Below are 51912 nucleotides of genomic sequence, written 5' to 3'. Positions count from 1 at the left end.
TGGCCCTTGCACATGAAATCCATCGCCTGGAGGTGCGAAAACGCGGTCGGGCGGATCTTGCAGCGGTAGGGCTTGTTGCTGCCGTCGCTGACCAGATAAACACCGAATTCGCCCTTGGGGCTTTCGGTGGCGACATAGACTTCGCCGGCAGGCACATGAAAGCCCTCGGTGTAGAGCTTGAAGTGGTGGATCAGCGCTTCCATCGAGCTTTTCATCTCGCCGCGCAGGGGCGGGACCACCTTGCGGTCGGATGAGGCGATCGGGCCTTCGGGCATCTCGGCGATGCACTGCTTCATGATCCTGGCCGACTGGCGCACTTCCTCAACGCGGACCATGAACCGGTCATAGCAATCCGAATTGGTGCCGACCGGGATCTCGAAATCCATGCGGTCATAGACGTCGTAAGGCTGGCTTTTGCGCAAGTCCCACGGCAAGCCGGCGGCGCGGATCATCGGGCCGGAGAAGCCCCAGCGGATCGCGTCTTCCTTGCTGACGAGCGCGATATCGACGTTGCGCTGCTTGAAGATGCGGTTGTCGACCACAAGGCTCATCGCATCCTCGAACAGCCGCGGCAGGCGGGTGTCGAGCCAATCGGCGATGTCGGTCAACAACTTGAGCGGCACGTCCTGGTGCACCCCGCCCGGGCGGAACCAAGCCGAGTGCATCCGCGCGCCCGATGCGCGCTCGAAGAAGTTGAGGCAATCCTCGCGGATTTCGAACAGCCACAAGTTGGGCGTCATCGCGCCCACGTCCATCACATGGCTGCCCATGTTGAGCATGTGGTTGCAGATGCGCGTCAGCTCGGCGAACAGCACGCGAAGGTACTGCGCGCGCAGCGGCACTTCGATGTTGAGCAGCTTCTCGATCGCGAGCACATAGCTGTGCTCCATCGCCAGCGGCGAGCAGTAATCGAGCCGGTCGAAATAGGGCAGCGCCTGGAGGTAGGTCTTGTGCTCGATCAGCTTTTCGGTGCCGCGGTGGAGCAGCCCGACGTGGCAATCGATCCGCTCGATGATCTCGCCGTCAAGCTCCATCACCATGCGCAACACGCCATGCGCGGCCGGGTGCTGCGGGCCGAAGTTGATCGTGTAGTTGGTGATGACCTCGTCGCCGGTGGTGGGCGACTGTTCCAGAGCAAAGCTCATGCGCCGTCTCCGTCAGGCTTTGTGCGCGGTTCGCGGTCAGGCCGGTTTTCGGTCGGATCGGGCGCGCCGGGTGCAGGGATCGAAGTCTCGACCGGGACCGGCCCACCGACCGGCTCGACGATGAGCGAATTGGCAGGCTCGCCCGCACCGGTGTGTTCGGATTTTTCGGTCGTCTTTGGCGTGTTGACCGGCGCAGGAGGCGGAGGTGTCGGTGCCGGCGGACTGGCAGGCGGCGGCGGCGCGGCGACCACCTTCTCGTCGCCGGGCAGCACGTAATCGGCGCCTTCCCACGGGCTCATGAAATCGAACTGGCGCAAGTCCTGCGCAAGCTGGACCGGTTCGTAGACCACGCGCTTGTCTTCTTCGGAATAGCGCAGTTCGACATAGCCGGTCAGCGGGAAGTCCTTGCGGAACGGGTGCCCCTGGAAGCCATAGTCTGTGAGAATGCGGCGCAAGTCGGGATTGCCCGCGAACAGTACGCCGAACATGTCGTAAACTTCGCGCTCGAGCCAGCCGGCGTTGGGCCACAGCGTTGTGACGGTCGGCACCGGAGCGTCCTCGGCGGCGTCGACCTTGACCATCACGCGATGGTTCTTGGTCAGGCTGAGCAGCATGTACACCACCTCGAACCGCTCGGCCCGCTCGGGGTAATCGACGCCCGCGATTTCCATCAATTGCTGGTAGTCGTGGCTGTCGCGAAGCAGGCGCAATGCATCCGCGATGCAGTAGCGTTGCACGGACAATACGACCTCGCCGTGCTCCTCCTTCGCAGCGACGAGCATATCACCCAATGCAGCCGAAAGCGTATCCTTGACGCCCTCGTTCGAGGCGATCTTCGGGGCGGAGTGGTAGATCGCCATCAGGAACGCACCTTCAAGCTGGCAAAAAAACGATCAATGGTGAGTCGCTGATATTCGAGGTTCGGCTTCTTCTCTGGATCGCTGCCGACTGTAAATGTCACAACCTTGTTGCGATTAATTTCGACTAGCAAACGCTGCACTAGGTTGCCTTCGATTTCGAAGCGCTCCGCAAACGTGCGATGGCCGGGGACAGGCAAATCGATCGTGGGCGCGCTAGCGCGACGTCCGGACATTTTAGACAGTTTATCAAAAATGGGCTTCGTGCCGGGCACGGACGGCACGCCCCCTATGTTGATCAGAAAAACCAACCCATCCTTTTCGCATCGGACGTCCTTCAAGGTTCCGCCCATGAGCAAGTCATCGTTGCCTCCGGAAATTTTGAGAGACTCTGGAGGGCATGGAATCTCGACAGAGAAGTCCGGATCAACTTGGTCAAGAAGGAACCAAGCCGCTCGTTCGCCAGCGTCACCTGGCGCCACAGTCACCGCCACAGGCTGCAGCGTCACCATTGGGGGCAGGTCAGGAGTCACCGCTCGATTGTCCCCGCGCGGCGGATTTTCCGTTGCAATTGCATCACGCCATATAGCAGCGCCTCGGCGGTCGGCGGGCAGCCAGGCACGTAGATATCCACCGGCACGATCCGGTCGCAGCCGCGCACCACCGAATAGCTGTAGTGGTAATAACCGCCGCCATTGGCGCAACTTCCCATGGAAATCACGTACTTGGGCTCGCTCATCTGGTCATAGACCTTGCGCAGCGCCGGGGCCATCTTGTTGCACAGCGTGCCCGCCACGATCATCACGTCGGACTGGCGCGGGGACGCGCGCGGGGCGGCGCCGAACCGCTCCATGTCATAACGCGGCATGTTGACGTGGATCATCTCGACCGCGCAGCAGGCAAGCCCGAAGGTCATCCACCACAGAGAACCGGTGCGCGCCCACTGGAACAGGTCCTCGGTCGAGGTGACGAGGAAACCCTTGTCCGAGACCTGGCTGTTGAGATCGTTGAAGAACGACACGTCCGGCGCGGTGATCGCGCCAGCGTCAGGTTGGGTGATCAAAGTGCTCATTCCCAGTCCAGCGCCCCCTTCTTCCATGCGTAGGCCAAGCCTACCAGCAGTTCGCCCAAGAACACCATCATCGTGGTCCAGCCAGCCCATCCGGTGTCCTTGAGGCTGACCGCCCAAGGAAACAGGAACGCGGCTTCAAGGTCGAAGATGATGAACAGGATCGCGACGAGGTAAAACCGCACGTCGAACTGGCTGCGCGGATCTTCGAAGGCGGGAAAGCCGCATTCGTACTCGCTGTTTTTCTCGGCATTCGGCTGGTGCGATCCGGTCAGGTAAGAAACCCCGATCGGCAGGAACACGAACGCCGTCGACAGCGCGAGCGCGATGGTCAGGAAGATCAGAATTGGCAGGTACTGCGAAAGATCGACCATGTGCGAACCCCGGGGGAGACGACCCAATTGAACAGCTTAGCTGCACGGCGGTGATTTGGCGGCGCCTCTTGCACGATTTCCATGGAATCGCGCTCGCGCCGTTCGCCACGCGCCCTAGTCTCGGTCCGGGCGATCCGCAAGTGGGGGCGAATCGGGATTGGGCGCAAACCTTCGGATTTTGGGCGATACATGCCCTTTGGCCATGCCCTTTGGGTCATTTTGACGACCCGATATCTGCGAAAATCGCAAATCGCCGCGGCTATTGCCAGCCGAACCCCTGCAGGCAGAACAAGGGCCATGCCGCAACCGCGATGCATGTGCCCAGCGGCAGCGCAGTGTCGGCGGCAATCTTCTGCCTCAGCAGCAGCATCGCCACCGCCGAAACGATTCCGACCAGGCTCGCGCCGAGCAAGGCTTCGACCACGCCCAGCGGGCCCAGCCACAGCCCGACCGCGCCCATCAGCCAGGGATCGCCAGCGCCCATGCCCTCGACACTGCGCACCCGCCGGTAAAGCAGCCGCACCAGCGCCAATGCGCCCCAACCCAGTGCGCCACCCAACAGCCCAACCGTGATATGCATCGGCACATGTTCGCGCAGCGCGATGGCTGTCGCCCCTGCCAGGCCGGTGGCGGCAAGCAGGCCGACCAGTCGCAAAGGCAGCCGGAAATACCGGGCGTCGATCAGCGCGAGCAACAACAATTGCCAGCCCATCACCACCATAAGCGCGGCAAACCAGGGATCGTCGACCAGAAACCACGGCAAGAAGCCGATCGCAGCAGCCAGCACTTCGGCGGCAAGTTGCCAGAACCCGATCGACGATCCACATGTGCGACACCGGCCTTGCAGTATCAACCATGATCCGATCGGCACAAGATCGTCGATCGACAGGTGCGTTGCGCAACCATCGCACACCGAACGGCCGCGGATCAGCGAGCGGCCTTCGGGCATCCGCACCAGCGCAGTGCCGATGAAGCTGCCGACGCAGGACCCTGCCAGCGCGCCGATCGCCGCAGCGATGCCCTGGCCGAACCCCGCGATCAAGCGCCCATCCCGGCCGCGATCACCCGCGAAACCGAGGAATTCAAAGCTGTTGCGAGGCCAATATCTGGCGTAATGTCGGTGGACCCCTTACCCTGTCGCCGCATGCCGGCGCGCTCGACCGCGAATTGCCTTTGCTGCAATGCAACAGTATGAGCGCTCAAGTTTCCTCGCCGTTCCGCCAAGCCTAGCACAAGAAGGTGCATTCGCCATGACCCAGTTCTCTGCTGCCGATCCGGTTGTCATCCTGTCTTACGCGCGCACGCCGATGGGCGGGATGCAGGGCGTATTTTCCGAAGTTTCCGCCACCGACCTTGGCGCCACGGCGGTCAAGGCGGCGGTCGAGCGGGCGGGCATCGACGGCGCCTCGGTTGATCGCGTTTACATGGGCTGCGTGCTGCCCGCCGGTCTCGGCCAGGCACCCGCGCGCCAGGCCACGATCAAGGCCGGACTTCCTGCCTCGGTCCAGTCGACCACGGTCAACAAGGTATGCGGATCGGGTATGCAGACGGTGATCATGGGCGCAGAAGCGCTGGCCAGCGGCTCGGTCGACATGGTGATCGCCGGCGGCATGGAAAGCATGACCAACGCCCCATACCTGCTCAAGAAGCACCGCTCGGGCGCGCGCATCGGGCACGACACGGCTTATGACCACATGTTCCTCGACGGGCTGGAAGATGCCTACGAACCCGGCCGCGCGATGGGCACTTTCGCGCAGGACACCGCCAACGATTACCAACTGACCCGCGAGGCGCAGGACGCCTACTCGATCGAATCGCTGCGCCGCGCGCAAGCCGCGATCGCCGACGGCGGGTTCGCCGGCGAGATTGTTCCGGTCACCTTCAAGACCCGTGCCGGCGAAACCACGGTCGACACCGACGAACAGCCCGCCAAGGGTCGTCCCGACAAGATCCCCGCGCTCAAGCCCGCTTTCGCCAAGGACGGCACGATCACCGCGGCAACCTCGTCGTCGATATCGGACGGCGCTGCAGCGGTGGTTCTCACCCGCCAGAGCGTGGCCGATGCGCAAGGCTTGAAGCCTGTCGCGCGCTTGGTGGCGATGGCCGGACACGCCCAACTGCCCAAGGACTTCACCACCGCGCCGGTCGGCGCGATCACCAAGCTGCTCGACCGCGCGGGCTGGAGCGTGGGCGACGTCGATCTTTTCGAGATCAACGAGGCCTTCGCCTGCGTAGCGATGTTCGCCATGCACGATCTCGGCATCCCGCACGAAAAGGTCAACGTCCACGGCGGCGCGACCGCGCTGGGCCACCCGATCGGCGCTTCGGGCACGCGCATCATCACCACGCTGGTCGGCGCGTTGAAGCACCACGGCAAGACCAGGGGTGTTGCATCGCTGTGCATCGGTGGCGGCGAAGCGACGGCCGTGGCGATTGAACTGGTTTAGGCGAACTCGTTTGGGCGAATTGGTGTGATCGGCCGACGCAGGAGTGCTATGGACAACGCCTCATATCTGGGGAGAGTCGTTTCATGAAAAAGCTTCTTGTTCTTGGCGCGGTTGCGCTTCTGTCTGCCTGCGGGTCGAAGGTCGTTCCCGCGGCCGATGCCACGGCCTCGGCCGCAGCAATGGGCGATGCCAGCGCCCCGGCCATGGGCGCCGCCAGCGCGCCTGCCATGGCGGCTGCAGGGCCAAAGCCGGGCAGCTATGACACGGTTGCGCCCGATGGTAAGAAGGGCGTCACCACCATCATGGCCGACGGTGCGTTTGTCGATCGCACTGCGGAAGGCAAAGTGACCGCCAAGGGCAAGATGGCGATGAAAGATGGCAAGACCTGCTTCACCGACGACAAGTCCAAGGAAGAATGCTTCACCGACAGCGCTCCGGGCGCCGATGGCAGCTTCGAAGCGACCGGCGCCGACGGCAAGGTGACCAAGGTTTCGCCGCACAAGAAGAAGTAAGCCCGATCGAATGGCCTCTCCCTTTTCGGGGGAGGCCAATTCTCAGCCTATCAGAACTCGACCGCGCCCCACACCGCCTTGCGATTGACCCATCCCTGGCGCGTATCGCCTTGTAAAGTCTGAATGGTGAAGCGGCACCAATCACTCGAACATTTGTCGAGTTTGCCGATGACGCCCGCGCGCGCGCGCCACAACAGCCGCCCGCCGCCATCGTTCTTCTCGCGCACTTCGGCCATGTCGTCCTTGACCATGCCGGTCCGGCCGTGGCCAACCAGCCGCTGCAACACCCAGCCACGCGCGCCGTCGGGATCTTCGACCAGCCACCACCCGCCCATCGCGCGCAGAACTTTCACCGGAAGACCCTTGCGCTGGTAGATGTATTTCACGCGATAATCGAAGCCCGGACCGACGTGCATGTTGGCGTGGTCGGCCTTGATCGAGCCCCAGTGCGGATATTCATCAGCGGCAGCGTGGAGCGGCTCCACCGACATCAGCGCAACCAGTGCGGCCACGACAACCCGCAGCCAGCGCTTCGCGTGCACGGTGCCGGGTTGCTGCCCGGCAGGCCGACCAGCCTGTTTCATGATTCTTTTCGTCTCCACCAGTGATCCCGTCACCGACCGCAAGACCAAACACGATACACCATCGGCCACGACGGGCAACAGCAGGAATGTCCCCTGCCCGAAGTCTCGCTTGACCCGATGCGCCTTGGCGTCCTAGCGATTGCGCATCATGCCAGGCTCGAATCCCTTGGATCCAGGATCTGCCGTCCGCGCGGCCGAGGCCTATGGAGAGCGCCCGGCGCGGCGCATCGAAGGCAAGCCGGCGGTCATCGTCACGCGGCGGCTGCTGCCCGAAACCGAACGGCGGATGGACGAACTGTTCCACGTCTCGCTCAACCCCACCGACGCCCCGCTGAACCGCCCGCAATTGATTGCGGCCATGCGCAATTGCGACGTGCTGGTGCCTACGGTGACCGACCGCATCGATGCAGAGATCATCGCCGCGGCGGGGGACCGGATAAAGCTGATCGCCAGCTTCGGCGCGGGAGTCGATCACATCGACCTCGCGGCAGCACGCGCGCGAAAAATCATGGTCACCAACACCCCCGGCGTGTTCACCGATGATACCGCCGACATGACGATGGCGCTGATCATCGCGGTGCCGCGCCGTTTCGTCGATGGCGGGCGGGTACTGCGCGAAGGCAACTGGCAGGGCTGGAGCCCATCCTCGATGCTCGGCCACAGGCTCGGCGGAAAGCTGCTCGGCATCATCGGCATGGGTCGGATCGGCCAGGCTGTTGCGCACCGCGCGCGCGCATTCGGGCTGTCGATTGCCTACCACAACCGCCACCGCCTGCCCGAATCGATCGAGAACATGCTCGGCGCGCGGTGGGAGCCCGATCTCGACACGCTGGTGCGCGATGCCGATATCCTGACGCTGCACGCACCTGCCACCACCAACGGCCAGCCGGTGATCGATGCGCGGCGGATCGCGCTGATGAAGGCCGATGCCTATATCATCAACACCGCGCGCGGCGGCTTGATCGATGAAAATGCGCTGATCGAAGCGCTCGAATCCGGCCGCATCGGTGGTGCCGGGCTCGATGTCTATGCGCACGAACCCGATGTCGATCCGCGCTTGATCGCCTTGCCCAACGTTTCGCTCCTGCCGCACCTTGGAAGCGCCACGTTCGAAGGCCGCGCGGCTTCGGGCGAGAAGGTCATCGCCAATATCCGTTTCTGGGCCGACGGCCATCGCCCGCCCGATCAGGTGCTGCAAGGCTGGGCGTAAAGCCCATCGCAGAGCGGCGTCCCCCGCCAATGCTCGTCAACCATATCTTGACTTGGCGTGGTTAAAGCCACCGAAGGTTGCCACGGCGACCGCAACGGGGAATCGAAAACCATGCTCAAGACGGTCGCGGCACTGATCGCCGCAGCGGCGCTGCCGGCGGTGGCATTCGCGCAGCCGGTGGCCGACGCAGTGAACCAGGTTGTCGGCGTGTCGCCGACGGGCCAGATCGTCGGTGTCACGCTTACCGATGGCGCCGATAGCGGCGATACTGCCTGGGTGCTGGCGGCTTCGGCGCTGGTGCTGCTGATGGCCGCGCCAGGGCTTGCGCTGTTCTATGGCGGACAAGTGCGCGCACGCAACTTTCTGTCGGTGGCGGTGCAAGCGGGCGCGGTGATTTCAGTCGCATCATTGCTGTGGGTGATGGTCGGTTACACGCTGGCATTCGGGCAAGTATCGGGAGGATGGATCGGCGCGGGCAATGCCTGGATGCTGATCAACCTCGATGACGTGCGCGCCGGCACGACCGTTTCCGAAAGCACATTCGCGCTGTTCGAGATGGGCCTTGCTGCGATTGCGCCAGCTCTGATGATCGGCACCTGGGTCGATCGCGCGCGGTTCGGCTGGGTGGTCGCATTTTCCGCGCTGTGGAGCCTCCTGGTCTACGCGCCCGTCGCGCACTGGATCTGGGGCGGCGGCTGGCTGGCTGCAAAACTCGGTACGGTCGATTTCGCGGGCGGAATCGTCGTTTTCACCACCGCGGGCGTTTCCGCGCTGGTGGTGGCGCTCCTCATGGGCAAGCGAGTGGGTTTCCCGCGCGCACCGATGCTGCCGCACGCGCCGGGGTTGACGCTGGCCGGCGCCGCGCTGCTGTGGGTCGGCTGGTTCGGTCTGAACGGCGGATCGGCGCTGACCGCCAGTGACGATGCCGCCAGCGCGATCCTCAACACCCACCTTGCTGCTTGCGCCGCGGCGCTGGCGTGGCTGCTCATCGAGAACTTCACCGCCGGCAAGCCCACCTCGGTCGGCTTCGCCAAGGGCGCGTTGGCCGGCCTCGCCACGATCGCGCCGGCCGCGCAATGGGTCAGTCCAGGCGCGGCGATCCTGTTCGGCGCATTGGCAGCGGTGGCCTGCTACGGTGCGACCCGGTTGACCCGGCGGCGGCTGGAAATCGACGATTCGCTCGGCGTGTTCGCAACCTTCGGCGTTGGCGGAATGCTCGGCGCGTTGCTGGCGGCGGTGTTCATGGCGCCGTCGCTCGGCGGCACCGGCTATGCCCAGGGCATGAACATGGCGCGCCAACTGGTTGCCCAAGGCGTGGGCGTCGGCGTGATCGCACTGTGGAGCGCAGTCGCCACGGCGATCGCCGCGCTGATGGTCAGCCTGGTCCTGCCGATGCGCGTGACCGAGGACGACGAACGCGAAGGCCTCGATCTGGCCAGCCATGGTGAACGCGCGTGGGTGCACGATTGAGGGGCTTGCTGCCCCTCAATCCCCCGTCAAAATCCGATCAACCAGTTGCTTCACCGTGGGGGTGAAGTTGTTCGAATAGAACGGGTCCTGCTTGAAACGATAGGCTGCGTGGCCGGCGAACATCAGGTTTTCGTCGATAGGGCCGCCATGCGCAATATCCTGCAAGGTCTTCTGGATGCAGAAGCTGCGCGGATCGGCGAGCCGGCCGGTGGTGTAATCGTCGTGGTCCTTCCATGACGAGAACGCACAGTGCGAAAGGCAACCCATGCAGTCCTTCTGGTCCTGCTGGATCACCGCCCGTTCGGCCTGGCCAACGAACACCACGGTATCATCGGGGGTGCGCAAGGCATCGGTGAACCCTGCGCCAAACCACCCGCGCGCACGATCGCGATCTGCGGGCGCGACCCAGAAGTTCTTGCCGCGCACGCCCACGTCGAGTTGGACGGTATGTTCGCCCGCCGCCACCTTGGAATACGGAATCTGGCGTTCGGACCGCGCCTCCAGGCTCCGCAGGAACGGATTGAGCACCGCCGAGGAATAGAAGCCCGTGGGCGAGAACTTGTGCAGCAGCACGTCGCCCGGCTCGATATCGCGCAACGCGTCCTTCCACCCTTGCGGGATCGGGCTTTCCTCGGTCAACAGCGGGCGCGTGCCGAACTGGAAGGCGATGCTGCCCAGTTCCGGGTTATCGATCCAGTTGTCCCATTCGCGCAGGAACCAGACGCCGCCGGCCATGATGATCGGCACGCTATCGGCAATGCCCTCGGCGCGCATGGTTTCGCGCAGCGCCTTGACCCGCGGATAGGGATCTTCGGGCTTGCGCGGGTCCTCGGCATTGGAAAGGCCGTTGTGCCCGCCGGCCAGCCACGGGTCTTCATAGACCACGGCCGCCATCAGGTCCGAAACCTTGTGATACGCCCGCTTCCACAGCGCCCGAAACGCGCGCGCCGATGAAATGATCGGCAGGTAGTTCACGTTGAAGCGCTGCGCGATTTCGGCCAGCTTGTAAGGCATGCCCGCGCCGCACGTCACCCCGGTGATCATGCCGCGCGTCCGTTCCAGCACGCCTTCGAGCACCGCTTGCGCGCCGCCCATTTCCCACAGCACGTTGATGTTGATCGCGCCTTTGCCGCCAGACAGCTCGTAAGCGCGGTGCACCTGCTCAACCGCGCCGTCGATCGCGTACTGGATCAACTGCTCGTGCCGATCACGCCGCGTGAGCTGCGCGTAAAGCTGTGGCACGATCTTGCCTTCGGCGTCGTAGCTATCGGCATTGACCGCGCTGACCGTGCCGATCCCGCCCGCGGCCGCCCAGGCGCCCGAGCTCATGTGGTTGGTTGCGGCCACGCCCTTGCCGCCCTCGATCAGTGGCCAGACTTCGCGTCCGCCATAGAGGATCGGCTTTAGGCCCTTGAATGGTGACATAACTTCCTCGCCAATGTGCCTGCCAGTCAGTTTTGACCGTGCACGACCTGCCCACCCTGAATCCGGCACGGTCTGATCTTTGACGGCTCCGGTCTTTGGCCCGAACCGTCGAATTCCGCGTAATACCCGACGATCTCCGGCTTACGGACAAATTGCGTCAGGCGAAAGCCCGTGCTTTCGAATTCGCAGAACAGCAGCGCCGGCGGGATGCCGTGCCGGTCGGTCGGCCGATCGAGATCGACCACGACCACGCGCCCATTCGCCCGCAAAGCGCCGCGCATCCGCGACAGGAAAGCGTAAGGTTCGGTCACTTCGTGGTACATGTGCACCAGCATGACCCGGTCGAAGCTGTTGGCGGGAAGCTTGGGATCGTCTGGCGCGCCCTGGATGATCGAGACGTTGTCGAGCCGATCATGCTCGACCCGCCTGCCCAGCCGCTTCATCGCCTCGCCGTCGATATCCTGCGCCAGCACCCGGCCCTTCGTGCCGACGCGCGCGCCCAGCCGGACGGTGTAGTACCCCTCGCCCGCGCCGATATCGGCCACGCTGCTGCCCGGCCCGATCGCGGCCAGATCCATCACCGTCTGCGCTTCCTTGTGATTGTCACGCTCGGCTTCGGTGGAAAATTGCGCGCTGACCACGTTCGATACCGGGCGTGCGGCGCGCGGATATTCGCGCGCCGACGTTGGCCGATCAGTATCCCCAGGCGCCTGCTTGCAACCCCCGAGCGCGGTGAGGCAAAAAGCTCCGATCAGCGCCAGATTGCGGAGCCGCATCACGATCAGTCATCGTCCTCGACGCTGACCTTTTCGCCCGTTACGCGCTGCGACAGGGCTGCGGCCATGAACGGATCGAGCGCGCCGTCGAGCACTTCGCCCGGGTTGGTCGAGACATAGCCGGTGCGCAAGTCCTTCACCTGCTGGTACGGCTGGAGCACGTAGCTGCGGATCTGGTGGCCCCAGCCGATCTCGGTCTTGGCCTGGTATTCGCCGCTCGCCACCGCTTCGCGCGTGGCCAGTTCAGCCTCGTACATCCGCGCCTTGAGCATCCCCATCGCGGTGGCGCGGTTCTTGTGCTGGCTGCGATCCTGCTGGCTGGCAACGATGATCCCGGTGGGGATATGCGTGATCCGCACCGCCGAATCGGTGGTGTTGACGTGCTGGCCGCCTGCTCCGGACGCGCGGTAGGTGTCGATCTTGAGGTCGGACGGGTTGATCTCGATGTCGATGTCATCATCGATCACCGGATAGACCCACACCGAACTGAACGAGGTATGCCGCCGCGCCGACGAATCGTAAGGGCTGATCCGCACCAGCCTATGCACACCACTTTCGGTCTTGGCGTAACCGTAGGCATTCTCGCCTTTTATCAGCAGTGTAGCCGACTTGATCCCGGCCTGTTCGCCAGCGTGGTAATCAACCAGATCGACCTTGTAGCCGTGGCGTTCACCCCAGCGCGCGTACATCCGCTGGAGCATTTCGGCCCAATCCTGGCTCTCGGTCCCGCCGGCGCCGGCGTGGACTTCGAGGTAGGCATCGTTGGCGTCGGCTTCGCCCGCGAGCAGCGCCTGGACCTTGTCGGCATCGGCGCGATTCGCCAGCGCGGCCAGCGTGGCGTGGCCTTCATCGACGATCGCAACATCGTCTTCGGCTTCACCCATTTCGATGAATTCGACCGCGTCGGCCATTTCCTGCGAGATCTGGTTGACCGTGCCGACCGCGGCTTCAAGCCGGCGGCGTTCGCGCATCACCGCTTCGGCGCCTTTGGGATCGTCCCACAGCTTCGGGTCTTCAACCCTTGCGTTCAGCTCATCGAGCCGCCGCAGCGCGAGATCCCAGTCAAGGAACTTGCGCACCAGCGCCAGCGCCTTGTTGATCCGATCGATGTGGGCCTGCCCTTCGGCACGCATGAAATGTTACTCCGGCAGCTCGAAAGAGCGCGCGTTAGACCGATTGGCCGCAAAGCGAAAGGGGCGTGCAACGGCGACACACCGCCCCTGCAAGGCGCTCACACCATGAGCGCCGGAGTTTCCTGTCAGCGATGCAGCTTGCGCGCAGCGGCCAGCGAGAGGGTCACGTGCTCGCGCCAATCCAGATTGGAATGGACCATGGCGATCTTGCCGTCCTTGCCGATGACATAGCTGGTACGGTCTGTCAGCCCGAGCACCTTGCCGTCCTTCTTGAACGCAACATCATAAGCCGAGACGATTGCCGGGCTGGCGCTCGCGACCGGGAACTTGTCGCGACATTCGAGCGAGGAGAACTTTGCCAGCGCAGCCTGGTCGTCGGTCGACATGCCGATCAGGGTGGCGCCGGCCTTGCGGAAGTCATCGGCGGATTCGGCGAACGCATGCGCTTCCGACGTGCAGCCGGGGGTGAAAGCCTTGGGGAAGAAGTACAAGACCACCGGGCCCTTGCGCAGCGCCTGCTTCAGGCTGAAGGCAAACGGCTTGCCGCCAAGCGCGCCCTTGGCTGTGAAATCGGGCGCTTTGGCACCCTGCGGCAGCGCGGCAAGCGCGGGCGAGACGGTGCCGAGGGCCAACGCAGAGGCGGCCAGGGCAATGAGCGAACGGGTTGCGAACTTGGTCATCCGAGCAGCGTAGCACCAAGCCGCACGATCCTCAACCGATCACCACTGCACCAACGGGCAGGCTTTAGTAGACCCCCCCTTGGGTTTCTACGAAGCCTTCTTCGCCGCCGCCTTCTTCCTGCTTGCCCGGCACGGTGACGACCGATCCGCGGCGGCTGGCCAAACGGCTGCGCAAGGCGGCGAGAACCTGGCTTCGAACGCTGGTTTCGCTCGCCAGCGAGGACTTGTCGGGCGCGGCTTCGGGCTTGAACGCTTCCCAGATGATCGACGCCTTGGCCTCGCGGTTGGCGGGCGTGCCGGCAAACACCGGGTGGCCCGAGACGCGATCGACCTTGACCATGCGCACGCCCTTGGGCACCGGCGCCGGCACATCGCTCCAGCGGTCACGCGTAGCGAGCAGGAACTGCTTGAACACCGGCGCGGCAATCCGCCCGCCCTGCGCATATCCGCCCAGGCTGCGCGGCTGGTCGAAGCCGATGTAAACGCCCGCGATCAATTGCGGCGTTCCGCCGACGAACCACACGTTGGTCGGGCCCGAGGTCGTGCCGGTCTTGCCGAACAGCGGCAGCTTGATATCGCTCAGGATCACCGCCGTGCCGCGGGTGACCACGCCTTCGAGCATGTGCTCGACCTGGAACGCGGTACGCGGGTCCATCACGATCTGCCCGGCTTCGCGCACACGCGGCATCGACTTGCCGTCCCACTCGGGCATCCTGCAGCCTTCGCACGGGCGTTCGTCGGCGCGCCAGATCACCTTGCCGTCACGATCCTCGACATAGTCGATCAACGTCTGCGCGTGCTGGCGCCCCTGGTTGGCGATGGCCGAATAGGCGTTGACCATCTTGCTGACGGTGGTGTCGCCCGCGCCCAGCGCCATCGACAAATACGGCGGATAATCGCCAATCCCGACCTTCTTGATCGTCTGGACGACGTGTTCCATGCCGGTATCGTTGGCGATGCGCACGGTCATCAGGTTGCGCGATTGCTCAAGCCCCCAGCGCATCGTGTGCTGGCCCGAACCGCCCTCGTTGCCGAAGTTCTTGAAGCATTTCTGCCCCAGCGCGGCGCCCTGGTAGACGCAGAACGTGCCGTCCTCGACCATGCTCGACGGGGTCATCCCGTAATCGAGCGCGGTAGCATAAACGAACGGCTTGATCGTCGATCCGGGCTGGCGCAACGCTTGCGTCGCGCGATTGAAAGCGCCCAACCGCGCGTCGAACCCGCCCTGCATCGCTTCTACACGGCCGTTCTGCGGGTCCTGCACCACCATCCCGCCCGAAACCTCGGGGATCAAGCGCAGCGCGAAGCCTTGGCCGATCGGCGCCACCGCGATCACGTCGCCGGGCTTGGCCAGATCGGACACCGAGACCAGCGGACCGCTGGAACCATCGCCGAAGCCGATCTTGCCAATCGTGCCGGACTTTTCGATGACGATGCCGACGCGCCAGTCCTGGTAATGAATGCCGAGGTTGGCCGTGACCAATTGCGTCTGCCAGTTGCCTGAGGAAATGTCGAAATGCGCGATCGGCCCGTGCCAGCCGCGCCCGCCCGAGTAGCGGATCAACTCGGCACGCAGCGCGTTCTGCGCCTCGGTCTGGAGCTTGGTGTCGAGCGAGGTGCGGACCCACAGCCCGCCCGCATAGACCGAATGATCACCATCGTCGGAGGTTTCGCCGAATTGGTCGATCAACTGGCGGCGCACTTCCTCGAGGAAATAGCCGGCATCGGGATTGTCGGCTTCGGCCGCCATGGTGACGAGGCCCAGCGGCCTGGACTTGGCGGCATCGGCATCGGCCCGGCTGGCCCAGCCGTTGCGCACCATCTGATCGAGCACCCAGTTGCGCCGTTCGAGCGCCTGGCCTTCGAACCGGGCGCGGCTGTAGGTTTCGGGTGCCTTGGGCAGGATCGCCAGGAACGCGGCCTGCTCAAGGCTCAACTCGCCCACGTCCTTGCTGAAATATGCACGGCTGGCAGCCTGGATGCCGAAGCTGCGCCGGCCCAGCGCAATCTGGTTGAGATAGAGTTCGAGGATCTGCTCCTTGGTCAGCACGCCTTCTATGCGCCGCGCCAGGATCATTTCCTTGAACTTGCGGCCGACCGAATATTCGTTGCCGATCAGGATGTTCTTGGCGACCTGCTGGGTGATCGTCGATCCCCCGCGCGCGCGGCGGCCCGATCCGAACTTCAGCACGTAATCGACCATGGCTTGCGCCAACCCGCCGTAATCGACGCCGCTGTGGCTGAAGAAGTTCTTGTCCTCGGCCGCCAGGTACGCATGGATCACCGGCTGCGGGATATCGACGTAGCGCAGTTGCACCCGCCGATCGCGGGCATAGCTCGACACGATTTCGCCATCGATGCCGCGCACCATCGTGGGCAGCGGCGGCTGGTACGTCAGCAGCATGTCGGTTGATGGCAGCCCGCGCAGGATCGCCACCCACGCCACCGCATAGATCACCAGCACCGCGCCCAGCGCATAACCGCCGCGGCGCAGCCATTTGCTCGAACGCCAGCGTTCACGCAGTTGCGCGCCGCGCCCCGATCCCAGCAGGCCGGACGCCGACCGCCGGATGCGCGTGGTGAAACCGGCTTGCGGCGGTTCGGAAGAAGTATCGTCAACCATCAGAGCGCGCCTCTAGCACGGCAGGCCCGGGATTTGCCAGAGCGGGAACACAGCCATGACCGGCTATCGCGCCACACCGGCGGTTTTGGTCGCCACGAAAATTTCGATCGCGCGCGCCAACCGTTCACCGAAGCGTGCGCGCCAGGCCGGATCGGACAACCGGCGCGCATCGTCGGCGCTCGACACATAGCCCGCTTCGAACAGCGCCGACGGCATATCGAGCGACTTGAGCACCGCGAACCCGGCATGCCGCTGCGGGTCGACATGGAACGCAATGGACCCTTTGCCTTCGCGCACGATCAGCGACGAAAGCGCCTGGCTTTGCCGCGCCGTGTCGCTGCGCGACAAGTCGACCAGGATCGAGGACACTGCCTGCGATTGCCCGTCGAGCGGCATGCCGTTGACCAGATCGGCCCGGTTTTCGCGGCTCGCCAACCGCGCGGCGACTTCGTCCGACGCTTGGTCCGACAGCGTGTAGACGGTGGCGCCGCTCGGATCGCCCTGCTCCACCGCGTCGGCGTGGATCGACAGGAACATATCCGCGCCCAGCCGCCGCGCCAGCAACGCACGTTCGCCCAGCACCAGGAAATGATCGTCATCGCGGGTCAGCGCCACGCGCACGCGGCCATGCTTGAGCAGCGCATCGCGAGTCGCCAGGACCAGCGCCAGTGTGACCGCCTTTTCCTTGAGCCCGTTCGGCCCGCTTGCTCCAGGATCATGGCCGCCATGGCCGGCATCGATGACCACCAGCGGACGCGAGGGATCGGCGGGTCCCTCAATCGGCGGTAGCGCAAGCTGTTCGCCCGCGCCGGTCAGCGGCACGCGCACGACGTAGGACGGCACCCCACCTGCCGTCAGCCGCTGCGCGACCACAAAGCCAAGCGCCGCCCCGCTCGCGCCAAGCGCAAGCAGCGGCCAGATCCACGCCCAGATCCCTGTAGAGTTAACCCTCATCCAAGCAGGTCTATGCCCTTGGCACGTGGCTGCGGTAAAGCATTTCCAATCCGCAGGTACGTTTTGGGCGGTTTGTGCCGCCGTGCCAAGCCAGGATTGATTTGTTTCCATTGCCGCCATGTCAATGCGGTGCTAGCACCCGATTGCCGGGCCATTCCGCCTTGTGCACCAGCCGCGCCGACTGCCGCCGCGCGCCGATAGGGCGCCTTGCGGGGCCGTAGCAGGTCTGGGTCAAGCACGGATACCCGGTTCGCAGGGGATGTAGCAACCGGCGTCGAGCTCAGGAAACTGCCTGATTCGATACCGAATTGGCCGATACTGGATCGGCCGGCCCCGCGCAGAGGTTGATGCCGTAATGATGAGCCGTGTTTCCGTAATGCCCATGCGCCGAAAAGCGGCGTGTGCGCGGGCGCGGACCGGCGGATTGCGATTGATCCGGGTGCCACGCATAAAGCGTATCATCCTCGCACTCGGTACCGAGTGCATCGTCATTGCCGCAGACCAGCAAGAACCGCAGCTGTCCGGTAACCGCACGCTGCCAACCATCGGGCTTGCCTCAAGGCTATCCCGTGGGCTGGCTTCGGCGTTTGCAGATGGCATTTTCGCATTCGCGCCCGCGCCGACCGGGGCCTTGTCCCGCGTCCGACACGAGCGTGCCCACCCTAAGTTCCGCGCGCCTTCGGGCAACCACGGCCTTCATGGCCCGGTCCCCGGCGCCCGCGGATGGAGATACCATTATGACAACGCGCATGTTGATCGATGCGCGCCACCCGGAAGAAACCCGGGTGGCGGTGCTCACAGGCAACCGCATCGAGGAATTTGATTTCGAGTCCGCTGATCACAAGCAGATCAAGGGCAATATCTATCTCGCCAAAGTAACCCGGGTCGAACCTTCGCTCCAGGCCGCGTTCGTGGACTTTGGCGGCAATCGCCACGGGTTCCTGGCGTTCAGCGAAATCCACCCCGATTACTACCAGATCCCCAAGCAGGATCGTGACGCGCTGCTGGCCGAAGAGGCCGAACACGCGGCCGAAGAAGCCGCGCTGCGCGCCGCCGAAGAAGCCGAAGAAGACGCCCGCGCCGAACGCGGCGAAGCCGGCTATGGCGATGACGGGCACGACGATGACCGGCACGACGACGATCATGACAATGATCATGACGATGACGATGACGACGATCACGGCAGCGTGATCGAAATCGACACGTCCGAAAAGGACGAAGTCGCCACGATCGAAGGCGGCGTAGTCGACCCGGCCTTCGACGGCGATGATGCGCCCGACACAGATGCGCATCACGACGACGACGCGGACGATGAAGACGCGGATGACGGTGAACGTGCCGACGGCAGCGAAGAATCGCCCAATGGCGAAGCCGGCGACAACCGCCCCCGCCGCGGTCGTGGCCGCCGCCAGGGTGGCCGCGATGGTGCCAGAGATGGTGGACGCGACGGTGCCAGAGACGGTGGACGCGACGGCGGCCGAGACGGAGGCCGCGCCCAGCCCAAGGAAATGGACGAGTTGCGCGCCCGCCGCATGGCGCTGCGCCGTCGTTACAAGATCCAGGACGTGATCCAGCGCCGCCAGGTGCTGCTGGTGCAAGTGGTCAAGGAAGAACGCGGCAACAAGGGCGCCGCGCTCACGACATACCTCAGCCTGGCGGGCCGCTATTGCGTGCTCATGCCGAACTCCAGCCATGGCGGCGGGATCAGCCGCAAGATCAACTCGGTTGCCGATCGCAAGCGGCTGAAGTCGATCATGTCCGAAATGGACCTGCCGCGTTCGATGTCGTGCATCGTTCGTACCGCCGGGCTCAGCCGCACCAAGCCCGAAATCAAGCGCGATTTCGATTACCTTGCGCGGCTGTGGGACGAAATCCGTGACCGCACGCTGCATTCGTCGGCGCCCGCGCTGATCCATTCGGACAGCGACCTGGTTAAGCGCGCAATCCGCGACATCTACAACCGCGACATCGAGGAAGTCGTGGTCGAAGGTGACGACGGCTACCGCGCCGCGCGCGATTTCATGAAGTTGCTGATGCCCAGCCACGCGCGCCGGGTGAAGCACTATGCCGATCCGGTGCCGCTCTATCAGCGCTATGGTGCCGAAGATCAGCTTTCGGCGATGTACGATCCGGTGGTGCAGCTCAAATCGGGCGGCTACCTGGTCATCAACCCGACCGAGGCGCTGGTTTCGATCGACATCAACTCGGGCCGTTCCACCAAGGAACACGGCATCGAGGGCACCGCGGTCGGCACCAACCTTGAAGCCGCGCGCGAAATCGCCCGTCAGTTGCGGTTGCGCGACATGGCCGGGCTGGTCGTGATCGACTTCATCGACATGGAATACGGCTCGAACGTCCGCAAGGTCGAGAAGGCCATGAAGGACGCGCTCAAGAACGACCGCGCGCGCATCCAGGTCGGCCGCATTTCCAGCTTCGGGCTGATGGAAATGAGCCGCCAGCGGCTGCGCACCGGCGTGCTGGAAGCGACCACGCGCGGCTGCCCGCACTGCGACGGTTCGGGCCTGGTCCGCACCGCATCGTCGGCGGGCCTGTCGGCGCTGCGCATGATCGAGGACGAGGCCGCCAAGGGCCGTGGCAACATCGTCACGCTCTATGCCAGCCAGGAAGCTGCGGTCTATGTGCTCAACGCCAAGCGGCACGATCTTGCCGAGATCGAGGCGCGCTATGGCGTGTCGGTTGAGGTGATCCCCGAGGGCGAGAACGAAGGCGCCAAGATGCGCGTCGGCTCGCGGGGGCCGCGTCCCGAATTCGTCCCCAAGTTCGAACCGATCGTCGACATCGACGATGACGAACCGTTCGAGGACGAGATCGAAGACGAGATCGAGGAAGAAGAAGAAGAAGCGTCCGAAGACCGTGCAGAACGTAGCGATCGCAAAGCCGATCGTGCCGAACGCACGGGCGATGCTGAAAGTGAAGGCGATGGCCGTCGCAAGCGGCGCAAGCGCCGGCGTGGCCGCAAGGACCGTCCGGAGGGTGAGCGCGCCGAAGGCGAACACGCTGAAGCAGACGGTGCCCGCGCAGCAGGCGACGAAGCGCAAGACGAAGGCGACGCTGTTGAAGCTGGCTCCGAGTCTGGCGAAACGGCCCCGGTTGCCGGCACGGATGACGAAGCCGAAGGCGGCATCCGCAAGCGGCGTCGCCGTGGTCGGCGCCGTCGTGGCGGTGCGCGTGAAGACGGCGTGGCCGGCGAAGCGCGTGACGCGGGCGAAGGCGAAGCAGGCGACGATGAAGCCGGCGACGCGGCATCGGACGATGCTCCGATTGCGGCGGCCGACCCGGTAAGCGAGACCTCGGACGCAGCAGCGGAAGCGCCGGCCAAAAAGCCGCGCAGCCGTCGCAAGCCCAAGGCCGAAGACGAAACCGTTCCGGTTGAAGCCAAGGCCGAAGCTACCGCGACCGAAGCCGACGGGGCCGAAGCCACCGGGACCGAAGCCGACGAACCGGCCAAGCCCAAGCGTACCCGCCGCAAGAAGGCAGACGCTGCCGATGTGGTTGCAGTGATCGAGGCCCCGGCCGAAGCTGCTGCACCGGCTGCGGACGCCGAAGCCGAAGCCGAAGCCGAAGCTCCCGCAAAACCCAAGCGCACCCGTGCGCGCAAGGCTGCGGCATCGGAAGCCGAAACTCCGGCGAGCGAAACCGCCGTTGCCGAACCCGAAGCCTTGGCTGAACCGGCAGCAACCGCCGATCCGGAATCGGATCAGCCCAAGCGCGGCGGTTGGTGGCAGCGCACGTTCGGCGCCTGATCGCAACCAGCCAATGACCGAAACCCCCGCCGTGCCGCAGCGCCCCGGTCCATCCAGACCTAGGCACCACCGGCCCGGCGGGGGTTTTCGCAATCCCCCCGGAAGCCCGCGCCGTGCGGCAAACTGGCGCGATATGCTGCGCTTTCTGCTGCTCGACATGCGCCGCGCCAAAGTGGGCGCAATCCCGCCCGATCTGTGCGCCGATACCCCGCCCGATCTGGCCACGATGCCCGAAGCGCATCTCGCCTGGCTCGGCCACGCGGCCTTCGCGCTGCGGTTGGCGGGCAAGCTGGTGCTGACCGACCCCTATCTTGGCGACGTGGCAGGCCCGTTCGGTTTCGGGCCGTGCCGGTTCGTGCCGCCGGCCTTGCGCGCGCAGGACTTGCCGCGCGCCGATGCCATCGTGATCAGCCACAACCATTACGACCACATCGATACGGTTGCGCTGGGTGCCTATCGCTATCGTGTGGAAACGCCGGTTATCGTGCCGCTCGGGCTCAAGCCGCTGTTGATCGGGCTCGGGTTCCAGCAGGTGATCGAACTCGATTGGTGGCAGGACTGGCGGCTCGACGGCCTGACGGTGACCGCCTTGCCCGCAATCCATTTCTCGGGGCGCGGGCTGTTCGATCGCAACCGCACGCTGTGGGCCAGCTTCGGGATCGCATCGCCCGAAAAAAACGTGTGGTTCGGCGGCGATACTGCACTGGGCCCGGCGTTCGACGAAGTGGGCGAGCGCGCCGGGCCGTTCGATCTGGCGCTTGTGGGTATCGGCGCTTACGAACCGGCAGCGATCATGCAGGCGGTCCATGCCAACCCCGAAGAGGCGATCGAGATCGCGCGAAAACTGCGCGCCAAGGCGGCTGTCGGCATGCATTGGGGATCGATCATGCTCACGCCCGAAGACCCGTTCGAGGCCCCTGCCCGCTTCCGCACCGCCGCTCGCGGCCAGCAGTATGGCGAGGACAACGCCTGGATCATGCAGATCGGCGAAGTGCGAGGGTTCTGACGCAGCGCCCTGCGAGAACTTTCACCACCACATTGGACGCCGCTGCTGAACTCGCAGAATGCAATTCAATCAATTGCTTAAGGCGCAATTTTCAATCCAGATCTAGCCGAATGGGTTCAGGATCGACCCAATTGGGCTTTGTTGCGTGCATGGTTTGGAGGAATCATGTCAACACACGACGACACGCCCGGTCAGCAATCCATCCCATCAACCCGGCCCCATCAACCCGGCCCCATCAACCCGGCCCCATCAACCCGGCCCCATCAACCCGGACGCCACCGCGGCCAACACAGCATGCAATCTTTGCCGGCCATGCATGTTCGCACGGCATGGCAAAGTACCTGACAGATGGGCCTCCCCACCAGAGCACGTGCCAAGGGGGCATTCGCAGACGGGCACACGTGCAACTTGAGCGTGCCGGGAGCGCCGCGCGCTCCCGGCGCCGCGTCTGGGGCTTGGGTGGCATTGGGTGGCTTTGGGGGGGCATGGGTCATGGGAATGCACAACGGACGCAACCGGATCGCCAACAGCAAGCGCGCGGGCGTGGCGCCACGGGCAAAGTCGCCGCGAACCCACCGAAAACCGCCGCCTGGGCAGTCCGAAACCGCACCCCGGGCCGAGCGCTTGAATGGCGCGGCGCCTACCGCAAGATCATCCAGTGTGGTTTGTGCGACGTTGCGGACATTTCCACTGGATGCGGTGATTCCGGCTCGGCTGGACGGTGCAGTAGCCCGCACGCATGCGCCTGGCGGCGGTTGTCTTGTCGTATTGGCGCGGCGCGAAAACTTGCTTGCCGAACCCAAACGATTTGCAGCTCGTCCTGCCCTGGCCGAACGAACGCTGTCTCGCGCATCTGCCGCCAAACCCGTCGAGATCGAGTCACCGGTTGATGCGGCAACCCCATCGCCGGCCGCACTGCCATTGCCAAACGCGCCGGAACCGCTGGTCATGCTGCCAACCCCGGATCCCGAAGCGACGCGCGATCGAGCGCTGGAAACCGTGCATGCGCCGAACCAGCCGCTCCCGCGCAATCGCGCACTCGTGGCGCCGGCGACCGGTCTTGTCGGCAAGCTCGTGGCATGGTTTTCAGGATCGGCGCGACGATTGTGGCATGGCACGCCGTCCACCGTCCGCCCGCGGGTAGGCGCCCCACCGGACCCGCTATCGGTGGTGCTGCTGCGGGCAGAACTGCGCGAATTGCGCGCCGAACTCGCGATCGCCCGGCGGGTGGCCGCACGCTGCGAAGTGGTCGCCGGGACTCGGCCTCGCGAGGATGCACACTAACCCGCTTGGGGCAAAAAAACTTTGCGTCTGCAATCGAGATCATGGGATTCGTGCGGGAACGCGCGCCGGGCTGGGCATTTGTTCGAATGATAGGGCAGTCCGCGGCGCAATTGTGGCCGCACTGCCCGCCTCGCACAAGGAACCCACATCATGGCCGCTACCAAGACCGCAACCAAGCCTGACCCCAAGTCCGCAACGCGCGCCAAGCCCAAGACCGGTTCGCGCACCTCGCGCCGGACCAGGGCCAGCGCCGCAGCGCAAGACGCGATCGCGCTGCTCAAGGCCGATCACCGCGAAGTGAAGACGATGTTCGAGCAGTTCGACAAGACCGAGGACGATGCCGAGAAGGCCACGCTGGCGCAAAAGATCTGCACCGCGCTGAAGGTTCACGCGCAGATCGAGGAAGAAATCTTCTACCCCGCCGCTTACGAAGCCATCGATGATGACGATTTGCTCGATGAAGCCGAAGTCGAACATGCCAGCGCCAAGGACCTGATCGCGCAGATCGAAACCAGCCAGCCCGGCGAACCGCTGTTCGATGCGAAAGTCAAAGTTCTGGGCGAATACATCGACCATCACGTCAAGGAAGAAGAAGGCGAATTGTTCCCCGAATGCCGATCGAGCAAGATGGATCTGAAGACGATCGGCGCGCTGATGGCCGCGCGCAAGCAGGAACTGATGGCCGCGATGGCTTGATCGGCCGGCGCCCCTCGACTGCCTATCGTCGAGGGGTGCAGCCAGCGTAAACTTGCGTTTCGGCCGCCCGATTGCCGCGCGACATAAACTCAAGTAATTTGGTTGACATAAGTTTCCCGACTCGCGGGTATTTATGGAGACCCCGGCAATGCGTTCCATTCCGATCGTTACCGTCCTGCTCGTCACCACGCTGGCCGTCTCGGCTTGCTCAAGGCAGGAAGCCGAAACCCCCGATGCTGCAACGGCATCCTCCGCCAGTTCCACCGCCGCGCATCGAGACGCCGATCCTGCCCGCTCCGGCCCCGACACCATCGGCCGGCACAACGCACCCGGCGTGGCGTTCGATTACGCCTATCACTTCGCGCTGCCCCGCAACGCCATCGGCCCGGTGCAGGAAAAGCACGTGCGCGCGTGCGAACAGCTCGGGCTTTCGCGGTGCCGGGTCACGGGCATGAAATACGATGCCGGCGACAACGATCGCATAGATGCTTCGCTCAGCTTGCGGCTGGCGCCCGACATCGCCCGGATGTTCGCGCGCGATGCGGTAAGCGCGGTCAAAAAGAGCAAGGGCAAGCTGGTCAACGCCGCGGTGACCGGCGAGGATGCTGCCGCAAAGCTGGCAGAAACCAACGCGCGGATCGAACAAATCGCCGCGCATCGCAAAGTCCTCGAAGCGCAACTCGGCCGGCCGGGCCTGCTACGGCAGGAACGCGAGGAATTGCGACGCGAACTATCAGGACTGGGCGAAAAGACCGTGACCGAGCGGCTGTCGCAATCGCAGACGGTGCAATCGGTCGCGACCACGCCGATGACGTTCGCTTACGCCAGCACCGAAGGCTTCGGGCTTGGCGGCAGCCCGCTGAACGAAGCCGCGCACGCATCGTGGCGCGGAACCAGCGCGATCGTGTGGATGGTGACCGTGGGCCTGGGCGTGGCGTTGCCGTGGCTGGTGCTGGTGCTTGCCGTAGTGCTCGGCTGGCGCTTGGCTGCGGCCAGGCGGTTGCGCGCGTGGCTGACCGGACGGCCGGCGAAGCTCGACGCGCCGGATTGACAAGGCGCGCCGCTCAACCGGGCGCGGTCGCCACGCCCCATTCCATCCACGCCGCGATCCTGGGCATCCTGGGCGCATAACGTGCGCCGATCGGCGTTACCGCGAAGCCCGCCTGCGCGATCGATCCGCTGATCGGTCGCGTCAGGTGGCAGCCGCCCGCCAGCGGTTTCCACAGCGGCTCGATCCGGTCCTGCCACCTGGCCACGTCCGCATCGGGCGAGCGGCCGTGTTCCAGGAACAGCAGCCGGCCTCCCGGCACCAGGATACGGCGCAATTCGGCCAGCACGCGCGCCGGGTCCGCCACCGAACACAGCGTGAAAGTGCACACGGCGGTGTCGAAACTGCCGCTGGCGAACGGAATATCCTCACCCACCCCGTCACGGATATCGGTTGCCCAGCCTCTGCGTTTTGCCTCGTCACGCGCGTAATCGAGCAGTTTTGCACCAGGGTCGATGCCAGCAAATGCGGTGACCCGCGCGGGATCGTAGAACCGCTGGTTGAGCCCGCCGCCGCACCCCAGTTCGAACACCCGGCCCGACGCGAGCGGCACCACCTCGGCGCGGCGATCCATGATGACTTCGGAGCCGCACAGCTTGCGGATCACGCGCGGGACTACATGGGCATCGTACCAGCTTTGCAAGCCCATCACGTTTCCCCCGGTTGATCCCAGGATCAGGCTAGCATGGCACCGAGCCGTCCGCGAATCACGGCTTCGGCTTCGGCGACGATGCGGTTGATCAGCACCTCGCAGGTCGGGATGTCGTGGATCAGGCCCTGGATCATGCCCGCGCTCCAGATGCCGTGGTCGGTGTCGCCGGTCTGCAGGCCTTCGCGGCCACGCACGCCCTTGACCAGATCGGCTACCTCGGTGAACGGCTTGCCTTCCTTCTCGGCCGCGACGACCTGCTGGCTGATGCCGTTCTTCGCCACGCGCGCGGTGTTGCGGTAAGTGCGGAAGATGAGGTCGGTCGAGCGTTCGTCCGCCGCCACCATCGATTGCTTGAACGCATCGTGGATCGGCGCTTCAACCGTTGCACAGAACCGCGTGCCCATGTTGATGCCGTCTGCACCCAGCGCCAGCGCCGCGGCCAACCCGCGCCCATCGCCGAAGCCGCCCGACGCCAGCATCGGGATTTTCACCTTGTCGGCCGCCGCCGGGATCAGGATCAGGCCCGGAATGTCGTCCTCGCCGGGGTGGCCGGCGCATTCGAAACCGTCGATCGAAATGACGTCGACGCCCGCCCGTTCGGCCGACAGCGCGTGGCGCACAGCGGTGCACTTGTGCAGGAGTTTCACGCCGTGGGGCTTGAGCATCTCCCACAATTCACGCACCGCAGGCGTGCCCGCAGTCTCGACAATCGTGATCCCGCCATCGAGCACCGCTTGCGCATAGGCCTTGTAATCAGGCGGGTTGATCGTGGGGAACACGGTGATGTTCACGCCGAACGGTTTCGATGTCATCGACCGGCAGCGCTCGATCTCGTCGCGCAGCGCCTGGGCGCTGGGCTGTGTGAGTGCGGTCAGAATACCCAAACCGCCTGCGTTGGATACTGCCGAGGCCATTTCTGCGGTGCCCACCCACTGCATGCCGCCCTGGACGATCGGGTGTTCGATACCCAGCATTTCGGTGATGCGTGTCTTGATGGCCATCGGATATCCCCTTGAATATTCTCAGTAGCTGCGTGGAAGCCCCAGCACGTGTTCGGCCAGGTAGCTCAGGATCAGGTTGGTGCTGATCGGCGCGACGGTGTAAAGCCGGGCCTCGCGGAACTTGCGTTCGATATCGTATTCCTCGGCGAACCCGAACCCGCCGTGAGTCTGCACGCACATGTCGGCGGCGGCCCAGCTTGCTTCGCTGGCGAGCAGCTTGGCCATGTTGGCCTCTGCGCCCAGATTACCTTCAAGCTTGCCGCCCGCATCAAAGGCTTGCGCCGCGTGGTGGACCATCAGTTCGGCCGCGCGCATCTGCGCGTAGCAGCGCGCGATCGGGAACTGGACGCCCTGGTTCTGGCCGATCGGGCGGCCGAACACCTTGCGTTCTTTCGCGTAGTCGGTCGCCTTCTGGATGAACCACTTGGCATCGCCGATACATTCCGCCGCGATCAGGACGCGTTCGGCGTTCATGCCCGAGAGGATGTAGCGAAAGCCCTTGCCCTCCTCGCCCACCAGTGCGCTGGCGGGGATGCGCATGTCGTCGAAGAACACCTCGGTGGTCGAGTGGTTCATCATCGTGCGGATCGGTTTGATCGTCATGCCGTTTCCGACGACCTCCCGCATGTCGACCAGGAAGATCGACAGCCCCTCGGTGCGCTTGGCGGCCTGATCGGCGGGCGTTGTGCGCGCGAGCAGCAGCATCAGGTCCGAGTGTTCGGCGCGGCTGGTCCAGATCTTCTGGCCGTTGACCACGTAATGATCGCCGTCCTTCACCGCCACCGTTCGCAACGATAGCGTATCGGTCCCGCTGGTCGGTTCGGAGACCCCGAACGCCTGCAATCGCAGCGAACCATCGGCGATGCCCGGCAGATAGGCGCGCTTTTGCTCCCCGCTGCCGAACTTGAGCAGCGTGTTCATGATGTACATTTGCGCGTGGGCGCTCGCGCCGTTGCAGCCCGCCGCCTGGATCTCCTCCATGATCACCGCCGCGGCATCGAGCTTGAGCCCCGAGCCGCCATATTCGTGCGGGATCAGCGCGGCCAGGAACCCGGCCTGTGTGAGCGCGGTGACGAACTCGGTCGGGTAAGCCCGCTCGCGGTCCTTGTCGCGCCAGTACTCGCCCGGAAAGTCCGCGCACAGCCCCGCAACCGCGCGGCGGATTTCGGCAATATCGTCGCTTTCGGTCATGAGATTTCGGTCATGCCGGGATGGCGTTGAACGGCACGCCCTTGTCGGGCCGGTGGTCCTGCGGCAGCCCGAGGATGCGTTCGGCGATGGTGTTGAGCAGCATCTCGTCCGCCCCGCCGGCGATGCGGCCGGTGGGGGCGTTGATCCAGCTTGCCGCCCAGTCGGTCTTGACCGAAGCGTGCGCATCGAACGCAAATCCGCTGTTGCCCATCAGGTCGAGCGCCAGTTCGCTCAACTTCTGCCGGCTGCGTACCGCGACCAGCTTGTTGAGCGAGCCTTCGGCGCCCGGCTCCATCCCCGCCCGCATCATCAGCATCGCGCGGGTGGTGATCGATTCCAGACCACTGCGCATCGCATAATTGCGCGCGATGGTCGAACGGATGCGTCCGTCCTCGATCGCCGGCTTGCCGTTGAGGTCTGTGTGCCGTGCCAGGTCCACGAACTCGTCGATGTGCGGGCCGAACCCGCCGCTGTCGGTGGCGATGTAGCGTTCGATCATCAGCGTGGTCATCGCCACGGCAAAGCCGCCGCCGACCGGGCTCATCCGCTGCGAGTCTTCCAGCCGCACATCATCGAAGAACACTTCGTTGACGTGGCTGTCACCCCCCGCCAACTTGATCGGGCGCACGTCGACTCCGGGCGCCTTCATGTCGACCCAGTAGTAGGTCAGGCCCTTGTGCTTGGGCACGGTCGGGTCGGTGCGCGCGACGATCACGCCGTAATCGCAGTATTGCGCCCAGCTCGTCCACAGCTTCTGGCCGTTCAATTTCCAGCCGTTTCCATCCACTTCGGCGCGGGTGCGCAGGCCGGCCAGGTCCGAGCCGCCCGCCGGTTCGCTGAACAACTGGCACCAGATTTCTTCGCCCTTGAGCGCCTTGAGCACGCGCTCCTTCATGAAGTCCTTGTCCGCACCGAAGCGGATCAGGATCGGCACGGGCATCCCCAGCGAGATGCCAAAATAGCCGCCCGGCATGCCGAACACCATTTCCTCGGTATCGAACGCCAGCTTCTCGATATGCGTCAGCCCCTGCCCGCCCACGTCCACAGGCCAGTTGATTCCGGCGTACCCGGCATCGAACTTGGCACGCTGGTAGCGGCGGCCGAGCGCCAGATCGTCCTCGACCGAGAGGCCGACGCGGGCATCACGGCCGAACGTGGGCGCCACGCTTTCGAGCCAGGCGCGCGCGGTGCTGCGGTAGGTTTCCAGATCGCTCATGCCGCTTGTCCCTGCAGTTCGTTCACCAGCACATCTTCCCAGAAAAACAGATTGCCCGCCTCGATCGCCAGCGACCGCGCGCGGCGCATGTGGAGATGCAACCCAGCCTCCCAGGTCACGCCGATCCCGCCGTGGACCTGCACGCAATCGCGCGCGGCTGTGTCATAAGCCTCGGTGGCGGATATCCGCGCGGCGGCGGCGGCGGTGACGAAGCCCGGGCCAGAAATACCACAGACGCCTTCGAGCGCGGCGGCGTGGATGCAGTTGGCGCGCGCGATCTCGACCAGCCCGTAAAGCTCGGCGATGCGGTGCTTGACCGACTGGAACGCGCCGATCGGCTGGCCGAAGGCCCGCCGCGTCAGCGCATAATCGCGCGCGGTGAGCATCAGCGCCTCGGCCCCGCCCACTTGTTCGTGAGCGGCAATCACCGCGACCCGCGCCATCACGTCCATCGCCAGCGCATGCGCGACCGGCCCTTGCGCGATGACCACTGCTGGCGTTCCCGCAAACGCAAGATCGGCGTAAAGCCGGCTGTTGTCGAAGCTGTCCACCGCGCTGCGGGTGGCGCCGGAGAGCTCGGCCAGCACCAGCACCGGCTGGCCATCGACCGAGGCCCACACCAGCGCCACATCGGCGGTCAGCCCGCCGGCGACGCCATTCTTGGTGCCCGACAGCTTGCCATCGATGAACGGCGTGGCCGCCACCAGCGGCAAGGGTGCCGATCCTTCGGCAAAAGCGATCGCAGCAGTCGCCTCACCGGCAGCCAGCTTCGGCAGCCACAGCGCCGCCGCATCCGCATTCGAACCGCCCTGCAACGCCGATGCAACGCCATAACCCGAGGTCAGGAACGGCGCACCCGAAGTCGCCGCACCGCACGCCTGCGCCACCAGCCCAAGTTCGATGAGCCCGAGCCCCAGCCCGCCATGATCCTCAGCGATGCCGATTCCGGTCCAGCCCTGTTCGACCACCGTGTCCCAGAACGGCTGGTCGTACTTGCCCGTCTGTTCCAACAGCGCCAGCAACCGCGCCTTGTCCATCCGCGCATCAAGCACCCGCCGCGATTCACTCGCAATCGCCCGCTGACCTTCATCGTACAAGATCGACATTCCAAACCCACTCCCGCGGTTGTTTAACCGATCGATTAAACGCCCGCGATGGAACTGGCAAGCGTTGCCTTCAGGGCAACTGTTCGGCCAGGAGCAGCGCGTCCGACAATCCGCGCAGCACATCGTTGAGGTGGGTGCAGCCCATCGTCGTCGGCAAAGTGTCGATCACGGCATTGCGGAACTCGGCCACGTTTTGCCCGATCATCCGCGTCGCCTTGATCGAGGCGCCAGGGCATTCCTGGAACGGCAGGATCAGCGGCAGTACCTGCATGGTAACGAGCACGCCCGACGCCGGATCGATTTCGGCATGGACGCGGTATTCGTGGATGGCGATGCGGTTTCCGTCCGGGCCGGGACCCGAGTCCTGAAATGCCGCGTCGACCTTGATCAGCCCGTCCTCGCGCCACAAGTCCAGCCGCCGCGCACGCCGGCTTTGCGGTCCTTCCTGCGCGGGCAGCGCGTGCCAGCCGGCCGGGTCATCGGGGTTGTCGAACGGACCGACGACGGTGCTCGAATGGTTGAGCTCGACCGAACCGTCCGATGCCATGGCGCTCGCGCCCGGCGCAAAGCCGGTGCACACGCCTTCGCGCGGGCCTTTCATGTTTTCGGGGATCGCGCGCTCCTTGCGCCAATCGGGGTTCCACGCCGACCAGATCCACCCCGCCACCAGGCTGGCGCCCGCAAAATCGTCGAGCAACTGGTACAGCGGCCCGCCGCGCACATCGCCCATGATCCCGCCCAGCGCGACCCGGCTGGCCCCGCCCGCGCGCACACCGACCAGTTCGTGCGAACGCGGGTGCTGTGGTGACACTTCGACCTTCAGAATCTCGCGCAGCGGCGATGCGGTGATGCTGAAGCTGCCGTGTGCGACAACCCGCGGCGCGCCGCCATCCAACGGGCTCAGCAGTTCCTGCGCGCGGCCTTCGAGGCACCATGGCTGGCCCACGCCTTCTGGCCAGCGCGAATCGATCGAGCTTGTCCGCCGGATCGATCCGGGGCGCCGCAGCGGCGCCGGACCGGCCGAAGTTCGCGCAAAGGGGAACTTTTGTGGTGCGTTCAAAACTCGGCTCCTTGGCCAATCGTGCCGTGTAGTCGCGCGTCCTTGGGCGCGATTGCGGTCGCTTCGTCAAGGCCTGCGCATATCATGGCGCTTGCGTTCGGTGGCGGACCGATCAAGATCGCCCGGGCGCGCATCGGCATTCAGCAGGGCAGTTCAGACCCCTCGCGCTTCTGGAGAGAGCGCCGGCACAAATCCATGCCGGCGCAACGATGCACCCGACGGAGACCCTGCTTGACCGACCAGATTTCAACCCGGCACCTTGTCGATCCCGAAGTCATGCCGATGCTCGAACTGCTGAACCTCAGCGAATTCTCGGCCGAAACCCTTCCCGCCATACGCGACGGCATGGTCGCCAGCGCGGCATTGTTCGGGGAACCGCCGATCAAGCCGGTGCGCGAAACCGTGCATGGCCCCGATGGCCCGAATGGCCCCAGCGGGGAGATTGCGATCTACTGGTACGATCCTGCTCCGGGAACGAAGAACCGTGCCGCGCTGCTGCAAATTCACGGTGGCGGCATGGTCGTTGGATCAGCCGAGAAGATGCAGTTCGGACCATCGGCCACCGCCGCCGCGCTGGGCATTCCGGTGGCCTCGGTGGAATACCGATTGGCGCCCGAAACTCCCTTTCCCGGCCCGCAGGAGGATTGTTACGCGGGGCTGCAATGGCTGACAGACAAGGCCGATCGGCTGGGTGTCGATCCGGCGCGGATCGGCATTATCGGCGAAAGCGCGGGCGGTGGCCTGGCTGCCGCGGTGGCGCAGATGGCGCGCGACTTGAATGGCCCCAAGCTGGCCGCGCAGATCCTGGTGTACCCGATGCTCGATCACCGCACCGGCAGCCAGGCCTGCCAGCACAACAACCGCATGACCGGCGAATTCGTGTGGAACCGGTCCTCCAACCAGTTCGGGTGGGGCGCGCTGCGGGGTGACTACCAGCCCGACGACCATCGCAAGGGCTGGTTCTCGCCCGCCTTGGCCGATAACCTTGCGGGCCTGCCGCCTACCTGGATCGGCACCGGCTCGCTCGACCTGTTCTTCGACGAGGACCTCGATTACGCCAAGCGCCTGGTAGATGCCGGAGTGCCGCTGGAACTGCACGTCTATCCGGGCGGGCCGCATGCGTTCAATCTCGCCAATGAAGCGACCATCTCGCAAGCCTTCAACCGCGACATGATGGGCGCAATCGCCCGCCTGCTGAACATCGGAGCCAAAACATGACAACCACCGCCGCCTGGGGCGCACCCGCCGCCACCGCCACGCTCGAACCCTTCAGCATCGATCGCCGCGCGTTGCGCGACGAGGACGTGGCAATCGACATCGCGTTTTGCGGCGTGTGCCATTCGGACCTCCACGCCGCGCGCAACGATTGGGGGCGGACCAACTATCCGTTCGTACCCGGCCACGAAATCGTCGGCACGGTCAGCGCGGTGGGCAGCGGAGTGACCACGTTCCAGCCGGGTGACCGCGTGGCAGTGGGCACGATCGTCGATTCATGCCGGCACTGCGACGCCTGCGAAGACCACGAGGAACAATATTGCCGCAAGGGCGTGACCGGCACTTACAACGCCAAGGATCGCATCGACGGCAGCCCCACGTTCGGCGGATATTCGAAGTCCATCGTGGTGGCCGAACCTTACGTGCTGCGGGTGCCCGAAGCGCTCGACATGGCGCGCGCGGCGCCGCTGCTGTGTGCCGGAATCACCACGTACAGCCCGTTGAAGAACTGGAATGTCGGGCCGGGCACCAAGGTGGGGGTTATCGGGTTGGGCGGCCTGGGCCACATGGGGGTGAAATTCGCGGCTGCGCTGGGCGCCGAAGTCACGATCATCACCACCTCGCCCGCCAAGGGTGAGGATGCCAAGGCACTGGGCGCAACCCACGTGCTGGTCTCGACCGACAAGGACGCGATGAAGACGGCGCGCGCCAGCTTCGATTTCCTGCTCGATACGATCCCGGTGGCGCATGATGTCACGCCGTACCTGACGCTGCTCGACCGGCAGGGCACGCTGTGCATCGTGGGAGCAATCGACATGCTGCCCAGCTTCCATTCGGCGCTGCTGCTGGGCGGGCAGAAGGCGGTGGCGGGTTCGGGCGTGGGCGGCATAGCGCAAACGCAGGAAATGCTCGATCTGTGTGCAACGCAGGGCATTCACGCCGAATGCGAGGTAATCGCGATGAGCGGGATCAACGCGGCGTTCGCACGGATGGAGAAAGCCGACGTGAAGTACCGTTTCGTGATCGACATGGCGACCTTGTGAGGATGGACATCGAAACGGAATACTTACAACTTGTAATTCAAATCCGATAAAGTCCGTCAACCGCCGATTGCAGGCTCTGGCCGAGTTTCGCGGGCTAGACGCAAGTTCCGCCTGGTGAGACGCAGGTTCTTGATATTTTCTTGCACTCGCGCGGCTTTTCACATTGCTTTCGGTAAGATGCGCTCATCGACCAGAACCCGGTGATTTCATCGAACCGCGAGGCAGTTTGCTATTGAATAGGCCCGAAGTTTAGCGCACCTTTCTTGCATCGAGCGTGAGCACAATTTGCTCCGACTCAACGCAAGCGGGGGTTTGGATGACAATTCGGAAATTTGCACTGGCAGTTGCAAGCGTGATTGCAATGGCCGGCTCGGTACAAGTCTCGCACGCGCTGCCCGGCCCGGTCGAACGCGATGGCAATGTTTTCATCGTGCGCACGTGCGGCGGTGATCCGATGACCGGCAGCAGCGCCAACTGCGGCGCCAAGATCCTTACCGATTCCAACGGCACCCCGATCGAAACGGTGGACCCGAACGCAACCGTTGCAAACAACAACTACGGACCTGCGGAATTGCGGGCCGCCTACAACGTCCCGGTATCTACCTCGACCAAGACGATCGCGATCGTCGACGCCTTCGGCTATCCGGCTGCCGAAAGGGACCTTGGGGTCTATCGCGCCAGGTACGGCCTGCCTCCCTGCACCACCGCCAACGGCTGCTTCAAGAAAGTCGGCCAGACCGGCAGCCCGATCCTGCCGACTTACAATGTCGGCTGGGCGCAGGAAACAGCGCTCGATCTCGACATGGCGAGCGCTATGTGCCCGACCTGCAAGATCCTGCTGGTCGAAGCCACCAGCAATTCGTTCATCAACCTTGCCACGGCCGCGCAATTTGCCGCCAACCAGCCGAACGTCGTAGCCGTTTCGAACAGCTACGGTGCGACCGAAGGCAGCTACATTTCGGCTTACGCCTCGTACTATTCGCACCCAGGCGTGGCGATCACCGTCAGTTCGGGTGACAGTGGCTTCGGCAATCAGTTCCCGGCAGACCTGCCCACCGTCATCGCCGTTGGCGGCACCAACCTGCAGCACGCCTCAAACGCTCGCGGCTGGACCGAATCGGCCTGGACCGGCGCGGGCAGCGGATGCAGCGCAATTGTGCCACGGCAACCGTTCCAGGACGATGCGCTGTGCGGCAATCGCATGGAATCCGATGTTTCGGCGGTGGCCGATCCCAACACCGGGGTTGCCATCTATGGCCCGTTGAACGCGCCGAGCGGATCGAAGTCGGGCTGGGCTATCTTTGGTGGCACCAGCGTTTCGGCGCCGATCATTGCCGGGATCTTCGGCAGCAAGGGTGTGGGCGCGAATGACGCGACCGGCTTCTGGAAAGGCCGCGCCTTCCTCAACGATGTGACAACGGGCAACAACGGCACGTGCGGTGGAACCTACTACTGCAACGCCGGCACGGGCTATGACGGGCCAACCGGCAACGGTACGCCCAACGGCACCGGCGCGTTCGGCTTCACCCCTCCGTCCACCAATTGACCTGATCGGCGGCAAGGCCGGGCACCAACTGCCTGGCCGTGCTGCCTCGATTGCACGCAAATTCAAGGAATGATCCCATGAAGACGAGCCTGATGCTCTCGGCCTGCCTGGCCGCGTTGCTCGCCACTCCAGCCCTGGCCGTGACCGGTTCGGCCAGCAATACGTCAACCGTCACCCAAGCGGGCGACCACCAGACTGCAACGATCAACCAGACCGGCTCAAACGATGCGTCGACGACCGACCAGTCGAATGCCGCCAACACCGTCCTGGTCAACCAGTCGGGCAAAAAAGGCAGTTCCTCGGCGGTTACGCAAAGCGGCACCAACGGTTCAGCCACGGTTACCCAGACCGATGACGCCACCGGCACCAAGCCGGTCTCAACCTCATCGATCACCCAGCGCGGCGACACCGACGTGGCCACGATCGATCAGTTCAGCCAGAATTCGATCGCACAGAACGCGTCCACGATCACCCAGGTTGGCAGTTTCAACACCGCGGGCGTGATCCAGCGCAGCAGCGGCCAGACCTCGACGATCACGCAGAACAGCGACAACAACTCGGCGCTGGTGCTCCAGGGCGATGCATTGCTGACGTCGAACACCGGCAACACCACGACTGTGGTGCAGGGCGGCACCGGCAGCAACAATGCCGAAGTCCACCAGGAACAAGGCACTAACGGAATTGCCACGATCAACCAGTTGGGGAATTCCGGGATTGCCTACGTCGTGCAGTTCAACGGTTCGGGCAACTTGGCCACGATCGACCAGTCGGGCCTGAATGACCAGGCGACAGCCCAATCGTCCGGCAGCGGCAACACCATCAAAATCAAGCAGGTCCAGGACAACAACGAGACCACCACCGTGCAGACCGGTGACAGCAACATTTCGAACGTCAACCAGGTCAAGACCACCCCCACCCTGCCGTTTTACACGCTGACGTCGGACGGGCAGAACACCGCCGAAATAACCCAGACGGGCAACGGCAACCGTTCGGATGTCGACCAGAATGGCTTCCAGGGCATTCTATCGGTCGTGCAGACCGGTAACGGCAACTACGCGCAGTCGTCGCAGGAAGGCAGGCTTGGCGTCATCCAGGTCGAGCAGACCGGCGACAGCAACGAATCGTATTGGGACCAGACAGTTTCATCGCGCCGTGCAAACTTTACGCCATTTAACTTTTCGTTTGAGGTATTTCAGCAGGGCAACAGGAACATCTCGCACGTAACCCAAGCGGGATACGGCCTCGGCAACGCGTTCGGGACGGCCAACCAGGTATTCTATGGTACCACCTACTCCGTCCATAACGATATTCTTGTGGTCCAGATCGGCGACGACAATCAATCCACGATCAACCAGGGCGGGGGCAACCCGGCCCTCTCCGTCGCGAACTACAACGATGCCGAAGCCTTCCAGCAGGGCAATGGCAACAACTCGCGGATCGACCAGATCGGCGTCAATGATTACGCCGAAATCGATCAGGGCGTGAAGGGTGAAAGTTTTGGTGGAGCGGTCACCGCCAGCAACGGCAGCAGCAGCATTGTCTCGCAATCGGGCACCACCGACGCGCTCGTTGTTCACCAAAGTGGCACCGGACAGAAATCGACCGTTACCCAGAGCGGCAATGGCGATACGGCTTACGTGCAGCAGTTCGGGTCTACGAACACCTCCACGTTGACCCAGTCGGGGAACAGCGATCTGGCGCAAGTGCTCCAGCTCGGCTCGCTCAACATGTCGACCCTGACGCAGAGCGGCAACAACAACGGCGCCAACATTCAGCAGGCGTCGATTGGAAACACCTCGACCGCGACGCAGTACGGCAACAACGGGACGGTCCTGATCATCCAGAACCATTGAGCCAAAACTATTGTGCGGGTGACCCGGGCGCGCTTTGCGCCCGGCGCACGCAAGGCATCAGCAGGCCCGGCCGCCATTGGCGCGCCGGGCCTTTGCTTGTCCGATGCAGATCGGGAATGCGTGCTCCCGAAGTTTGCCGGTTGCGCGCAGCCGGTCAGCGGTTGCCGGCAACTGGTGGCAGCTTGGACCCCGGCGCGGCGGGCTGCCGCGGCGCTGGCGGGTGGCTCGGATCGTAGCGCCGGACTGTGTGCGGTGTAACCACGATGGAGAGCCCGGTTTTGCACTTGGTGCCGCGATCGATGCGGAAGGCTCAGCAGCGGAATCTTGCTGCGCGTGTCGATGGCGCTTTTCTGCGTCAGCTCGCCGATCACAAACGGATCGCCGCCGCGCACCATGCCCGAGGTTTCGGCCTTGCGCCGGCTGATCGTGGCGCTGATCCTGGCATGCGATCCGCTTTGCGCAGCGGTCCGCGGGCGCGAAACGATCTTGCCCTGGCCTTTTTTGGATCTGCGCATAGATCGCGGCCTGGATCTGGCCACCGACCAGCCGCCCGCCAACGATCGAACTGCGGTTGCTGATGTTGTCGGGGAACTGGCAATGCCAGCCCTGGTTGGTCAGGAAACCGGGCAAGATGTTCTGGCCGGTCTGCGCCGTTGCCGCGCGACGAGGGTGCGAAACCCGGCGAAGGCCGGATGATGAGCTTTACCTCGCTCAGCGATGCGGTGACAGGCGGGGCGCGATGATCGCCCTGCCCGGGTGCGCCCTGCCCGGGTGCTGCGCTGGCGCCAGAACCATGGCCGCAAGCGCGATCAGCGCTGGGTGGCAAGCCAGGAGATGATGTCCGCGCGTTGTTTCGCGTCTGCCACCATCACCACCATGCGCGTGCCCGGCACCAGCTTGCCCGGCGCGGTGAGGAAGGTGCCGAGAGTCTCGGGAGTCCAGGTCAGCCCCGATGCCCTGAGCGCCGGCGAATAGCCCGCGAACGCCCCCGACGCGGCCTTGCGCCCCACCACGCCGCGCAAGTTGGGCGCAAGCAACGTGGGTGCGCCCTTGGCGGCGACCGAATGGCAAATCTGGCACTTGGCCGCGAACAGCGTGGCTCCCGGTGCGGCCGCTGCTGGACCAGACTGTGCCGAAGCGGCAGCAGGCAAGGCAACGGTCAAGGTCATGGCGGCAAACAGCGAAGCGCGAATCATGCATTATCCCATCGGTTCAAGGATCACGCCGGATCCCGATCGAGCGACAGACCTAAGCCGTTTGCGCCGTTCTGAACAGGCCGCGCTGCAACGGGGCTATTGCACCAGCCGCGATGATTGCACCACGTTCTGGAAAAGCTGGTTGAGCGCCGCTGAAATGTCGCCGTCGGTACTCACCGTCTGCATCAGGTAAGTGCCGTCGGCGTTCCTCGTCGCGCAGGACTGCAATTGCGATTGGATCGTCGGCACCGGGCCCGAGGCGAAATTGTTGAAGGTGGGGTTGGAGGTATAGTTGATCGTCGCCGGATCGTACTGGGTATAGAGGATCGCGATCTTGGTTCCGTTGGCCTTGATCGCATTGCACTGCGTGATGTTGTTGGCATTGATTGCACCCATGCCATCGCCGGTGCTGTTGTCCTGCGCGCCGTCGGTCAAGATGATCAGCACATTCTGCGGGCTGGCTGGTGTCCCCAACCCCGCGCTCGACGGCATCGTCGATGACATGCCGGTCAGCAGCGCGGTGATATCGGTGAAAGCGTTCGAGCCGGGGCACGAGCTTGTCCAGCAACCGATCCCGGTCATCAGCGGGGCATTGGCGGTCAGGCTGGGAAAAGTGGAGCTGTAAGATGTCGCAACATCCGTCATCGTGTCCCACGGTGACGTCGAGACCGCTGCCGGAGCCCCATAGGCGAAGGTAAAGAACTGCAGCTTGTAAACCGGCGGCGTGGGCGCCCCGGCGTAAAGCAATTCGATGTTATGGGCATAAGTCGCCAGGTTCTGCGCGGCGGGGCTTTCAGCGTCGAGCCGCAGCGTGATGTTCTGCTGGCCTGGATTGATCGTCGCATAGTTTTGCGCAAGCCACCAGGAATCGGGGAAATTGACGGTTACCGACGAATAGAAAAGCGAGCCATTGGGCCGGTACTTCAACGTGATGGTGTTGTTGACCGAAGGGCCGCTGGTCCAGTAATTGCCTCCGCACGCAGTCGCGCCGCTGGTGACCGATGCGCTCGAACCGATCTGGTTGAAGTTGACGTCATAGACGTTGGCGTTGCTGCACGATACGCGATAGACCGTGCCGGTATCGAAGCCCGTGGTGTAAAGCGCGTTGCCATTCACATCGCGCACGAAATTGCCGTAATTCCAGGTGTGCGAATTCTTCGAATGGCACGCGAAATCGCAGCCGACCACCGGCCAGCCGAATGCGCCCGCTCCCGTCCACACCACCCCGTTCTTGAGATTGGCGATGCCCGCGCTGGTGGTTGGCAACAGCATCGAGGGCGAAACGTCGAGCGTGACATAGAAATTGATGCTTGGCGGCTGCGACGCGTCCGAGCTGGCCGATCCCGTTACCGTCAGCGTTGGCGACCCCAGGATGCTCGAGAACACGTTGCGCACGGTTGCGGTGTAGGCAACCGTCGCGGTGCGCAGGGACCCTGCGCAACCCGCCGCCGAACTGGCCGGGTTGACGGTGACCGTGGGAGTCACGCTGGCCAGATCGGTCAACCCGCTGACTTGCGCGTTGAACATGCCCGTTGCGGCGGCTTTTGCAGTGGCGCTCGATTGGCACAGCATCGCCGGGTCGACCGCGGCCAGCACGGCCGCGTCGGCGATCGAATTGAGGTCGGTCTGCATTTTCTGCGCACGGCTGTAATCGATGCCGAAGCCGATCGCGAAAGTCAGCGGGATCAGCCCGAATGCCAGGATGACCATGACGTTGCCCCCCCGGTCACGTCGCAGGCGGCAGCCGAAATCGACCCACCGGTCACGCCGCAGGCAGTGGCCGAGTGCGATGCAGGAACCGATCAGGTGAACGACGACGCGCGTGTGCATGGATATGGTCCCGACCATGGCTAGTTGAGGCGGGGGCTCATGTAGATGGCGTTGGCCATCTTCGTGGTCGTGATCGCCTTGTAGCTGATCGCCGGGGTGTAATCGTAGCTGACCTTGCCCACGAACAAGTAGGCGCCCGCCTGCCCCACCACCGGCGTGTTGCCGCTGGCAGGCGTGTTGGCGCAGATGTCGGTGTTGGTCGTGCTCGATGCGGACGATGTGGGCGCCAGCGGATAATAGGAAGCCGATCCCGACAGCGTCGTCAGCAACCCGCTGGGCAGCGTGACCAGCGTGGGTGATGCCGGTGACCCGGCGGTGATCGGCGATGTCACCACGGTTCCGACATTGGTCTGCGTCTGGCTTTGCGACCACACCACGTAAGCTTGCGTGGTGCTGCAAACGCGCAGCAGCGTGATCGTCTCGGTGCCGCTGGCCATTGGATAAGGGCTCAACACCAGCGCGCCCGCGCTCAGGTAGGTCGTAGCGGATGTCGTGGACGGCGCGCCCAGCACGCTGGTGGGCGACAGCGCGTGGCTGGCCAGGTTTGCCAGCGTGGTGGCTGCGATCGTCACCTTGCGGTTGCACGCGACCATGTCGGAGACGGTATAGGCACCCAGGTACATCACCAGCATCACCGGCAAAGCCATCGCGAATTCGATCAGCACCATGCCATCACGGTCATGCCCCAACCGCTTCAGCATGAGCTTTGCCCCGATGCGCAGGAATAGGATTCGGTGCTGACGACCGCGGTTGCCGCCATCGTCTGCTGTCCGTTCTTGGCCGTGAGCGACAGCCCGTTAAGCCCGAACAGGCTGGTCATCGTCTGCCAGTTGTAGAACAACTGGACCACGACGATGCGGTTCTGCGAACCCGCGATAGCACTGCTGCCGGCATTGCCGGAAACCGTGGAATCGCTCGCGGAATCGCACGCCGAACCATAGCAATTGTATGTCGGCGTGGTGATGATCGCGTTGGTGAACGCCGCGTTGGCGGGCTGGATCACCACGTTAGCCGTCAGGTTGCCGCAGTTCATGAACGGCGGCAGTTGCTGGGCGATGGTGATCGCTGCGCCGCTCGCGGTGGTCGCGTTGGCGCCGTTGCACAGCGTATTCTTGAACGTGGTGGCCGACATGCCCTTGGCGCTGCCGATCGTGGCGGTCTGTGCCAGCCCGGTCAGAAACATCCGCCCGGCACCTTGCGCTGCGGTTTCCAGCCCCTGCTGCGTCAGGAACGCCATCGCAACGTAGAAAATGCCCGTCAGCAGCGCGATGAATGCCGGCCCGACAATGGCGAATTCGATAATTGCCGTGCCGCTGGTATCACCCCACAGCACGCCCATGGCATTGACCCAACGGCTCGCGTTCGGCCGGTTCGGATTTGTACGACTGGGACGGGGCAGGTTCGGCATGGAACCACCCTAGAAAAAGACGACTAACACCCACGGTAGCGCGCGGTACGAGCAAATACGGGTTCGGCCGGGCTTTGACCGTCGGAAAGGCCGTTCGACGGAACGACCAGGACGAACGTTTCCGTCCTCGCCCGGATGACCGAGCAGGACGATGGGTAGCGGCGGGTTCGCTGCAGGAAGCGCTGGGTTCGGCACAGCCACGCCACGAATGCCCGACGCAAAGGCTTGAACGCCTGCCCGAAGGGGGCTCGCCCGAAGAGGCAGATCGCTGTCCTGACCCCTTGCTCCGCGCGCCGGTTGCGGTATGACACTTGCGTAGCGCGCGCTGGCGATGCGGGGGATTCACGATGGCAACCTTCACCCTTCCCAAGAACTCCAAGATCACCGGCAAGCCGCGCCACCACGCGGCTGCAACATCCGGCAAGATCCGCAAGTTCAAGGTCTATCGCTACGATCCCGACAGCGGCGACAACCCGCGTTACGACACTTTCGAAATCGATCTGGACCAGTGCGGCCCGATGGTGCTCGATGCGCTGATCAAGATGAAGGGCGAACAGGACCCGACGCTGACCTTCCGCCGTTCGTGCCGCGAAGGCATCTGCGGTTCATGCTCGATGAACATGAACGGGCGCAATGGTCTTGCCTGCACCACCGCGATCGAAGATCTGAACGGCGAAATCCGCATCACGCCGCTGCCGCACATGCACGTGATCAAGGACCTGGTGCCCGATTTCTCGCACTTCTACGCGCAATACGCCTCGATCCGCCCGTGGCTGCAAACCGTCACGCCAACGCCGTCGGGCAAGGAACGGCTGCAAAGCCCGGCGCAGCGCGAAAAGCTCGACGGGCTTTACGAATGCATCCTGTGTGCCTGCTGCTCGACGTCATGCCCCAGCTACTGGTGGAATTCGGACAAGTTCCTGGGCCCCGCCATCCTGCTCCAGGCGTATCGCTGGCTGGCCGACAGCCGCGATGAGATGACTGGCGAACGGCTCGATGAACTCGAAGATCCGTTCCGTCTGTACCGCTGCCACACGATCATGAACTGCTCGAACGTTTGCCCCAAGGGCCTGAGCCCGGCGCGCGCGATCGCAGAGATCAAGAAGCTGACCGCCGAACGCGCGATCTGACGCTTGTCGCGGACATGACCGAGACCGTGACGGATCGGGCAAAGCCCAATTTCGAGAGCTTTCCCGATCCCGAAAACTCCGGCTGGTTCACTTGGCAATTGAGTGATCCGACCCGGTTCAACGGTCAGATTCTTGGCAAGATGATCGTGAGGCTCGATCCCGACGGACGTGCCCGGACGCGAATGTTTCCCGAACGCCGCCACACCAACCTGGCCGACAATCTCCACGGCGGCACCATCCTGTCGCTGATCGACGTGTCGCTGTTCTCGTGTTCGCGGATGTTCGGGCTGATCGAGGCGGGCACTGCGGTCACCCTCGACCTTTCCGTCCAGTTCCTCGGCGCGGGCAAGGCCGACAAGCCGCTCGACGCCGTGGCGGAGTTGCTGAAGGAAACGCGCCGCCTGCTGTTCCTGCGCGGACTGGTCGAACAAAACGGTGCGGCAATCGCCGCATATTCGGGCACGATCCGCAAGCCCACCGCGCGATGACCCCCCTTTTCGCATGACTGGCGTGCTACCATGATCGGGGTTATGGCCCGCTACAACGAATTGATTGCAGCGGGTGAGTTGCGCGCCGATCCCGAACAAGCGGCGGGCGCAGCGCGGCTCGACAAGTTGCAGCAGGAACTCGAAGCCGTGCCGCCGCGCGGAAGCCTGTTGTGGCGGCTGGGCAAGGCCAAGCCGCTACCGCCACGCGGCGTTTATCTGTGGGGCGGCGTGGGGCGCGGCAAGTCGATGCTCATGGACTTGTTCCATGATTGCCTGAATGTGCCGGCCAAGCGCCGCGTGCACTTCCACGAATTCATGCTCGAAGTCCACGCCCGGCTGCGTGAGGAGCGCAAGAAGGAGAGCGGCGACCCGGTTCTGCCCGTCGCCGCAGCCATCGCGCGCGAAACGCGGGTGCTGGCGTTCGACGAAATGGTGGTCAACAATTCTGCCGACGCGATGATCATGAGCCGGCTGTTCACCGCGCTGATCGTGACGGGCGGGCTGGTGGTTGTGACCACGTCCAACCGCCGGCCCGACCAGCTCTACAAGGATGGCCTCAACCGCGAGCATTTCCTGCCGTTCATCGCGCTGATCGAACAACGGCTCGACGTCATGACGCTGAACGGGCCGACCGACTATAGGCTCGATCGCTTGAACGGGGTCGGCACATGGCACGTCCCCAACGGACCGGAAGCGACAGCCGCTGTGCGCGAGGCGTTCTTCCGCCTCACCGATTATCCACCCGAAGACAGCGCACACGTGCCGGCGGCGGAGCTTGACGTTGGCGTCGGGCGCACCATTCACGTGCCCAAGTCGCTCAAGGGCGTGGCGGTGTTCAGCTTCAAGCGGCTGTGTGAGGACGCGCGCGGGGCCAGCGATTACCTGTCGATCGCGCGCAAGTATCATACGGTGATTCTGGTCGGCATGCCGCAGATGAGCAAGGATTTGCGCAACGAAGCCGCCCGCTTCGTGACATTGATCGACGCGTTGTACGAACACAAGGTCAAGCTGATCGTCAGTGCCGATGCTACACCTTCGGAACTTTACGCCGAGGGAGATGGTCGCTTCGAGTTCGAGCGGACCGAAAGCCGGTTGATGGAAATGCAAAGCGCCGCGTACCTTGCACTGGGTCACGGCGAGACTTGAGCGAAGGACACAGTCGCATGATCGTCACCACCACAGAAGCGATCGCTGGCCATCGGGTTACTGAAAGCCTGGGCCAGGTGTTCGGCGTGGTCGTGCGCAGCCGCGGGCTCGGCGGCAACATCGTGGCCGGCTTGCGGAGCATCATCGGGGGCGAAATCAAGGAATACACCGCGCTCGTCGAGGATACGCGACGCCACGCCATCGATCGGCTGTCGATCAACGCGCGGCTGATGGGCGCCGACGCAGTGGTGATGATGCGCTTCGATTCGGGATCGATCGGCCAGACCATGAACGAAGTCGTCGCCTATGGCACCGCGGTCAAGATCAGCCCGCTAGGCGGCGCCGGGTAATGGCAAATGGCCTTCGCCCGGTCGGATGGGCCGTGGGCGGCACGTTGTTCGTGGCCGGCCTGGTGCTTCATCTGGTCACCGGGCACGGCTATGGCCTGATCATCGGCAGCTTGATCGTGATCGGGTCGGTCCTGCTCGAAAGACGCTATCGCAACAGGCCTGCAACCGACGGCCTGCCCGCCGACCGCTGGACCGCGACGGGCGAGCGCTTCATCGATTCCGAAAGTGGAGAGGCCATGCAGGTCTGGGTGGATTCACTGACGGGCGAGCGGCGATATTTGCCGGCTACGGGGTCGATCGCAATACGGGATTGAATGGGCTGCGCCTCGGTCGGTCGGTCAGACCGGGACGATTCGCATGGCGAAGTCGGTGTTTCGGTGGCCGAATCTCAGCCGCGTTCACGTTTGGAACGCGCTATTGTGGCTAACCTGTAAGCTGCGGCCGAATGGAAGCTCGCGCGCGCAAGGCTTCGAACAAGCTTAGCTTACAGTGACGTCCACGACATGACCCGCCCCGCACCAACCATGCCTTCAAGAATCTGGCAGGGATCGGGCTAGCGGTACTGAGCAGCCGACAAACTGCATCAACCCCTTGAGAGTCTGCCCAAAATCGGACCCTGAAATAGCAAATCCCGCACGGCTTGCACCGCGCGGGACGCTAAACTATGGCAATCAATAATCCGGCAACCCACCGAAAGTACAATTGCTTGTCCCTCGGCGACCCCCCGTTTGCCTGCCTTGCGGCTAGGCCAACGGATCAGGTTGCTCGCTTACTTGAATGCCCAGTTCCAGAAACCACCTTCGGACATGTATGCCTCCATCGACTAGGAGACTGATGGTTACCACCGGATTAAGTGGTTAACAATCTCTAAATGCGGCCGAAATGGATCTGCCGGTTTCCGAGCACCGCGAGACGAGCTCGGCCAGCGGCACCGGCCGGCCGATCCAGTAACCCTGCGCGTGGTCGCAATCCATCGCGCGAAGCATGTGGAAGGTTTCCTCGTCCTCGATCCCTTCTGCCACCACTACCTGCCCCAGTGCGTGCGCAAGACCGATCGTGCTGCCGACGATCGTGCGGTTGCGCGAACAGGTGGTGATCGCGGAAACGAAGCGCCGATCGAGCTTGAGTTCGTCGCTCGGCAGTTCGGCCAGGTAGGACAAGCTCGCTTCACCTGTCCCGAAATCATCGATCGACAACCGGAACCCCATGGCGCGCAATTGCGAGAGGTTATGCCTTGCTGCCGGACGGTTCTGCACGCCCGAGGTTTCGGTCACTTCCACGGTCAGGCGGCGTGCATCGATTCCCCGGCGACGAACAATCTCGCTGAAATTGCTGACCAGGGATGGCTTATCGACCATCTGTCCCGAAAGATTGATGCTCATCTGGAACAGCGGATCGCCAACGCTGAGCGCTGCATGCGCGCTGATAGCCTGTTCGATCACCCAATATGTCAGCGTATCGATGCGGCCGGCACGTTCGGCCTGGAGGATGAATTCGTCGGGCTTGATCGGCCCACGTTCGGGATGATTCCATCGAATCAACGCCTCGGCCCCAGAGATCCGATTTACCCGGAAATCCCATTGTGGCTGGAACGCCAGCCAGATTTCGCCATTCCGCAGCCCATCGTCGATCCGCGAATGGAGCGATAGATCCCATGACGCATCGGCCAATCGTGCGGCTTCGAAACTCTCCGTGGTGCGTCCATGGGTCAAGGCCTCAGTCGCGCTGGCGAGCGCGCTATTGACGCGGGTGTGCGCATCGAGCGCACCATTGCGATCGAGCCCGAAGTGAACGTTGGTATCGAACGTATGATCGCCGATGCGCAACGGCGCCGAAAACAACGCCTTCAAGCCGTCCAGATGATCGAATTGCGTATCGAGCGCTCGCGCCTCTTCGGTCCAGGCGAACTGCCCGCCCTCACCGTGGTAAATCTGCGCAGACCCCGATCCGACTGCCAGCCGCCGGGCGATCTGCTGTGCACATTCGCCATGCTGTTCGGTCGGCAGGGTGGCCAGAAACTCTTCATAGCGCGCGATGACGGCTACGACCACGTCATGGCCTGGATCGATTTTCCGTTCCGACAATGCAACCAGGTTGGGCAAGCCCGAAGTACTGGTGTGCCGAAACCGACTGCGCCAGCGGTGCCAAAGGTTGACGCTTGCATAGACAGCCAGCATCACAAAGGCATCTGCGGGGGTTGTGGTAATCCCAATCAGTTGCAGTGGAATCGGCAGCGCAATCGGCGCCAATGCCGCCAGGAAGGCGAATGCGATGCGCCAACGGAATTTTTCAGATCGCTGCGCCACAAGCAGAAGGGTAGAGGCCAGCAACAACGGAAACCAAGGACCCCAACTGGCTGAAAAAGGTCGGCGAAATCCGTATGCGGCGGTTACGTCGACCAATGTCGGGTCCACGCGGCCATGGCCGTGGTAACCGATTGCCTGGCTCGCACCGCGGGCCTGGGTGACCACGACGGTCCGGCCGGTCAACAGACCAGGAGCGAACTGGTTGTTCAAGACGTGCCGGGCATCGAGAACAGGCACGCTTTCGGGATCGAATTCAGCCGCAGCATAGATGCGCTTACCTTGGCGCGGATCTCGAGCCAAAGCGCTGGCAAAGGCTTTGTAGACCTTACCGTTTCGGACAAATTCGGTGGCTGAAGATGTGGCGTAGCCAAGAAAATTTGTCTTCCACGCCGAAATTACTCGTTGCGTACCGTGAAGTCGACCATCGTCGAGAAGTGGAGAGCCGAAAGTCGATTGATCGCCGTTACCGGCATGAAGCACAATCGAAAAATCATCGCCAAACTGACGAACAACTTCGGAAAATTTTCCATCGATTGCGTGTTCATCTCCCGGAACCAATGCTGCATCGAAGAACACACGCTGCGGAACTTGACGTCGGATTATCTCGATCAGTCGACTTTGATCCTGAGAGGCCCATTGCCCATTGGCGCCATCGACGGTCGGGACCTGTTCCGAGATGACAACGATCGAGTTGGGAACATTTTGCCCCCCGAACTTGAATCGAATATTCCAGTACATGTGGTTGAGCGGATCGGCGCCCCCGCTCAGCGCGCACAGCAAGCCGATCAGCAACGCTATCGCAAATGGAGTTCGAATGAACTTGCGCATGTGACCCTACATGGAACCCGGATCTCATGCATATTCCGAAATGGTTGCAATCACCCTAATTTGGTTACCACGCGATCAACGAAATGGTTTACACCAATCGCGCCAGTGCCTTGTCGAGCATCAACAACTGCCACAGCAGCCGGCCGTGCTCGGCTCGGCCGGCAGTGTGCGCATCGGCAATCGCGGCAATCCGTTTCGAATCGAACCAGCCGGTTTCCGCGAGCGTGCCCTTCTGGCCAATCTCCCGCGCGGCGCCTGCCAGCGGCCCGCGAAACCAGGCACCGATCGGGGTAACGAAGCCCATTTTCGGACGAAACAGCACATTAGCAGGTAGATAAGGCTGCATTACCCGCTTCATCAGCCATTTTCCGGTCGAGCCGCGGACTCGCATCGCTTCGGGCAGAGACGCCGCAAATTCGATCAGCCGGTGATCGAGCAGCGGTTCGCGCGCCTCCAGGCTTACCGCCATGCTGGCGCGATCGACCTTGGTCAGGATATCGCCAGGCATCTGGAACTTGAGGTCGACATATTGCGCGCGATCGAGCCCGCTGCGTGCGGGCGCCGCGCGCATCATCGCGATGAACGGATCCTCGGCGCGATATTCCCCGCGCGCGCGCAGGAAATCTGGGGTGTAGAGCGACGCGCGCAGCTCGGGGGGCGTGACCGAGACCGAGCGTGCGTAAGCCTCCTCGCCCGACAGCGCCAGGTTCAGGAACGTCGCCTTGGCGCGCAACGGCCGGGGCGCCCAATCGGCCTTGGGCCAGGCCCGGCCGAGTGCGCCGAACACACCCGAGCGCAAGCTGGCAGGCAGCATCCCTCGCGCGCGTTCTTCGTGCGCGTGGAACACCTGGCGCCGGTAGCCGGCCATGGCCTCGTCCATGCCGTCGCCCGACAGCGCCACGGTGACCTGCTCGCGCGCCAGTTCGCACACGCGCAAGGTCGGCAGCGCACTGGCGTCGGCAAACGGCTCGTCATAGATACCGACGAGCCGGTCGATCTGGTCGAAATCGTCGACCGAGACTTGTCGCGCGCGATGGTCGGTGCGGTACTGTTCGGCAACCTGGCTGGCGTATGCGGTCTCGTCCAGCGCCGCGACGTCGAAGCCGATGCTGCACGTCTTGACCCGGTCGGTGCTCGCCTCGGCCATCAGCGCAACCACGCTGGAGGAATCGACCCCGCCCGACAGGAACGCGCCCAACGGCACGTCCGCCAGCATCCGCGAACGAACCGCGTCGCGCAGCCGTTCGAGCAAAGCCTCGCCCAGTTCCGCTTCTCCACCGCGCGCACGATCGGCAAACGAAACGTCCCACCATGCCACCGATGGCGCGGGCGGCGTATCGTGACGAAGCAGCCGGTAATGGCCGGCCGCCAGCTTTTCCACCCCGGTCAGGATTGCGCGGTGATCGGGCACGAACCCCCACGCCAGATAATCCTCCACCGCAAGCGGATCGATCTTGCGAGCCAATCCCGGTTGCGTCAGCAACTGCTTGAGTTCAGACCCGAAAATCACCGACCCATCGGCCAGCGTCGCCATGTGCAGCGGTTTCACACCCAACCTGTCGCGCGCCAGCAGCAGCGTGCGCTTGTCGAGATCGTAAAGCGCGAAAGCGAACATGCCCTGCAACCGCGAGAGGCAATCGACACCCCAGCGCTGCCACGCTGCCAGGATCACCTCGCCATCGCCATCGGTGCGGAACTTCGCTCCCGTGTTGGCGAGTTCGGCGCGCAACTCACGGAAATTGTAGATTTCCCCGTTGAACACCAGCATCGCGCGGCCATCGGCCGATGCCATCGGCTGCGGCGACCCAGCCAGGTCGATGATCGCCAGCCGCCGGAAGCCCAACCCGATCCCGGGTGCGGTCCACACGCCTTGCCCGTCGGGCCCGCGGTGTACGATCGCGTCGCACATCGCCTCGATCCGGGCCGGATCGACCGGCGCTGTCCCGCGCGTGTGAAAAATGCCCGCAATCCCGCACATCGTCAGCGTTCCCCGCTGATTTGTGCGGCCACTTTGCCGGCTGATCCGGCCGCCTTCAAAAACATCGCGAGCGACTGATCGGCAGGCCTTGCCCCGCCCTCCTCGGCCGAAATGATCAGCGTTGCAGTGGGCCGGGCACGCAGCAGCAGCCGGTCTGCCAAAAGCGCCAATTTCAGCCGTGGTCGCGACGAAGTGATCGTTTCTCCGTGTTTGTACCACGTCAGTGCCAACCGGTGAACCGGTCCTGGTGCCTCGATCCGCGTGCTGGGCTGCCCATCGACCGCAGGACCGGGCCGAGACCACGCCCATGGGCTGCCGAGCGGAACCGCGCCTTGCCCGAAGCCATCGGCCTTGCGCCCCTCACCCTGCCCGGCATAAAGTGCATAAGCCACGTCGATCGCATGGCCCCGATCATCGGCATAGCGGCCAAGCAAGCGGTGATCGGCCCCGGCAAACAGCGGCGACCACGGATAGCGCGGCGCATATGCAACGCGGTGCCAGCCGGGAACTTGGGGGAGGTCGATTCGGGCCGGCAATGGTGCATTTGCCCCGGCTGCAAGCGTTGTCCACCCCAGCGCCACGGCCAGTATCCCGGCGATTGCACATGTCGTGCTTCGGGGTGAAAGCAGCGTGCCAGTCCACCGCGCGATGAGTGGCGAACTCGCCAACGCCTGCGCATCGATCATCGGATCATCGACCGCGCGATCGAACCAGCGCCAGCCTGCGGCCATGACCAGTCCCATCACGATCGCAAAGAACACCCAGCCGTAAAACACATGATCGAACCCGGCCGCGAACTTGATTCCAACCACTTGCGCGATGGCGATCGTGCCCCACGCCCGCACGCCGTTGGCAAGCACCGGGGTAATCAGGCACGCGAGCATGAACACTGCCCGGCGCCTTGGACTGCGGAAGCAGACATGCGCCACCAGTGCGCCATAAGCGATCATCGCGATCAGGAACTTCACGCCCGAACAGGCCTCGGCCACCTTGAAGTAACCGCCAGGGGTAGCGATGAACACGCCATCGATCTGCGCCGGAATGTGGCTCAACGCCAGCAACGCGGTGGTGATCCGCGCGGTAATCGTCTGGAGCAGCGGGATCAGCTCGTCACCTGCGGGCACGAGGAACAGCATATAGCTCAGCGGAAACAGCAGCCCCGCCGCAACGCGCAGGCCCAGCACCGCCGCAACCGCCGATTGCAGCATCAGCACCAGCGCCAGCTCGCGCAATTGTGCCAGTTCGGCCATGCTGCCCAGCACCCAGCCCAGTGCAGCCAGCGCAAACAGGACAAGCCCGCCGCGCCACGGAACCGGGGTCAGCGTCGACAGTCTCGGCCAGCGCAGTGCAACCAGCCAGACCAGGATCAGCGGGATCAGCAGCACGTGGTTGTACGTCGAGCTGTCCCACCACTGCCCGGCCATCGCCGCCAGATCGCGCCGCAGCACCAGCGCCACGGCGCCCCAAACCAGGCCGAGCTGCACCAGTGGCGCGCGCCATGCGGCGGGTAAGCGCGCCAGCCGCATGACCGGCGGCTCAGCCCGCACCGCTTCAAGCCGCATCGCGATAATCCCGGTCATCGCCCAGCACCAGCCCGGCGAGAGGAGCGAGCGAGCGCGCCCATCCGCGCGACTGGAGCACGAACTTGCGGCCGGAATGGCCCAGCGCAAGCGCCGCCACCGGATCGCACAGCAAGTCGATCGCAGCCGAGGCAAGCGCGTCCGATCCATCCGCTACCACAAGGTCTGTGCCCTCGCGCGCGCCGATGCCAGTGGCGGCGGCGCTTGTGGCCAGCACCGGGCGCGCCATGGCCATCGCTTCGAGCACCTTGTTCTGCACGCCGCGCGCGATCAGCAGCGGCGCCACGACCAGGTCCGCGCCCGCCAGCCAGGGCCGCACATCGGGCACCGCACCGTGGACGCGCGTGCCGTTCACTCCGTCGAGCGCGCGTACCGCCGATGTCGGCGCACGGCCAACCACATCGAACACCGCTTGCGGCAGTTTGGCCCGGATTGCGGGCATGACGGTGTGCGCGAAATGGCGCACCGCCTCGATATTGGGCGGGTAATCCATCTGCCCGGTGAAAACCAGGTGCGGCCCGCCGCGCAGAAGTGCCGGCTCCTGCGGAATGCCCGCAGGATCAAAATAGACCGTGTCGATGCCGTTGTGCAGCGCGCAGACCGCGCCATCGCCGGGCTGGCGGGTCAGCCGGCTGGTAAACAATTCGGCCTCTTCGTTGGTCGCCAGCAGCGAGCAATCGACGCGCGCGGCAATGTCAGCCTCGAACTGGCGCATCAGCCGCGCCTCGCGCC

General features: G+C 64.1%; 46 protein-coding genes (1 of these 46 cut by a window edge). 19 read left to right on the top strand and 27 right to left on the bottom strand.

Translation table 11 applies throughout. The annotated features are described in order from the left end of the window. The 6 genes from Q0R16_RS06515 to Q0R16_RS06490 form a co-directional block, all read right to left on the bottom strand. Positions 1-1145: NADH-quinone oxidoreductase subunit D (locus Q0R16_RS06515; protein ID WP_295633796.1), on the bottom strand; the 1145-nt coding region annotated here is incomplete at its 3' end. Continuing rightward, the gene (locus tag Q0R16_RS06510) at positions 1142-2005 is read right to left on the bottom strand and encodes an NADH-quinone oxidoreductase subunit C (RefSeq protein WP_295633793.1); all 864 of its coding nucleotides are present in this window, start codon (positions 2003-2005) and stop codon (positions 1142-1144) included. The genes Q0R16_RS06510 and Q0R16_RS06515, both read right to left, overlap by 4 nt. Continuing rightward, on the bottom strand, positions 2005-2535 hold the full coding sequence (locus Q0R16_RS06505) for a hypothetical protein (RefSeq protein WP_295633790.1): 531 nt from the start codon (positions 2533-2535) through the stop codon (positions 2005-2007). The genes Q0R16_RS06510 and Q0R16_RS06505 overlap by 1 nt, the downstream gene beginning before the upstream one ends. Then, entirely contained in the window at positions 2532-3074 is a 543-nt protein-coding gene (locus Q0R16_RS06500) for an NADH-quinone oxidoreductase subunit B family protein (RefSeq protein WP_295633787.1), read from the bottom strand. Before Q0R16_RS06500 ends, Q0R16_RS06505 begins: the two co-directional genes overlap by 4 nt. Further along, positions 3071-3445, bottom strand: a complete 375-nt coding sequence (locus Q0R16_RS06495; RefSeq protein WP_295633784.1) for an NADH-quinone oxidoreductase subunit A — start codon at positions 3443-3445, stop codon at positions 3071-3073. Before Q0R16_RS06495 ends, Q0R16_RS06500 begins: the two co-directional genes overlap by 4 nt. Positions 3446-3704: 259 nt before the next feature. After that, positions 3705-4487 (bottom strand): A24 family peptidase, encoded by a 783-nt coding sequence (locus Q0R16_RS06490; protein WP_295633781.1) that lies wholly within the window; start codon positions 4485-4487, stop codon positions 3705-3707. Between the two features lie 208 nt (positions 4488-4695). Here Q0R16_RS06490 and Q0R16_RS06485 point away from each other — a divergent pair, with 208 nt between their 5' ends. Both Q0R16_RS06485 and Q0R16_RS06480 read left to right on the top strand, forming a co-directional pair. After that, positions 4696-5892 carry an acetyl-CoA C-acyltransferase gene (locus Q0R16_RS06485; RefSeq protein ID WP_295633778.1) on the top strand — a complete coding sequence of 399 codons (1197 nt, stop codon included), beginning with the start codon at positions 4696-4698 and terminating at the stop codon, positions 5890-5892. A gap of 83 nt (positions 5893-5975) precedes the next feature. After that, positions 5976-6404: a hypothetical protein gene (locus Q0R16_RS06480; RefSeq protein WP_295633775.1), complete on the top strand. Its 429-nt coding sequence runs from the start codon at positions 5976-5978 to the stop codon at positions 6402-6404. Between the two features lie 50 nt (positions 6405-6454). On the opposite strand, the gene Q0R16_RS06475 is transcribed toward Q0R16_RS06480, so the two are convergent. Continuing rightward, on the bottom strand, positions 6455-6988 hold the full coding sequence (locus Q0R16_RS06475) for an SH3 domain-containing protein (protein WP_295633772.1): 534 nt from the start codon (positions 6986-6988) through the stop codon (positions 6455-6457). A gap of 226 nt (positions 6989-7214) precedes the next feature. Between Q0R16_RS06475 and Q0R16_RS06470 the strand changes: the two genes are divergently transcribed. Together Q0R16_RS06470 and Q0R16_RS06465 are read left to right on the top strand one after the other, a co-directional pair. Next, positions 7215-8198: a D-glycerate dehydrogenase gene (locus Q0R16_RS06470; protein ID WP_295633810.1), complete on the top strand. Its 984-nt coding sequence runs from the start codon at positions 7215-7217 to the stop codon at positions 8196-8198. 111 nt (positions 8199-8309) lie between these two features. Continuing rightward, positions 8310-9668, top strand: a complete 1359-nt coding sequence (locus tag Q0R16_RS06465) for an ammonium transporter (RefSeq protein ID WP_295633769.1) — start codon at positions 8310-8312, stop codon at positions 9666-9668. 15 nt (positions 9669-9683) lie between these two features. On the opposite strand, the gene Q0R16_RS06460 is transcribed toward Q0R16_RS06465, so the two are convergent. The 6 genes from Q0R16_RS06460 to Q0R16_RS06435 all read right to left on the bottom strand — a co-directional run bounded on the left by Q0R16_RS06460 (position 9684) and on the right by Q0R16_RS06435 (position 17259). Continuing rightward, positions 9684-11093 carry a nitronate monooxygenase gene (locus Q0R16_RS06460; protein ID WP_295633765.1) on the bottom strand — a complete coding sequence of 470 codons (1410 nt, stop codon included), beginning with the start codon at positions 11091-11093 and terminating at the stop codon, positions 9684-9686. Positions 11094-11119: 26 nt separating this feature from the next. Then, positions 11120-11869 (bottom strand): class I SAM-dependent methyltransferase, encoded by a 750-nt coding sequence (locus Q0R16_RS06455; RefSeq protein WP_295633762.1) that lies wholly within the window; start codon positions 11867-11869, stop codon positions 11120-11122. A 5-nt stretch (positions 11870-11874) separates the two neighbouring features. Next, positions 11875-13002 carry a peptide chain release factor 2 gene (prfB, locus tag Q0R16_RS06450; RefSeq protein ID WP_295633759.1) on the bottom strand — a complete coding sequence of 376 codons (1128 nt, stop codon included), beginning with the start codon at positions 13000-13002 and terminating at the stop codon, positions 11875-11877. A gap of 125 nt (positions 13003-13127) precedes the next feature. Next, positions 13128-13682 (bottom strand): peroxiredoxin, encoded by a 555-nt coding sequence (locus Q0R16_RS06445; RefSeq protein WP_295633756.1) that lies wholly within the window; start codon positions 13680-13682, stop codon positions 13128-13130. Between the two features lie 64 nt (positions 13683-13746). Continuing rightward, positions 13747-16305: a transglycosylase domain-containing protein gene (locus Q0R16_RS06440; protein ID WP_295633753.1), complete on the bottom strand. Its 2559-nt coding sequence runs from the start codon at positions 16303-16305 to the stop codon at positions 13747-13749. Positions 16306-16368: 63 nt separating this feature from the next. After that, positions 16369-17259, bottom strand: a complete 891-nt coding sequence (locus Q0R16_RS06435; protein ID WP_295633750.1) for an N-acetylmuramoyl-L-alanine amidase — start codon at positions 17257-17259, stop codon at positions 16369-16371. 737 nt (positions 17260-17996) lie between these two features. On the opposite strand from Q0R16_RS06435, the gene Q0R16_RS06430 reads away from it, so the two are divergent. The 5 genes from Q0R16_RS06430 (at position 17997) to Q0R16_RS06410 (ending at position 25060) form a co-directional block, all read left to right on the top strand. Next, a complete protein-coding gene (locus Q0R16_RS06430) occupies positions 17997-21023 on the top strand; it encodes an Rne/Rng family ribonuclease (protein ID WP_295633748.1) in 3027 nt (1008 codons plus the stop codon). 133 nt (positions 21024-21156) lie between these two features. Further along, positions 21157-22029 carry an MBL fold metallo-hydrolase gene (locus tag Q0R16_RS06425; RefSeq protein ID WP_295633746.1) on the top strand — a complete coding sequence of 291 codons (873 nt, stop codon included), beginning with the start codon at positions 21157-21159 and terminating at the stop codon, positions 22027-22029. Positions 22030-22527: 498 nt separating this feature from the next. Beyond that, on the top strand, positions 22528-23313 hold the full coding sequence (locus Q0R16_RS06420; RefSeq protein ID WP_295633744.1) for a hypothetical protein: 786 nt from the start codon (positions 22528-22530) through the stop codon (positions 23311-23313). A gap of 150 nt (positions 23314-23463) precedes the next feature. Further along, a complete protein-coding gene (locus Q0R16_RS06415; protein WP_295633741.1) occupies positions 23464-24009 on the top strand; it encodes a hemerythrin domain-containing protein in 546 nt (181 codons plus the stop codon). Between the two features lie 148 nt (positions 24010-24157). Continuing rightward, positions 24158-25060 carry a hypothetical protein gene (locus Q0R16_RS06410; protein ID WP_295633739.1) on the top strand — a complete coding sequence of 301 codons (903 nt, stop codon included), beginning with the start codon at positions 24158-24160 and terminating at the stop codon, positions 25058-25060. Positions 25061-25073: 13 nt separating this feature from the next. Here Q0R16_RS06410 and Q0R16_RS06405 read toward each other — a convergent pair whose 3' ends face one another. From Q0R16_RS06405 to Q0R16_RS06380, 6 genes are all read right to left on the bottom strand, one after another. Next, complete coding sequence (locus Q0R16_RS06405; RefSeq protein WP_295633807.1) at positions 25074-25706, bottom strand: class I SAM-dependent methyltransferase; 633 nt, start codon at positions 25704-25706, stop codon at positions 25074-25076. Between the two features lie 26 nt (positions 25707-25732). Next, positions 25733-26710: a nitronate monooxygenase family protein gene (locus tag Q0R16_RS06400; RefSeq protein WP_295633737.1), complete on the bottom strand. Its 978-nt coding sequence runs from the start codon at positions 26708-26710 to the stop codon at positions 25733-25735. Between the two features lie 21 nt (positions 26711-26731). Next, positions 26732-27901 (bottom strand): acyl-CoA dehydrogenase family protein, encoded by a 1170-nt coding sequence (locus tag Q0R16_RS06395; RefSeq protein ID WP_295633735.1) that lies wholly within the window; start codon positions 27899-27901, stop codon positions 26732-26734. 10 nt (positions 27902-27911) lie between these two features. Beyond that, entirely contained in the window at positions 27912-29117 is a 1206-nt protein-coding gene (locus tag Q0R16_RS06390; RefSeq protein ID WP_295633733.1) for an acyl-CoA dehydrogenase family protein, read from the bottom strand. After that, positions 29114-30223, bottom strand: coding sequence for an acyl-CoA dehydrogenase family protein (locus tag Q0R16_RS06385; RefSeq protein WP_295633732.1), 1110 nt, complete (start codon positions 30221-30223; stop codon positions 29114-29116). Before Q0R16_RS06385 ends, Q0R16_RS06390 begins: the two co-directional genes overlap by 4 nt. 70 nt (positions 30224-30293) lie before the next feature. Beyond that, entirely contained in the window at positions 30294-31283 is a 990-nt protein-coding gene (locus Q0R16_RS06380) for a DUF2889 domain-containing protein (protein WP_295633731.1), read from the bottom strand. Between the two features lie 231 nt (positions 31284-31514). Between Q0R16_RS06380 and Q0R16_RS06375 the strand changes: the two genes are divergently transcribed. The 5 genes from Q0R16_RS06375 (at position 31515) to Q0R16_RS06355 (ending at position 37636) form a co-directional block, all read left to right on the top strand. Next, positions 31515-32501, top strand: coding sequence for an alpha/beta hydrolase (locus Q0R16_RS06375; RefSeq protein ID WP_295633730.1), 987 nt, complete (start codon positions 31515-31517; stop codon positions 32499-32501). Next, positions 32498-33541 carry an NAD(P)-dependent alcohol dehydrogenase gene (locus Q0R16_RS06370; protein ID WP_295633729.1) on the top strand — a complete coding sequence of 348 codons (1044 nt, stop codon included), beginning with the start codon at positions 32498-32500 and terminating at the stop codon, positions 33539-33541. Before Q0R16_RS06375 ends, Q0R16_RS06370 begins: the two co-directional genes overlap by 4 nt. A gap of 361 nt (positions 33542-33902) precedes the next feature. Next, on the top strand, positions 33903-35087 hold the full coding sequence (locus tag Q0R16_RS06365) for a hypothetical protein (RefSeq protein ID WP_295633728.1): 1185 nt from the start codon (positions 33903-33905) through the stop codon (positions 35085-35087). 77 nt (positions 35088-35164) lie between these two features. Beyond that, on the top strand, positions 35165-36940 hold the full coding sequence (locus Q0R16_RS06360) for a hypothetical protein (protein WP_295633727.1): 1776 nt from the start codon (positions 35165-35167) through the stop codon (positions 36938-36940). Positions 36941-37264: 324 nt separating this feature from the next. After that, a complete protein-coding gene (locus tag Q0R16_RS06355; protein ID WP_295633726.1) occupies positions 37265-37636 on the top strand; it encodes a hypothetical protein in 372 nt (123 codons plus the stop codon). Between the two features lie 113 nt (positions 37637-37749). Here the strand turns inward: Q0R16_RS06355 and Q0R16_RS06350 are convergent, their stop codons facing one another. From Q0R16_RS06350 to Q0R16_RS06335, 4 genes are all read right to left on the bottom strand, one after another. Then, on the bottom strand, positions 37750-38136 hold the full coding sequence (locus Q0R16_RS06350; protein WP_295633725.1) for a c-type cytochrome: 387 nt from the start codon (positions 38134-38136) through the stop codon (positions 37750-37752). A 96-nt stretch (positions 38137-38232) separates the two neighbouring features. Beyond that, positions 38233-39966 carry a pilus assembly protein TadG-related protein gene (locus Q0R16_RS06345; RefSeq protein ID WP_295633724.1) on the bottom strand — a complete coding sequence of 578 codons (1734 nt, stop codon included), beginning with the start codon at positions 39964-39966 and terminating at the stop codon, positions 38233-38235. A gap of 20 nt (positions 39967-39986) precedes the next feature. Beyond that, a complete protein-coding gene (locus tag Q0R16_RS06340) occupies positions 39987-40667 on the bottom strand; it encodes a TadE/TadG family type IV pilus assembly protein (protein WP_295633721.1) in 681 nt (226 codons plus the stop codon). Next, positions 40661-41305 carry a TadE/TadG family type IV pilus assembly protein gene (locus tag Q0R16_RS06335; RefSeq protein ID WP_295633718.1) on the bottom strand — a complete coding sequence of 215 codons (645 nt, stop codon included), beginning with the start codon at positions 41303-41305 and terminating at the stop codon, positions 40661-40663. Before Q0R16_RS06335 ends, Q0R16_RS06340 begins: the two co-directional genes overlap by 7 nt. Positions 41306-41721: 416 nt before the next feature. Between Q0R16_RS06335 and Q0R16_RS06330 the strand changes: the two genes are divergently transcribed. Genes Q0R16_RS06330 through Q0R16_RS06310 form a run of 5 tightly spaced genes read left to right on the top strand, consistent with a single transcriptional unit; the run spans position 41722 to position 44802 of the window. Further along, positions 41722-42504: a succinate dehydrogenase iron-sulfur subunit gene (locus tag Q0R16_RS06330; RefSeq protein WP_295633715.1), complete on the top strand. Its 783-nt coding sequence runs from the start codon at positions 41722-41724 to the stop codon at positions 42502-42504. A 14-nt stretch (positions 42505-42518) separates the two neighbouring features. Then, a complete protein-coding gene (locus Q0R16_RS06325; protein WP_295633712.1) occupies positions 42519-42992 on the top strand; it encodes a PaaI family thioesterase in 474 nt (157 codons plus the stop codon). Positions 42993-43022: 30 nt separating this feature from the next. Continuing rightward, the gene (gene zapE, locus Q0R16_RS06320) at positions 43023-44138 is read left to right on the top strand and encodes a cell division protein ZapE (protein WP_295633708.1); all 1116 of its coding nucleotides are present in this window, start codon (positions 43023-43025) and stop codon (positions 44136-44138) included. A 17-nt stretch (positions 44139-44155) separates the two neighbouring features. After that, positions 44156-44488, top strand: coding sequence for a heavy metal-binding domain-containing protein (locus Q0R16_RS06315; RefSeq protein WP_295633705.1), 333 nt, complete (start codon positions 44156-44158; stop codon positions 44486-44488). Positions 44489-44520: 32 nt separating this feature from the next. Beyond that, positions 44521-44802 (top strand): hypothetical protein, encoded by a 282-nt coding sequence (locus Q0R16_RS06310; protein ID WP_295633702.1) that lies wholly within the window; start codon positions 44521-44523, stop codon positions 44800-44802. Between the two features lie 543 nt (positions 44803-45345). Here Q0R16_RS06310 and Q0R16_RS06305 read toward each other — a convergent pair. From Q0R16_RS06305 to Q0R16_RS06290, 4 genes are all read right to left on the bottom strand, one after another. Next, on the bottom strand, positions 45346-47622 hold the full coding sequence (locus Q0R16_RS06305) for an EAL domain-containing protein (protein ID WP_295633699.1): 2277 nt from the start codon (positions 47620-47622) through the stop codon (positions 45346-45348). 88 nt (positions 47623-47710) lie between these two features. Then, complete coding sequence (locus Q0R16_RS06300; RefSeq protein WP_295633696.1) at positions 47711-49600, bottom strand: XrtA/PEP-CTERM system amidotransferase; 1890 nt, start codon at positions 49598-49600, stop codon at positions 47711-47713. A gap of 2 nt (positions 49601-49602) precedes the next feature. Then, positions 49603-51180, bottom strand: coding sequence for an exosortase A (gene xrtA, locus Q0R16_RS06295; protein ID WP_295633694.1), 1578 nt, complete (start codon positions 51178-51180; stop codon positions 49603-49605). After that, positions 51152-51912, bottom strand: partial view of a TIGR03087 family PEP-CTERM/XrtA system glycosyltransferase gene (locus tag Q0R16_RS06290; RefSeq protein ID WP_295633691.1) — the 3' portion only. The gene runs 514 nt beyond the window's last position; only the last 761 of its 1275 coding nucleotides appear in the window; its start codon lies off the right edge, out of view; it ends in the stop codon at positions 51152-51154. The genes xrtA and Q0R16_RS06290 overlap by 29 nt, the downstream gene beginning before the upstream one ends.

It is taken from the genome of Novosphingobium sp., from assembly GCF_025351285.1.
In the GTDB taxonomy this organism is placed as follows: Bacteria; Pseudomonadota; Alphaproteobacteria; order Sphingomonadales; family Sphingomonadaceae; genus Novosphingobium.
Note: the sequence above shows the minus strand (reverse complement) of the source record. Positions and strands in the feature narration are given on the sequence as shown.

Coding starts and splice junctions, on each gene's coding strand:
- Q0R16_RS06325 (WP_295633712.1), top strand. CDS start 42,519: ATGACCGAGACCGTGACGGATCGGGCAAAGCCCAATTTCGAGAGCTTT.
- Q0R16_RS06460 (WP_295633765.1), bottom strand. CDS start 11,093: ATGTCACCATTCAAGGGCCTAAAGCCGATCCTCTATGGCGGACGCGAA.
- Q0R16_RS06435 (WP_295633750.1), bottom strand. CDS start 17,259: ATGAGGGTTAACTCTACAGGGATCTGGGCGTGGATCTGGCCGCTGCTT.
- Q0R16_RS06485 (WP_295633778.1), top strand. CDS start 4,696: ATGACCCAGTTCTCTGCTGCCGATCCGGTTGTCATCCTGTCTTACGCG.
- Q0R16_RS06425 (WP_295633746.1), top strand. CDS start 21,157: ATGCTGCGCTTTCTGCTGCTCGACATGCGCCGCGCCAAAGTGGGCGCA.
- prfB (WP_295633759.1), bottom strand. CDS start 13,002: ATGCGTGCCGAAGGGCAGGCCCACATCGATCGGATCAACAAGGCGCTG.
- Q0R16_RS06385 (WP_295633732.1), bottom strand. CDS start 30,223: ATGTCGATCTTGTACGATGAAGGTCAGCGGGCGATTGCGAGTGAATCG.
- Q0R16_RS06370 (WP_295633729.1), top strand. CDS start 32,498: ATGACAACCACCGCCGCCTGGGGCGCACCCGCCGCCACCGCCACGCTC.
- Q0R16_RS06345 (WP_295633724.1), bottom strand. CDS start 39,966: ATGCACACGCGCGTCGTCGTTCACCTGATCGGTTCCTGCATCGCACTC.
- Q0R16_RS06430 (WP_295633748.1), top strand. CDS start 17,997: ATGACAACGCGCATGTTGATCGATGCGCGCCACCCGGAAGAAACCCGG.
- Q0R16_RS06315 (WP_295633705.1), top strand. CDS start 44,156: ATGATCGTCACCACCACAGAAGCGATCGCTGGCCATCGGGTTACTGAA.
- Q0R16_RS06510 (WP_295633793.1), bottom strand. CDS start 2,005: ATGGCGATCTACCACTCCGCCCCGAAGATCGCCTCGAACGAGGGCGTC.
- Q0R16_RS06495 (WP_295633784.1), bottom strand. CDS start 3,445: ATGGTCGATCTTTCGCAGTACCTGCCAATTCTGATCTTCCTGACCATC.
- Q0R16_RS06335 (WP_295633718.1), bottom strand. CDS start 41,305: ATGGGCGTGCTGTGGGGTGATACCAGCGGCACGGCAATTATCGAATTC.
- xrtA (WP_295633694.1), bottom strand. CDS start 51,180: ATGACCGGGATTATCGCGATGCGGCTTGAAGCGGTGCGGGCTGAGCCG.
- Q0R16_RS06500 (WP_295633787.1), bottom strand. CDS start 3,074: ATGAGCACTTTGATCACCCAACCTGACGCTGGCGCGATCACCGCGCCG.
- Q0R16_RS06410 (WP_295633739.1), top strand. CDS start 24,158: ATGCGTTCCATTCCGATCGTTACCGTCCTGCTCGTCACCACGCTGGCC.
- Q0R16_RS06400 (WP_295633737.1), bottom strand. CDS start 26,710: ATGGCCATCAAGACACGCATCACCGAAATGCTGGGTATCGAACACCCG.
- Q0R16_RS06330 (WP_295633715.1), top strand. CDS start 41,722: ATGGCAACCTTCACCCTTCCCAAGAACTCCAAGATCACCGGCAAGCCG.
- Q0R16_RS06420 (WP_295633744.1), top strand. CDS start 22,528: ATGCACAACGGACGCAACCGGATCGCCAACAGCAAGCGCGCGGGCGTG.
- Q0R16_RS06390 (WP_295633733.1), bottom strand. CDS start 29,117: ATGAGCGATCTGGAAACCTACCGCAGCACCGCGCGCGCCTGGCTCGAA.
- Q0R16_RS06365 (WP_295633728.1), top strand. CDS start 33,903: ATGGCCGGCTCGGTACAAGTCTCGCACGCGCTGCCCGGCCCGGTCGAA.
- Q0R16_RS06480 (WP_295633775.1), top strand. CDS start 5,976: ATGAAAAAGCTTCTTGTTCTTGGCGCGGTTGCGCTTCTGTCTGCCTGC.
- zapE (WP_295633708.1), top strand. CDS start 43,023: ATGATCGGGGTTATGGCCCGCTACAACGAATTGATTGCAGCGGGTGAG.
- Q0R16_RS06340 (WP_295633721.1), bottom strand. CDS start 40,667: ATGCTGAAGCGGTTGGGGCATGACCGTGATGGCATGGTGCTGATCGAA.
- Q0R16_RS06405 (WP_295633807.1), bottom strand. CDS start 25,706: ATGGGCTTGCAAAGCTGGTACGATGCCCATGTAGTCCCGCGCGTGATC.
- Q0R16_RS06360 (WP_295633727.1), top strand. CDS start 35,165: ATGAAGACGAGCCTGATGCTCTCGGCCTGCCTGGCCGCGTTGCTCGCC.
- Q0R16_RS06465 (WP_295633769.1), top strand. CDS start 8,310: ATGCTCAAGACGGTCGCGGCACTGATCGCCGCAGCGGCGCTGCCGGCG.
- Q0R16_RS06395 (WP_295633735.1), bottom strand. CDS start 27,901: ATGACCGAAAGCGACGATATTGCCGAAATCCGCCGCGCGGTTGCGGGG.
- Q0R16_RS06445 (WP_295633756.1), bottom strand. CDS start 13,682: ATGACCAAGTTCGCAACCCGTTCGCTCATTGCCCTGGCCGCCTCTGCG.
- Q0R16_RS06440 (WP_295633753.1), bottom strand. CDS start 16,305: ATGGTTGACGATACTTCTTCCGAACCGCCGCAAGCCGGTTTCACCACG.
- Q0R16_RS06305 (WP_295633699.1), bottom strand. CDS start 47,622: ATGCGCAAGTTCATTCGAACTCCATTTGCGATAGCGTTGCTGATCGGC.
- Q0R16_RS06415 (WP_295633741.1), top strand. CDS start 23,464: ATGGCCGCTACCAAGACCGCAACCAAGCCTGACCCCAAGTCCGCAACG.
- Q0R16_RS06455 (WP_295633762.1), bottom strand. CDS start 11,869: ATGCGGCTCCGCAATCTGGCGCTGATCGGAGCTTTTTGCCTCACCGCG.
- Q0R16_RS06475 (WP_295633772.1), bottom strand. CDS start 6,988: ATGAAACAGGCTGGTCGGCCTGCCGGGCAGCAACCCGGCACCGTGCAC.
- Q0R16_RS06350 (WP_295633725.1), bottom strand. CDS start 38,136: ATGATTCGCGCTTCGCTGTTTGCCGCCATGACCTTGACCGTTGCCTTG.
- Q0R16_RS06300 (WP_295633696.1), bottom strand. CDS start 49,600: ATGTGCGGGATTGCGGGCATTTTTCACACGCGCGGGACAGCGCCGGTC.